Here is a 54,976-nt window from a genome sequence, read left to right on the forward strand (position 1 = left end):
AATCTCGTGCTGGCCCTCGGCGACCTCGTGGTGCGAGGCTTCGATGTCGAAGCCCATGCTCTCGAGGCCGTAGATGATGTCGCGGCGCACGTCGGACGCGAGGTCCTTCGGCGCGAGGTCGAAGTAGCCGCCGGCGTCGTTCGTGACGGTCGTCGCGCGGCCGTTCTCGTCTTCTTCGAACAGGAAGAACTCCGGTTCGGGTGCGACGTTCACGTCATAGCCGAGTTCCTCGGCGCGGGCGATGGCGCGCTTGAGGACGCCACGCGGGTCGCCGCTGAAGGGCTCGCCGGTGGACGTGTTGAACACGTCGCAGATGAGGCGACCTGCGGCGCTGTTTTCCTTCTTCCGCCACGGGAGGACGGCGAACGTCGACGGGTCGGGCTCGAGGCGCATGTCGGACTCCTGGATGCGCACGAAGCCGTCGATGGAGGAACCGTCGAAGTAGATGCCCTCAGTGAACGCCTTTTCGGCCTGCGAGGCCGGGATGGAGACGTTTTTGACCGTTCCGAGAATGTCGGTGAACTGGAGTCGGAGGAAGTCGACATTCTTCTCTTCGATCTCGTCGATGACTGCCTGTGCCTCGTCGCTCAGGCCGCCGTCGGTGAGTGCGTTGTCTTCCGTCATTTTCCTGAACACGCGATTCGAACACCCGCACTATAAAGACCTTTCCGCTTAATGCAATTCCCCGCACCTCGCCACAGAATTGGATATTCGTAAAATTCTAATGCCCCGGGACGGTGTGTAGATGTAATGACGTACGAAAACCTCGACGCGAAGCTCATCAACGCACTCCTCGGCGACGGCCGAGCGAGCCTGCGAAGCCTCGCCGAAGAACTCGACGTGTCGGTCACGACCGTCTCGAATCACCTGCGAGATCTCGAAGACGAAGGCGTCATCGAGGGGTACACGCCCCGCGTCAACTACGACGCGCTCGGCTACGACGTAACCGCCGTCATTCAGCTCAAAGTCGAGGGCTCCGCGCTCCCCGACATCACCGAGCGCCTCCGCGCCGAGAAACAGATGATTTCGGTGTACGAGGTCACCGGCGACTACGACATCATCGCCATCGGCAAGTTCCGCGACACCGACGGCATGAACACGCAGATCAAGAAACTGCTCACCGACGCGGACATCCGCGAGTCCAACACCTCGGTCGTGCTCAACTCGGTCACCGAAAACGAGCAGTTCGAACTCGACCTCGACCAGTAACGCCGTCAGACGATTCGCGTTTTCACGTCTCGCATCTCCGACTTACAGTAGGGACACCGATACCTCGTGTCGAAGCCGTCGGGCGTCGTCTTCGTCGTGGTCTCTATCTCGTGGACCGCCACGTCTCGTCCACACTCCCGGCACTGAACCGCTGGCATCGGTTCGTGTTCGTCGACTATTCGAAATAAACCTACTGGGGCCTGTGTATTGTTGTCACACGTCTGTCTATAGACCGAAGGGCACCGCTTCGACTGGAGACTCCGCTGACTCCGGCCGAGACAGACCGAACCCGTCCCCGCGTCTCGGTGCTGATTTTCGGCGACTGTTCGAAGGCTACTGTTTCGACTGGAAAACCCGCCGACGCCGAGCGATTTTCCGGTCGATAAACCGGAGACGAAATGTTGCGAGTTGTCCGCGAGCAGGAAGGCGCGCGGCCGCCCCGGTCAGAACTCGTCTTCGAAGACGAACGTGCCGTTCCGCTGGACGACCTCGCCGTCGACCTCGATGACCGACTCCTCGGACATGTCGACGATCATGTCGACGTGTTCGGCGCTCTCGTTGATTTCGTTGTCCGCGCCGACCGTCTCGGGGTACGCCGAGCCGACGGCCATGTGGACGGTGTCGCCCATCTTCTCGTCGAACAGCATGTTGTAGGTGAACTGGTCGATGCTGCGGTTCATGCCGATGCCGAGTTCACCGAGGTAGCGCGCGCCCTCGTCGGTGTCGAACACGCCGTCTAAGACCTCCTCGTTCCCCTCGGCGGAGTAGTCGACCACCTCGCCGTCCTCGAAGCGGACGCGGACGCCGGAGACCTCGCGGCCCTGTCGGTACAGCGGCAGGTCGAAGTAGACCTCGCCGTTCACGGAGTCCTTCACGGGCGCGGTGAACACCTCGCCGCCGGGGAGGTTGTGTTCGGCCGTGTCGTTGATGGCCGTGTTGCCGGCGATGCTCATCGTCACGTCGGTCTCGTCGCCCGACTTGATACGGACCTCGTCGCCGTCGTTGAGGATGTCGACCAACTGCTGCTGGAGTTCGCCCTGCGCGTCCCAGTCGAGGGTGACGGCGTCGTAGACGAAGTTCTCGTAGGCCTCTGTGCTCATGCCCGCGAGCTGGGCGCTCCCCTTCGCGGGGTACTGGGTGAGACACCAGCGCTTCGAGAGCATCTCGCCCTGCACGGGCTTGTACGCCCGCTTGTACGCGGCGTTCGTCTCCGGCGGCACGTCGCTCTGTTCCGTGGCGTTCGTCTCGCCGCGGACGCGGATGATGACGTCCGTCTCCTCGTAGAGCGCCAGCACGTGCTCGGGCGTCTCGTAGTCGTCGTCGCCGGCGCGGAGGAACGCGCGGGTAAAGCGCGGGTTCGCGTCCATCGCGACGACGTTCGCGCCGCGGTCGCCGAGCAGTTCGTGGACGGCCGTGACGAGGTCCTCGGCCACCGAGGGCGCGGAGACGACGACGTTGTCGCCGGCCTCGACGCTCGTGGAGTGGTCGACGATGGTCTGTGCGTGCTCGCGGATGCGCGGGTCCATACCGCGTCGTGTGTGTCCCCGGGGCAAACACCTTTCGAAGCGCAAATATTGCGGCCGCGGACGGGGAACGCCACGCGGACCACCGTTTATTTCTCCGTCGGCGCGGTCTCTCCGCGCATGATAGACCTCCGAAGCGACACCGTCACGCTCCCGTCCGACGAGATGCGCGACGCCGCCCGCGACGCCGACGTCGGCGACGACGTGTACGGCGACGACCCGACCGTGAACGAACTCGAAGCGCGCGCCGCCGAGTTGGTCGGCAAGGAGGCCGCGCTGTTCGTGCCCTCGGGGACGATGGGTAACCAAATCGCCGCCCGCGTCCACGCCGACCCCGGTCAGGAGGCGCTCGTGGACGCGAAAGCGCACGTCTACAAGTGGGAGGTCGGCGGTTTCGCCCAGCTTTCGGGGCTGCAGGTCCGCGCCTACGACGCCGGCGAGCGCGCCGCGCCGACCGCCGAGCAGGTCCGCGAGCACGCCCGCGAGGAGTCGCTGCACGTCGCCGGTACGGGCGTTCTGTGCCTCGAAAACACCCACAACGCCCGCGGCGGCGTCGCGGTTCCGAAAGCCGACGTCGACGCCGCGGCCGAGGCGGCTCACGACCTCGGAATCCCCGTTCACCTCGACGGTGCCCGCGTGTTCAACGCCTGCGTCGCCCTCGACGAGGACCCGACGGCGATGGTCGAGCGCGTGGACACGGTGATGTTCTGTCTCTCGAAGGGGCTCGGCGCGCCCGTCGGCTCGGTGCTCGCCGGTCCGGAGTCGTTCATCCAAGAGGCCCTCCGCGTCAGAAAGCAGTTCGGCGGCGGCATGCGACAGGCCGGGCTCATCGCCGCGCCGGGACTCGTCGCGCTCGACAATATCGACCGCCTCGCCGACGACCACGAGAACGCCCGCGTCCTCGCCGAGGGTCTCGACGCCGTCGCCGGGCTGTCGGTGCCGACGCCCGATACGAACATCGTCGTCGTCGACTCCGAAGACGCGGGGCTGACGGCCGAGGAGTTCGTCGAACTGTGCGAGGGCGTGGATGTCCTCGGCGGGACGTTCGGCGAGTATCACACGCGCTTTACGACGAACCTGAACGTCTCGCGGGAGGACGCGGAGACGGCGGTCGAACTCGTCGCCGACGCGGTCGAGTCGCGGGAGGTCGCCGAGAGCTAGTCCGGGCTACAACTCGGGTTCGATGTAGACGAAGTGGACCCGTTCGTCGGCCGCCTTGAGTTCGGCCTCGATTTCGCTGATGTGGTCGTCTATCTCCTCGGTGTCGAGTTCGGGGTCGAAGCTCACGTCGAGGGCGACGAGGAGTTTCTCGGGGCCGACGTAGCTCGCGCGGAAGCGGTCGATGTGGACGACCCGCGGGTCGTTTTTGACGATGTTGCGAAGGGTCTGTTCTTCGTCCATGGGGACGCTCTCGCCGATGAGGAGGCGCTTGTTCTCCCACGCGAGCGCGATTGCGAAGCCCATGAGCAGTATCCCGATGAGGAGCGCCGCACCGGCGTCGAACAGCTCGTTACCCGTGAGTTCGGTGAGGCCGATGCCGACGAGCGCGAGCATCGCGCCGACGAGGGCGACGGTGTCCTCCGTGAACGCCGTGAGCGTCGTCACGTCGCTCGTCTCCCGGAACGCCTCCACGAGACCGCTCCACTGGTACTCCTCCATCTGCCGGCGGAGCTCGGCGTTCGCCTTCAGGAACGCGTAGCTCTCGAAGGCGATTGCGCCGAGGAGGATGGCGACGTTGACCAACACGGGCTCGATTTCGAAGCCGGCTAGGACGAGCGCCTCTCCGCCCCCGCCGTGGCCGGGGTGCATCAGGGCATCGTAGCCGTGCTTGGCCGACTCCCAACCGGCGATACCGAACAGCATCACGGAGACGAGAAACGAGTAGAAGAACTGCGATTTCCCGTGGCCGAAGGGGTGTGACTGGGTCTCGCCGCGTTTGCTGTCGCGGATGCCGATGAGGAGGAACACCTGATTGCCGGTGTCGGAGATGGAGTGATACGTTTCGGAGAGCATGGAGGGACTCCCGGTCGCGAGATAGCCGAGGAACTTGAGAATCGCAATCGCCCCGTTCGCGAAGAGCGCGGCGACGACGACGGACGTACTGCCTGCCATATCGTGGGCCACTCCCCGCGCTCGGATAGACCTACCGACGAGGAACCGGGACACCGCTCGCCGACCGCGGCGGCTCCGACCGGACTGACGCCGCAGCCGGTAGGTTTCAATCCCTCCGGCGCTTACCCCGGCGCATGCTCGTTGTCGTCTCCGACACCCACAGCACGGACGGCCATCGACTGACGAACCGAACCCTCGACGCGGTCCGCGAGGCAGACCTCGTCGTCCACGCGGGCGACTTCATGCGCGAGTCCGTCCTCGACGCGTTCATCGACGAGGCCGACACCTTCCTCGCGGTCTACGGCAACAACGACGGCCCCGAGATTCGCGACCGGATTCCGGTCGCGCGAAACGTCACCTACGGCGGCGTCGAGTTCGCGGTGACGCACACCCGACGCGGCGGGAACACCGCGCTTTCGATGTTCGGCCGCGAGCGCGGGGCCGACGCGGTCATCTTCGGCCACAGCCACCGGCCGGGCTTCGACGGCACCGGGCCGATTCCGCTCCTCAACCCGGGGAGTCACGCGCAACCGCGGGGCAACCGCAAGGCGCACGCGGAACTGGAGGAACTGCCGGACGGCGGGCTCCGCGGGCGACTCGTCACCGTCGACGGCGACACCTTCGAGACGTTCCGTATCGTCCCTGACGAGTAATGCAGTGGGGTCCGGCGGAGGGCCGGAAGAATCAGCGGGAACAGGCCGGGAAGCCTGTTGGGGACAGTCCGAGGCCACGCGAGACGACGGGATGAGGGGCAGGGGCACGGATGGCAGTCCCGTCGCCGTTGGGGGGCCACGCGCGACCTCGTACTCACTCCTACGGGTGACGGTATCAAATACGCACCGTAAGCTCAAACAACCGTTTTAGTCACGCAGCACGCCCACCGCGACCCACGCGAGAAGCACGGTCAGCCCCCCGAGGAAGAACAGCGTCCCCGGCGAGAGCGACCCGATAGTCTCGGCGAGTCCGCCCGACCCGCTCGTGAGTTGCACCGCGGTCTCCGTGGCCGTCTGTGCGGCCGTCGTGTCCGGAACCGCCGTCGGCGTCGGCGTCGCGGTCGCGGTCTCAGCGGCGGTCTGCGTGGCTTCCGTCACCGTCCGCGTCGTCTCGGCCGCGGTCCGGGTCGCCTCCGCGGTCTGCGTCGTCGAATCCGCCGTCGTGGTCGCCTCGGCGATGCTGAACCCGCCGCCGCCGTCGGTCGTCGTCGCGGTCTCAGTCGCCGTCTGCGTCGTCGAGTCCGCCGCGGTCGTCGCGTCGGCCGACTCGGACTGATATGTCGCGTTGAGGTCGCCGCCCGACCCGCCGCTTTGGCCGGCTTCGGAACCGCCAGCGTCGCTCGAACCGCCAGCGCCGTCCGCAGGCCGAGGTACCGAAGCCGAACGGGAGCACCGACTCGGTTCGAGCGAGCCGATTCACCACGGCCGCGCCGATGCCGAGGACGCCGACGCCACCGATGAGGCGCGTGAGCGCGCCTTTCAGCCCCTTCGTCTCGTCCTCGCGCCCGGCGACGACGACGAGCGCCCGGTCCGCGGGGGTGTACACGTTCATCTCGCGTCCCTTCTCGGAGTACCTCGTGTCCGCGACCTCGATGAGCCCCGCTTCCGAGAGGTTCCCGAGGTGGTACTGGACGTTCTGGAGGGACGTGTCGACCTCGGTGGCGAGGTCGGAGGGCGTCGCCGGCGACTCGTGGAGCGACGCGAGGACCGACCGGGCGGTCGACGAGGAGATGGCTCCGAGCAGGTCGTCCGCCTCGTCGCTGTCGAGGCCGATAACCTTGGGGTCTCGGTCGTCCCGGTTGTCGTCCGGGTCGCCCGGGCTGGAGGGGATGAGGTCGGCCATCAAATCGGCGTTACTCGCGTTTTCCCATGAGTGTTCGTATTCTTTCACGACCCGTCGCCGAAATTGCTATACCTCGTGCCCGCCGAACCCATCCACATGACCGACCCTTTGGTCGTAGACGGCCTCGTCGACTTTCTCGCGGGGAATCCCGTGTTCGTCGGGCTGCTCGTCGCGTTGTTGCTCTTCGTCTTCTTCGGGTATCTCCTCGTCCGTCGGACGCTCCTCGGCCTGAGCGAGGGGTACGACGAGGCGCGCCGCCGCTGATGGACGGGACAACAGCCGACGCCGACGACCGCCGAGGTGTCGCCCCGTGGTAGCCGCCGCGACGCTCGCCACGTTCGTCGTCGCCGCCCTCGCCAGCCTGTTCATGGCGTGGGCCATCGGCGCGGGGTCGTCGGGTTCGACGCCCTTTGCGCCCGCGGTCGGAGCCAACGCCATCTCGGTGATGCGCGCGGGCTTCATCGTCGGCCTGCTCGGGTTCGCCGGGGCGTTCCTCCAGGGCGCGAACGTCACCAACGCCGTCGGCACCGAACTCATCGGCGGCGTCACGCTGACCGCGGGGGCCGCGGTCGTCGCGCTCATCACCGCGGCGGTGCTCGTCGCGCTCGGCGTCTTCGCCGGCTACCCAATCGCCACCGCTTTCACCGTCACCGGCGCGGTCGTCGGCGTCGGCCTCGCCATGGGCGGCGACCCCGCGTGGGCGAAGTACCAGCAAATCGTCTCGCTGTGGGTGCTCACCCCCTTCGTCGGCGGCGGGGCGTCGTACGCGACCGCCCGACTCCTCCGCTCCGACGGCGTCTCCGAGCAGTGGACCGTCCCCGCGCTCGCCGGAATCGTCGGCCTGCTCGTCGCCAACATGGAGTTCGCGGGGCTGGGCGGCGCGGCGGGCTCGGCCTCGGTCGCCCGGGCCGCTGCAGTCGAGGCGACCGGCCTCGTCGGCCTCGGCGAGACAGTCTGGTTCGTCGCCGCCTCCCTCTTCGTCGCGCTCGTCGCGGCCGCGGTCGTCGGTCGCTGGGTGACGACCGACAAGACCCGCGGTCAGCGGCGATTCCTGCTCGTCCTCGGCGGCCTCGTCGCCTTCTCGGCGGGCGGCAGTCAGGTCGGCCTCGCTATCGGGCCGCTCGTTCCCCTGCTGGACGTGGTCGCGGTCCCGCTCCCGGCGCTCCTCGTCGGCGGCGGAGTGGGCCTCCTCGCCGGGTCGTGGACCGGCGCGCCGCGCATGATTAAGGCGCTCGCGCAGGACTACTCCTCGCTCGGGCCGCGGCGCTCCATCGCGGCGATGATTCCCTCGTTCGCCATCGCCCAGACCGCCGTCGCCCTCGGCGTTCCCGTGTCGTTCAACGAGATCATCGTCAGCGCCATCATCGGCTCCGGCTACGCCGCCGGCGGGTCGGGCGTCTCCCGGCGGAAGATGCTGTACACGGTGCTCGCGTGGGTCGGTTCGCTCGCGCTCGCGTTCGGGCTGGGCTACGGCGTCTTTACGCTCGTGTCGAGCGTACTCGGTCTGTGAACGTTCGTGGACTCCGCGTCGCGCTCGCCACCCTCGTTTCTGCCCTCTGGGCCGTCTTCGGCGTCTACCACGTCGCGATGGCGGTCGTGACCGGCATCTCGCTCCGCGGGTTCGCCTTCGGAGCCGTCGGACTCGGCGCGTTCGCGCTGGCGATTCGCTTCCGCGGGCGGGCGAGACGCCTCGGCGACGGCACCGCCGACGCGACCGGATTGGCGTTCCTCGCGCTGGCGTCGCTGGCGCTCGTGGTTCTCTCGTTTACGCTCCTCGGGTGAGTCACGGCGGACGACGGTTCGAAAACGAGTTCAGTCGGAGCGGGGACGAATCGGGTTCAGATGTCGAGACGAACGGGTTCTGTCGGGTCGGACCGGTCAGGTGTCGGGCTCGACTTCCGCTTCCTCGTCGCCGCCGTTCTCGTCGTCGCCGTTGCCGTCGGCGGCTTCGATGCCTGAGTTGGTCCGGATGCGCGCTTTCATGATGCGCGTGTTGTCGACCTGCTCGATGCGGATGACGATGTCGTTGTAGCTGATTTCCTCGCCTTCCTCGACGAGACGACCGGCGCGGTTGAAGATGAAGCCGGCGAGCGTCTCGAACTCCTCGCCCTCGGGGAGTTCGATGTCGAGCATCTCGTTGACCTCGTCGATGTTGACCTCGCCGCGGACGAGGTAGGTGTTCTCGTCGACCGCCTCGAAGGGCTCTTCCTCGTCGCCTTCGAGGATGTCGCCGACGATTTCCTCGACCATGTCTTCGAGGGTGATGAGCCCCTCCGTGGTCCCGAACTCGTCGATGACGACGACCATCTGCATCCGGGTGTCCTGCATCTCGGCCATGAGTTCGTCGACGTTCTTCGACTCGGGGACGTGGAGCGTCGGCGAGACGATGTCGGCGATGCCGACGCCGCGTTCGCCGTAGTACTTCTCGCGGACGAGGTTCCGGATGTTGACGATGCCGATGATGTTGTCGAGGTTACCGTCGTACACGGGGACTCGCTCGTGGTCGGCCTGTACGCACGTCTCGATGGCCTCGTCGATGGTCGCGTCCTTGGGGACGGCGGTCATGTCGAGGCGCGGGGTCATGACCTCCTTCGCGATAGTCGAATTGAACCGGAAGATGCGGTCGAGCATCTCGCGTTCTTCCTCCTCGATGACGCCCTCGCGCTCGCCCGTCTCGATGAGGTTCTGAATCTCGTCGCGGGTGACGTAGGTCGTCTCGATGGCGGTCTGACCGCCGGTGACCTTGTTGATGACGCGGGTCAGGTAGTCGAAGAAGACGACGAGCGGGAGCAACAGCAGCTCGGCGTATTTCAGGGGCCGCGCGATGCGGAGGGACCACGACTCGGTGTTTTCGACCGCGTAGGACTTCGGCGCGCTCTCGCCGAACAGCAGGACGATCGCCGTAATCCCGAACGTCGCGATTGCGACCGCCTCTCCCTGTTGGAAGCCGACGAAGACGAGCAGCCCGGTCGATATCGAGGACATCGCGATGTTCGCGATGTTGTTTCCGACCAGAATGGTCACGAGAAGCCGGTGCGGGTCTTCCTTGAGCGCTTTCACCCGCTCTGCGCCCGGCACACCGTCTTCGACCATCGAGTCGACGCGGTGTTTTGCGAGCGAGAACATCGCAATCTCGGACGAGGAGAAGAACGCCGAGAGGCCGATCAGGACGATGATTCCGATCACACCGAGGACCGTTATCGTCGTGTCGTCCAGCGGAATGTTCGAGACCTGTGCGGCCGCGAGTGTCGTGGCTGGTGGTAACTGTAGCGGCGGCAAACCCATGTAACTACACTGTCTTGCGCGGGACCGGAATTAAGAGTTGCCCTCGAACCCCTCTCGGTCGGCGTCTCGTCCGCCCTCGCTGGTCCGGTCGGCGAACCGACGCCGAACCGATATTGCGGCGCGGATGCCCGCGAGCGAAGGGCTTAGGCGACGCTCTTCCCAACAGCCGCCCATGGCAGACGAGCAACCGGCGATTACGCTGTACCGACTGCAGGCGTGCCCGTACTGCGAGCGGGTCGTCCGCACGCTCGACGACCAGGGCCTCGCCTACCAGTCGCGGTTCGTCGAGCCGATGCACTCCGACCGGAACGTCGTCAAGCGCGTCTCGGGCAAGCGCTCGGTTCCGGCCATCGTGGACGACAACACCGGCGTCACGATGTCCGAGTCGGCGAACATCGTCGAGTACCTCGAAAACACCTACGGGGAGGGAGCCTGATGGTCGACTTCGACGTCGTCGACCTCCCCGACCACGACGCGCCGGCGACGGGCGACACCGCTCCGGACTTCACCCGTCCGCTCGTCAACGACGAGTTCTGGGCGGACGCGTCCCTCTCGGACCTCACCGACGACGGCCCCGTCCTCCTCGTGTTCCACACGATGGCGGGCGCGTTCCCGGCGACGTACGTCTGGAACGAACTCCGCGACCGCGGCGTCCCGGCGGACGTGCAGGCGGTCGGCGTCTCAATCTCGTCGCCCTACGAGCACAAGGCGTTCCTCGAAGAACGCGACGTGGACGCCCGACTGTTCTCTGACCCCGCGGCCGACGTCGCGGCCGACTACGACCTCGAACACGACCTCGACGGGATGGCCGGCGTCACCGAACACCGCCCCGCCGTGTTCCTCCTCGACGAGGAGCGGACGGTCCAGTACCGCTGGGTCGCCGACGAGTGGCCGGACTTCCCGGACTACGAGGAACTCGCTGACGCGCTCGCCGGCCTGTAAGTCGCCCCCGCCGCTCGGAGCGACGCACGCGGGCCGAGCCCTCGGCTCCGTCCGTGCCGACCCGCGTCTCCGCCCCGCACGGAATCGCCGTTTCGTCACGCTTTTTCGCCCGTTGCGCGTCCGTTCGTCCATGAGCGACGACGACGTACAGCGTGCCGCCGACGCCATCCGCCGCGGCGAGGCGGTCGTCTATCCGACCGAGACGGTCTACGGCATGGGCGCGGACGCGACGAACGCCGACACGGTCGAACGCGTCTTCGACATCAAAGGCCGCGACCGAGACAAACCGCTTTCCGCCGGCTTCCCCGACGTGGACGCCGCGCTGGAGCACGTCGTCGCCGACGAGCGCGAGGAGGCGTTCATGCGCCGGTTCCTCCCCGGGCCGGTGACGGTCGTCGTGGAGCGACGCGACAGTCTGCCGGACGCGCTCGTCGCCGGGAAAGAGCGCGTCGGCGTCCGCGTTCCCGACCACGAACTCGCCTTGGACCTCTTCCGCGCGGCCGGGACGCCCGTCACGGCGACCAGCGCCAACCGCTCCGGAACCGGGAGCATCACGCACCCCTCGCAGCTCTCCGACGAGATTCGGGAGGCGGTCGCCGTCGTCCTCGACGGCGGGACGACGCCCGGCACCGAGAGCACCGTCGTCGACCCCGGCCGCGGCGTCGTCCACCGCCGCGGCGCGATGGCCGACGACATCGAGGCGTGGCTCGACGAGCACGACAGCGACGCGTAGCGGGCGGCGTCGGTCGCCGTCCCGCCGCCGGCGACGTGGCCCCCCCTCACCGACCGAGCAGCGACGCCAACGACCACGTTTTCACGCCGCACCGCTCCCGGTAGGCGCACGACTCGCACTTCGCGGAGTCCCGCAACCGCGACGGGACGAAGTCGAGGTCGCGGGCGACGCGGAGCGCCCGGCGGTAGGCCGCCTTGTTCCCCGTGGTGAGCCTGACCGTTCGCACGACGCCGACCGCCGGATACTCGACCAGCGCCCGCGGTATCGACGCCTCGCGCTCCCACGCGAGCGCCTTCGCCAGCGCGACGGCCCGGACGCGCTGGGGTTCCCAGACGCCGCGCTCGGGCGGTTCGCCCGGCGAGACGAGCGATGGAACCGTCGGTTGGTCGTGGTCGCCGTCGCCGGGCGACCGAACGAGTTTGTGCGCGACGCCGCGGCAGTCCTTCCCCGCGAGGAGCGCGTCGCGGGCGACGGGGTCGGTGAGGGCGCCCCAGTCGTCGCGCTCGCGGAGTCGAGCGAGGTTCTCGCGGTACGCCGCCGGCGACACCGAAATCGGGCACGCCGCGAGTTCGTCGTCGGGAGCGTCGAGCAGGTCGGGGTACGCGAAGGCGAGCGCGCGAACTTCGCGGACCGCGGGCGGCGGCGCTCGGTCGTCGTCGCGGCGGGCGTAGTAGAGCTGTCGCGGACAGTACGCGGCGCGGGCGAGGTCGGACGCGGCGACGAGGGAGGACACGGGTCGGGCTGGCTCCGTTATCAGATAAGAAGGTTCGCGAGAGCGCGTCGCAGCGGCGGCGGGGTCGAACACCCGCACGCGTCGTCCGGCTCGCCGCCGTGCGTGAATTAATACGGCCGCGCCCCTTGGCATACTGACATGGCATCGACCGCCGCCGGCTCGTGGCTCCGGATGACGCGTCCCGAACTCGCCGTGTTCGTCTCCGGGGTCACGAGCATGGGCTTGGAGATTCTCGCCGGTCGGATGGTCGCCCCCGAGTTCGGCAGCAGCATCTACACGTGGGGGAGCATCATCGGCGTCTTCCTCGCGGCGCTGAGTCTCGGCTACCACCGCGGCGGGCAGCGGGCCGCGGAGGCCTCGAACGGCGCGCTCGTCCGCGTCTTCATCGGTACCGCGGCCTACATCGCGGGCGTCATCCTCCTCGGCGACCTGTTCATCCAGTCGACGACGAGCCTCCCCCTCCCGAGCCGATTCGCGTCGCTCCCGGCGATTACGCTCCTGTTCGGGCCGCCGACCTACTTCCTCGGCTTCATCAGCCCTTACGCGGCCGAACTCTCGGGGCGGTCCGACGTGGGTGCGGCGTCGGGCCACGTCTACGCCGTCGGCACCGTCGGCAGCATCATCGGCGCGTTCGCCACCACGTACTTCCTCATCCCCTCTCTGAGCGTCACCAACATCGGGCTCGTCTTCGGACTCGTCTCGGTCGTGACGGCGCTCGCGCTCGCCCGGCCAAACATCGGCCGCGACGAGGCGGTCTGGAGCGTCGGTATCGCCGCCGTCCTCGTCCTCGCGTCGCTGACCGGCGGCATCGGCCTCGACTCCCGCGGCACGACCGTCTACCACACCCAGACCGCCTATCAGGAGCTCCGCGTCGCTGATTCGGGCGGGACGCGGACGCTCTACCTCGACGGCCAGCCCCACAGCGCGATGGACCTCGACGACCCGACGCGGCACGTCTTCGACTACACCTCGTACTTCCACGTCCCCTTCCTCCTCTCGGACGACATCGACCGCGTGTTGTTCGTCGGCGGCGGCGGGTTCACCGGCCCGCGCGTGTTCTTGGAGCAGTACCCGAACGTGACGGTCGACGTGGTCGAACTCGACCCCGAGGTCGTCTCCGTCGCCGAGGAGTACTTCGGCGTCGAGGAGTCGCCGCGGCTCAACGTCCACACGATGGACGGCCGGCAGTACCTCCGGGAGACGAACCGGACGTACGACCTCATCGTCCTCGACGCCTACCGGAAGGACAAGGTCCCGTTCCAGCTGACGACCCGGGAGTTCATGCAGCTCACCGCGGACCGCCTCGACGAGGACGGCGTCCTGTTCGCCAACGTCATCTCCGCGCCGAGCGGCCCGGCTTCGCAGTTCTACCGCGCGGAGTACAAGACGATGCGGTCGGTCTACCCGCGGGTGTACAGCTTCCCCACCGCGGGGAGCGTCGTCGTCCAGAACATCGAGGTCGTGGCGACGAAAGACGAGACGCTCGTGACGGCCGAGGAGCTACAGGCGCGCAACCAGCGCCGCGACATCGGCATCGACCTCGCGGCCGAACTCACGTCCTACCGGAACGACGAACCAACCGGCGACGTGCCGCTTCTCACCGACGACCGCGCGCCCGTCGACAGTCTCTTGGACCCGATGGTCGGCCAGCGCTACGTCGTCCAGCGGACGAACGAGACCGAACAACGCGAGGCCGACAGGAACGCAACCACTCGGAGCGCGGTCACCGGTGCGGCCGTGAGGGCGGCGTAGCCGATGGTTCACGACAGAATCCACGCGAGGGAACCGACCCACGACCGCGACCGCTGGACCGAGGGCGTCGTCGAGTCGGTCGCCGAACGCGACGGTCACTGGGTGGTCCGCGCGCGCCCGGCCGAGAACGGACGCGAGGGAGACGATTCAGTCGAACTGGTCGTCACTCTCGCGGTCCGCGACCTGTTTCTCAGCCGGCTCGACATCGACACCGGCGAGTCGCCCGTCGGCTGTCGGTTCTGGTACCGAAAGAAGCGGCGGTGACTCCGCGAGCGCGACCGCAAACTCGACCCGACGACCCGAAAACGGGTCGGCCGGGGGTCGATGCCGGTTAGTTCGTCGTTTCGAGGGCTTTTTGATACATACGCGGGCCGGCGACGGCGGCCGTTCCGAGCACCATGAGCGAGGCACCGACGCCGAGGCGCTGCCCCGGGGCGACCGCGGACGCGACCACGCCGGTCACGACCGCGAGACCGGCGAGGAACATGACCCCGCCGAGGACATCGAGCGGCTGGATTGACATCTCTGTCGAGAGATTCCTCGCTCGTCTCAAAAGTCTTCTCGCCGTCGTCCCGCGATTCTCCGCCCGGATTTGAACCGTGCCGAGACCTCACTCCGTTCGGTCTCGTCGGGTTCAAATCCGAGGGTTGTCACTCTTTGGCTCATCACGTTGTTCTTCGCACAAAGAGTGGGACCGCCCGGATTTGAACCGGGGTCACGGGCACCCAAGGCCCGAAGTATACCAGGCTAACCCACGGTCCCGCACATACGACTCTCCCCGTCGCGGAGTAAAGGGTTTCGTTCCGCCCCGTCAGGTCAGGGGGAAGAAGTACGCGACGCCGAGCGTCGTCACGACCCCGAGAAGCAACTGTAGCGGGCCGCCGACGCGGATGTAGTCCGTGAACTTGTAGCCGCCGGGGCCGTAGACGAACAGGTTCGTCTGGTAGCCGACGGGAGTCATGAAGGCCGTCGACGCCGCGAACATGACCGCGAGGACGAACGAGAACGGGTCGGCTCCGAGGGTCGTCGCGGCCTCGATGGCGACCGGAATCATGAGCACGACGCTCGCGTTGTTCGAGATGACGTTCGTCAGGAGCGCCGTCACGAAGTAGAACACTCCGAGGACCGCGATAAGGGGGAGGTAGTCGCCGGTCATCACGACCAGTTCGGCGAGGAGTTCGGCGGCCCCGGAGTTCTCCATCGCGATGCCGAGCGGGATGACGCCCGCGAGGAGGAAGATGACGTCCCACTGAACGGCGTCGTACAACTCGGTCGGCCGGAGACACTTCGTGGCGACCATGGCGAGCGCGCCGAGGAGCGCGGCGACGACGATGGGGAGAAAGTCGAGCGCCGCGAGCGCGACGACGCCGGCGACGATGCCGACGGCGACCGGAATCTTCGATTCGCGGTAGTCGTGGCGCTCGATCTCCTGGGCGACGATGAAGTTGCGGTTGTTGTCGAGGCGCTCGATGCTTTCGACGGTCGCCTGCACGAGCAGCGTGTCGCCGACGCGGAGCGGGAGGTTGTCCATCCGCCGGCGGATGAGTTCGCCGCCGCGGCGGAGCGCGAGTACGGTCGCGTCGTACCGCTGTCTGAAACTCGCCGAGGCGAGCGACTCGCCGACCAGCGCCGACCCCGGTGCGACGACGACCTCGACGAGGTTCTGGCCGCGGTCGGCGAGTTCGAGCTCGTCTTCGGTGACGGTCGCCGGCACGAGGTCGAGTCCCTCCACGTCGAGCAGTTCGACGAGCGTGTTGCGGTCGGTCCGGAGGGTGAACACGTCGCCCGGTTGAATCTCCTTCGGGCCGAGCGGTTCGAGGAAGACGCTCTCGCCGCGGATGAGTTGGAGGAGGTCCACGTCGAACTCGGTCTCGACGAGCGCCCGCTGGACCTGCTGGCCGACGAGCGGGGAGTCCTCGCGGACGACGACCTCGGTCAGGTACTCCGCCATCTCGAACTCCTCTGTCAGGTCGCGTCGGGGCTCGATTCGCGCCGGCGTGAGCCGCCGGCCGATTGTCATGAGGTAGATGACGCCGACGACCATGACCACCGCGCCGAGCGCGGTGAACTCGAACATCGTGAAGGGCGCTTCGCCCGTGATGCGCGAGTAGACGTCGCTGGCGAGGATGTTGGTCGAGGTCCCGATGAGCGTCAGCATGCCGCCGAACATCGACGCGTACGACAGCGGTAAGAGGAGCTTCGAGGGCGAGGTCCGCCCGCGCTCTGCGAGGTCGGTCACCATCGGCAACAGGATGGCGACCGCGGCGGTGTTGTTGATGAACCCGGAGATGGGGCCGACGACGCCGACGGTAGCACCGAGTTGTCGGAGTTCGCTGTCGCCGGTGAACGTCGATATCTTCGCGCCCAGGAGCTGGATGATGCCGGTCCGCTGGACGCCCTCGCTGAGGATGAACATCGCGAGGACGGTCAGCGTCGCCGTGTTGGCGAACCCCGAGAGGGCGTCGCCGGGGTAGGACTCGAAGAGAACGATGGGCGCGCCGAGCATCCCCGCCGAGGCGAGCGCCTCCGAGGCGGGTTGAATCAGCATCAACGACACCATCACGCCGATTGCCGTCACGTCGACCGGCACGGGTTCGGTCGCGAAAAACGCCAGCGCGACGAGGATGACGGCGAAGACGACGAGGATGTCCGGCGTTATCGCTACCACGCGGTCACCGACGCGTCGGCGGCCAAAAAGCGTGCGGGATTCGGAATATCCGCCCCCGCTGAGGGCGTCCGGACGCTACCGGCCTTCCTCGTCGAGTTCGAGGTCGGCGACGATTTCGTACGGCGACGACCCCTTCCGGATACCGTCGAGGATGGCGAACGCCTCCCTCGGCGAGAGGAACTGCCGCGTCACGGCGAGTCCGAGCGGCGTCGGGTCGAGGCCGTCGATGAAGCCCCACTCAAGGAGCTTTCCCACCGCGTGGGTCGTCGGCACCTCGCCGAGCATCCGGCTGTTGAGCGCCTTCGCCTTCTTGCCGGCGACGACGATGTTCGCCAGCGTCTCTTCGACCGCCGAGGACTGGTCGTACACCGTCCGGACCTCCTCCATCTCGCCTTTGAGGAGCTTGAACGCGACTTCGTCTTCGGTCATCTCCATCGTGTTGTGATAGCTCGCGTCGGGTTCGACGAGCAGGTAGACGACGCCCTTGTCGTGGTAGTCGGGGCGGCCGGCGCGGCCGAGCATCTGGCTGAACTCCTGGACGGAGAGCCACTCGATGCCCATCGCCAGCGTGTCGAAGATGACCTGCGACGCCGGGAAGTCGACCCCGGCGGCGAGCGCGGCGGTCGTCACGACGGCCGCGAGGTCCTGATTGGCGAACTGTCGCTCCACCCGCTTTCGCTGGCCGTAGTCGAGGCCGGCGTGGTACGCCGCGGCGTTGTAGTCCATCTTCCGGGCGATTTCGTGACACCGTCGCCGCGAGTTGGTGAAGATGATGGTCTGGCCGCGGTAGCCCTTCGAGGACTTCGAGTCGAACGCCTGCCGAACGAGGCGGTTTTCGATTCGCGGCTTCTCCTGCCCGTCGGCGAAGGTGACGTGGCGCTCGATGGGGACGGGGCGGTCCTCGTACTCGACGAGGTTCGCCCGGAGGTTCTGTGCGAGCCACTTCGGGTTGCCGACGGTCGCAGAGAGGTAAATCCACTGCGCGCCGCCGTAGCTCTCGCGGCGCTTCGCGCGGGCCTCGCAGTAGTGTTTCAGGCGAGCTATCATCCCGTCGAGGCGGTGGCCGCGCTCTTCTTCTTTCAGGGTGTGGACCTCGTCGATGACGACCGTGCCGATGTCGCCGAGGTCCTTGCCCGTCCGGAGCGCGTGGTCGATGCCCTCGTAGGTGCCGACGATGACGTCGGCGTTCGGGTCGAATCGGTTGCCGTCGTCGTTGATTCGGCTCGCGCCGACGCGGATGGTCACCTTGCCGAGGTGGCCGTAGCGCTCCTTGAAGTCCTCGTGCTTCTGGTTCGCGAGCGCGACCAGCGGGACGAGAAACAGCATCTTCCCGTCGTCGTTCAGCATCCGGTTGATGCCGGCGAGCTCGCCGACGAGCGTCTTCCCGGTCGCCGTCGCGCTCACGACGAGCTGGTCGTCGCCGTCGAGCAGCCCGTTGTCGATGGCGAGGCTCTGGACGGGAAGCAGGGTGTCGAAGCGCTCGGTCAGCATCGACTTCAGGTTCGGGTGGAGGTCGAGCGTGCTCGTCTCGACCAGCTCCACGTCCTCCGTCGTCGCGCTGATGGTGTCGAACTTCGTCAGGTCGGGGTCCAACTCGCCCTGCAGTAAGTTCGTGATGCGGGTCAGGTCGCCCGTCTCGTAGAGCAGTTCCTCCAGGCGCTCTTGGGCGGCCTGCGTGAGCCCGCCCGCGAAGGAGAGTTCGCCCTCCAGTTCTTGGACGGCGCAGTCGCGACAGATGTGCTCGTGTTCGGCCTTGATGGCCGTGTCGTCGGTGATGGGCGAGTACCGGCCGTTGACGGCGCAGCGGCGGCAGGTCCGCACCGTCAGCGCCTCCAACTGGTAGCCGTCGAGCATCTCTTTCAGCTCGTCGCGGCCGTCCTTCGGCGTCTGTTGTGAGATGCGGATGCGGGCGGCCGACCGGGCGAGCTCGACGAACTGACTCGGGTCGCGCGGCGAGTCGTCTCCCTTCCGAGTCACCAGAAAGCGCAGGGGTCGAGGCCCCGCGTTCGTCTCTTTGAGTTCGAGCTTGCCGCGGAGCACCCGCTTTCCGTCCCGGCGGGCGACGACGAGGTAGTCGTCTCCCGTCTGGTGGAGAAAGAGCGTGTCGACGCGGGTGACCTGTTTAGACACGGTGCCTGCTACGGCGACGTGGTATTTCAGCGATTCGCCTGCGAACGCTCAGGCTCGATAGCGACCCGCATGCGGCTTCGTACGCTGGCCGCCGCGGCCGCCGCGTCCCCGGCCACGCTCAGGCGTCGGCGTCGTCGGCGAGCTCGATGGCGTCGTCGCCGTTGGGGACCGCACAGAGGAACGACCCCTCCCCGTCGGACTCGTTTCGGTACCAGTGGACGACGCCGGCGGGAATCAAAAGCGAGTCGCCGGCTTCGACCTCGTACTCCTCGTCGCCGATGCCGACGACGTACCGCCCCGAGAGGACGTACTGCTCGTGTTCGACCTCGTTGGTGTGTTTCGGCACCGTCGCGCCGGGGTCGAGGACGAACCGCCGGATGGCGAAGTTCGGCGCGCCGTCGGCCTCGGAGACGAGGACGCCCTTCGACATCCCGTCGGCCGCGCCGACCCGCTCGTACTCGATGTCCGCGCTCCGCTTGACCACTGGCTCCGGTCGGGAATCGCTCATATCTCCCCGTCGATTGCCCGCCCGCGTAAGCATTTCCCCGTCTCTTCGCCCTGACTGCTTAAGGCCCCTCCGGGGTTACTACGGGTATGCGAGGAATCCGCATCGGTAGCGCCTTCGGCATCCCGATAAAGTTGGACCTCACGTTCCTCATCGTTCTCCCGCTTTTCGCGTGGCTCATCGGCTCGGACGTGACGAATCTCGCGCTCGTGGTCAACGACCTCTTCGGCGCGAACATCGACGGCGCGGCCATCTCCGCGGGGTCGATGCAGTGGATACTCGGAAGCGCGGCCGCCATCGGGCTGTTCGCCGGCGTCCTGCTGCACGAGTTCGGCCACTCGCTCGTCGCCATGCGCTACGGCTACGAAATCGAGTCCATCACGCTCTGGCTCTTCGGCGGCGTCGCCCGGTTCAAGGAGATTCCCGAGGACTGGAAACAGGAGTTCACCATCGCCGTCGCCGGCCCGCTCGTCTCGGTCGCCATCGGCGTCGTCTCCTACGCCGGCTTCGTCTTGCTCCCCGAGTCACAGGCTCCCGCGCAGTTCGTCCTCGGCTACCTCGCGCTGGTGAACGTCTCGCTCGCCGTGTTCAACATGCTCCCCGGCTTCCCGATGGACGGCGGCCGCGTCCTCCGGGCGCTTCTCGCGCGCAATCGCCCGCACGCGAAAGCGACGCAGATGGCCGCCGAGGTCGGCAAGGTGTTCGCGTTCCTGCTCGGCCTGTTCGGCCTCTTTTTCAACCTGTTTCTCGTCGCGCTCGCCTTCTTCATCTACATGGGGGCGTCCGGCGAGGCCCAACAGACCGTCCTCAAGGCGACGTTCCAGGACGTGGTCGTCCGCGACATCATGACCGGCCGCGAGAACCTCGACGTGGTCGACGAGCGGACCTCAGTCGCAGAACTCCTCGAACGCATGTTCGTCGAGCGCCACACGGGCTACCCGGTCCTCAGAAACGGCAACCTCGTCGGCATGGTCACCCTCGACGACGCCCGCGGCGTCAAGGAGGTCGAACGCGACGCCTTCCGCGTCGACGACATCATGAGCGACGAACTGGCGACCATCTCCCCCGACGCCGACGCGATGGACGCCATCGCGCTCATGCAGGAACGCGGCGTGGGTCGTCTCCCGGTCGTCGACGAGACGGGTGACCTCGTCGGCCTCGTCTCCCGGTCGGACCTCGTCACCGCCTTCAACATCATCCGCAGCCGCGGGTCGCTCGACGCCATGCCCCGGTCCGATGCTGGACTCGCCCAACTCCGCTGATTCGCCGACCGGCTCTCAGTTCTCGGGAGCGTCGCTCCCCGTTCTCTCCTCGCGCGCCGCCGCCACAGCCGCCTCGCTGTCGTAGAGGTCGACCGTCGCGTTCGCCCGGAACCACGCCACCGCCTCGTCGAGCACCGCCGAGTCGCCGCCGGTGAGTTTGATTCGGGTCGGCCCGCCGCTGTTCGGGTAGCTCCCGACCCCCACACCGAATCGCTCGGCGACCATCCCGAGTTCGCGGGCGACGGCACCCTCCGGTGCGTCGGCGTAGCACTCTCGCGACTCCACGTCGCCCGCGAACCGCTCGGCGATGCCCTCGAACATCGGCTTCATCTCCGAGGGGATGCCCGGCAGGACGTAGACGTTTCCCGCCCGACAGCCGGGTGCGAGGCCCTCCTCGTTCGGGAGCACCTCGGCGTCGGCGGGCATCGACGCGTACCACTCCGGTTCGAGGTCGAAGTCGATGTCCGGCCGGCGTTCGAGAATCGCCGCGATGGTCGCTTCGACCTGCGTTTCGGCCTCGTCGTTGACGACGAACGCCCGGTCGAGACCGGCCGCGACGGCCTCCATCGTGATGTCGTCCGGCGTCCCGCCGAGGCCGCCGGTGACGAGGACCGCGTCGAAGGCGGCCGCCCAGTCGGCGACCGTCTCGGCGATGACTCCGTGGTCGTCGGGGACCGTCTGAATCCGCGCCACCGTCGCCCCGCCCTCGGTGAGTCGCCGGGCCAACCACGTCGCGTTCGTGTTCTCGATGTCCCCCGCGAGCAGTTCGTTGCCGACGGTGAGGATGGCGACCTGCATGGCCGGGTCGTAGGACGCCCGATAGAAAGACGTGCTCGTTTCTGGCGTTCCCTTCGGGTTGTCGGCGACGGCCGCGCTATCGACGGTTCGGTGCGGCTCGCGCTCGGTAGTTCGAGCGCGGAAAAGCGAGGTGGACCGGCGGCGACCTGCGGAACCGACCGGTCAGCCCGTCGGTACCGTTGGGCCGACGGGCGCTTCGTTGTCCTCCGGGTCGCCGCGGTTGAGTATCGCGTCGCGGATGCGGTCGAACACCGAGTTGTCCGCGCGGAGTTGGGTTCTCATCCCGCGTGGTATGTTTGTTCATGACACACTTGGGTCTGGTGGGTGGTTCTGCGGACTCGTACACGCGACGCGGCGCTCACCGGTCGAAATGTAGAGAAGCGGTCCAGGTGCGAGAATTGAACGTCGTGAGGTTCCACCTCACGTACTCACGCTCGTTTCCACTCGCGTGAACCCCGGTCGCTCCTTTCAGTCGCTCCCCGGTTCAATTCTCGCAGCCATACCTCACCGTAAATTTCGAGACGGGCTCGCACACGCGACGCGGTGCTCACCCGTCGAAATGTAGAGAAGAGGTCCAGGTGCGAGAATTGAACCCGCGTCTCAGCCTCCACAAGGCTGAAGGATAGTCCACTACCCCAACCCGGACACGCTGCAATCCTTCCTAATCCGCTACGACTAAAATACGTTACGCTACGGTCCCGGAATGACAGTACGTGACAGAGGTCGGGCCACCGCCCCCGCGACCCCGCCGACTACTGCACGACGCCGAACGCGTGCGACCACGTGTCTCTGTTTTCGCCCACGCGAACCCACAGGGGGACGAGCGCCTCCAGATATCGGGCGGACTCGATGCCGCCGGCGTCCTCGACGCCGGGCCAGCCGAGTTCGGTGAGTATCTCCTCGGCCCGAGCCTTGGCGTCGGCGTCGTCGCCGCAGACGAACATCGGCGGCGTCTCCGCCTCGAACTCCGGGTCGACCATCTGGTGGTGTGAGACCGTGTTGAAGCATTTCACGACCGATGCGTCGGGGAGCATCGCCTGCACTCGCTCGCCGAGGGAGTCCGTACCGCCGAACAGGAGCCGGGGTTCGCCGCCGGTGAAGTCGAGCGGGTTCGTGGCGTCGAGGACGAGTTTCCCCGCGAAGTTCGTCACTCCGGCGAGGTCGAGCGCCTCTTTCGCGACGTCGCCGCGGACCGCGAGCACCACCACGTCGCCGTGGGTCGCGGCCTCGGCGAAGCTGCCGACGTCCATGTCGTCGTCGGTTCCGGCGGTTTCGTCGGTCCACGCGCGCAGTTTGTCCGGGCTCCGAGTCCCGACCTTCACGTCCCAGCCGTGGCGGGCGAATCCCCGCCCGAGGGCTTTCGCCACGTCGCCGCTCCCGATGATTCCGATGCGTCTCGTCTCCATTCGTCCCTAGTGGCGCGCCGCGAGCAAGTACGTTCGCGGCCCGAGACGGCCGAACGCGGCTGGGGCTTCGCACGGGAGCGGGACGCTTTTGCCGCGGAGGCCCGAAGCTGCGGGTAGCAGTGGCTATCACGGACAAGATCTACCTCAAAAATCACCGCCAAATCGTCTCGCAACTGGATACGAACATCCCCAAGCGCGTCTTCAGCGGTGCGACCCTCGAAATCCTCTACTCCGGCGAGGGGCTCACCAAGGTGGACGACGCCACCCGCGACCGCCTGCTCGACTTCGCGCAGGACTTCCTCGACTGCGAAAATTCGGACGACATCTACACCGGCTATCCCGAACGCCAGTTCATCGAGTACCTGCTCGAACTCCGCGCGCAGGGGCTCGGCCCCGACGCAATCGTGGACGTGATGAGCGACGACTACATGGTGTACGCCTACCCCGGCGACGTGCTTTCGTTCCTCGACGACGCGGTCCGGACGCTCGAATCGGTCGAGGCGCTCGCGGACGTGGAAGGAGACAGAGAGATGCAGGACGACGCGCGACGGGCGAAGCAGGACCTCGTCGGTCCTCGCTGAATCGGACCCGCTACCGCGAATCGATAACGGCGTAGAGAGCGCCGGCGGTCGGTCGGCTTAGCCGAGGCGGAACGACGGCTCGTCGCCCGTGTCGAGGTCCTCCAGTTGGATGACCTCTTCGACGTCGTCGTGGTCGTTTTCGACCTGCTCGCGCAGGTAGTTCACGTAGCCCTTGTGCTCTTCGAGCTGCTCGCGGAGGTGTTCGGCCTCCAGTTCGAGGCGCTCGTGCTCGCGGATGAAGCTCTTGGGAACCTCGACGGTCGGGGGGAACGACTCGTCTTCGCCCTCGCGCAGTTTCTCGAGTTCGTGTTTGGGGACGACCTGCACCTGACCGTCGTGGGCAACTAACGTGTCCACGTAGTCGCGGAAGACGGCGGACAGGGAGATGTCCCGCTCCTCGGCTATCTCCCGAAGGGTCTCGAACGCGTCTTCGTTGACGCGAAACGAGATGGTCTTGTTCTTGTTGCCCATGATATTCGTCGGTCCGTGGTGAGGCCACTTAATGGTTCGTCAGACGAGGGGTCTCGGGCGTCGTGATTCGTCGCAAAAAGGGGCGTGTGACGGTGGAAATCGGCCGTCAGTCGGCGTTTGATACGTTCGGTGGTCGGCGACCGGTGCGCGTCTCGTTGACGCGCCGGGCCGCGCGGGCGAAACGCTCGCTTACGCGCTCAGTTCGTCGGCCTGTTCGAGGCTTTCGAGCGCGGCGATGGCGGCGCGCTTGTACTCCTCGGGGTCGAGGTCGTAGTGCTCGCGGGCCATCCGCGCGTACTCGTTGCCCTCGTCGTCGAACGCCGCGATGCGGTCGAGCGTCTTGTCGGCGGTCTCCGTCACCCAGCGGTCGCGCGTGGCCGCGTCGACCTCGGTGATGGACTCGGGGCGGACGGAGACGTTGATGCTGCCGTCGTCGGTCTCGTACGTCCGCGGCTTGCCGACGACCGCGACGTAGGCGGGCGCGTCGAGGTCGCGCAGCGCGCTGGCGGCCTCGGGCTGGTACTGGCCGGCGTAGACGAAGAACGTCCCCGTCGGGTCGACGATGCGACCCCGCCAGTACTCGTTGTCCTCGCCGACGTCTTCCTTCTCGGTCAGCGTGCCGACGAGGAAGACGCGGTTCGCGCTCTCTCCCGTCGGGAGCAGCAGGTAGACGGGCGCGCGCTCGTCGTCGGACTCCTTGAACGTGTAACCGGCGTCGTTGAACTCCTGTGCGAAGACGCGCCGGGCGACCTCTCGGGTGGGGATTTCGTTGGAACTCATTTACATCGACCTCGCTTTGATGAGCAGTTCTTCTGCGTCCGCCGGCTCGCTCAGCCGCTCGACTTCGTTGGCGAGCACGTACCGGCCCAGCGTCGGGCCGGTGACGCGGTAGTAGAACCCCACGAGGTCACCGCGCATCTCCTCTTCGACGATGGTGGTGTCGAGGGCGTCCATGGCCATCTGCTTCGCCTCGTCCAGTTCGATACCGGTCAGCTCCTCCGTCATCTCGCGGTTGAAGATGACTTCGTGGACCTCGTCGCCGTCGTCGACGACGGCCTTGATGCGGAGGTCGAACTCGCCTTCGACGCTGCCGTGTTCCGAACAGCGCCCGTTCTGGAGGACGCGCGTGCAGCCCTCCTCGGGACAGCGCTTGATGAGGCCGCTCCCGGACTGGATGTCCACGAGCGCGCCCTCGACGCTGGTCGAGTCGTCGCCGACTTCGATCTCCTCGTCGAGTTCGGTGATGCTCGTCGTCCGGTTGAGCTTCACGGAGAAGTTGCCCTGGTACTCGTCGGTGACGACGTTGCCGAGCGCGTACGACTTCCCCTCTTCGAGTTCGGGGAGTTCGGACGTGGTGAACGAGACGAACTTCATCCGCCCGGAGTCGTCGCCGAGCAGGCCGACCTGCGCGATGGACTCGCTCCGGGGTTCCCAGAGTTCGACGACCTTCGCGCGCACGTCGACCCACTGCTCGTCTTCGTCGATGTCGTTGAGCAGGGTCTGTTCGTTTCCGCCGGAGCCGCCGGCGAGCTCGTCGCGCTCGATACCGGCCTCGTCGAGGTAACTGTTGACGACGCTCCGCCGCGCTTCGTCGACGGGGACGCGGTACTCGGTGACGAGACTCTCTAATCGTTCTTCGACTTCGTCCGCGGACACGTCTAGGTGGTCCGAGAACTGGTCGGCTATCTCAGCCGCATGGGTTCGCAAATCAGTCATGGTCTACCTCGCCTCCACCTTGGTTTCCATTGGGAGGCATACTGACCTTGGATGCGTACTCATATAAAAAGTTGCAAACGGCGCAGTGAAAGTGAACGTCGCGGCCGAGAGCGCGCCAGAACCGCCGCACCGAGCGAGGAATTGATAGCCTCGGGGCACGCACTCGACACCATGGACGACCGCCTCGAAAGCATCATCCGCAGCGCCGCCCGCACCGCCGGCAAGCGCTACGAGGAGGCCAAACGCGCCTATCGAGACGGTCGGGACTCGTCTCCGACGCACTCCCTCCCGCGGGACGCCGAGGGTCGCGCGAAAATCGTCTGCCGCCGCCACGCCGAGCGCCGCGCCGTCGCCGTCGACGCGAAGGGCCGTCCCGCCTGCTTCGACCCCGACCACCCCGACTGTCAGGGCTGTGTCGAGGACATCCGCGAGGGGATGGTCGAGACGTGGTAGGCGAGATGAGTAGTGACATGGTCGGCGACATCGGTAGCGACGCGGTTGGAGACGTGGTACGGTTTTGAGGCTGTAGCGCCACCCTCCGACATGGACCGACCACTCGTCGCGCTCGTCCTCGCCGGCGGCACCGGCACCCGCCTGTACCCCGCGAGCCGGAGCGACCGGCCCAAACAGTTCCTCCCGCTCGGCGGCGACCGCTCCCTCCTCGCCGAGACCGTCGCCCGCGCCGACTTCGCCGACCACGTCGTCGTCTCGACGCGGCCCGCGTTCGCGGACGACATCGCCGACCACGCGCCCGACGCCGAGGTCGTGGTCGAACCCGCGGCCAAGGACACCGGCCCGGCGCTCGTCTACGCGACCCACCGAATCGCCGAGTTGTACGACGACCCGGTTGTCGTCGTCCTCCCGAGCGACCACCACGTCGGCGACGGCTTCGCCGAGGCGATGACCCGCGGCGCGCGCGTCACCGCCGACACCGGCGCGCTCGTCGCCTTCGGCGTCGACCCGACCCGTCCGGACACCGGCTACGGCTACATCGAACCCGGCGCGGACCGCGGCGGCTACCGCGACCTCGCCGCGTTCCACGAGAAACCGGACGCCGAGACGGCCGCCCGCTACGTCGACGAGGGCTACCTCTGGAACGCCGGGATGTTCGCGTGGACGCCCGAGGCGCTGTTTTCGGCCGTCCGCGACTCGCCGCTCGCGCCCCTCCTCGACGCCCTCGACGACGGCGACACCGACGCCGGCTTCGAGGCGGTCGAGGGCGTCAGCATCGACTACGCGGTGATGGAGCGCGCCGCGGACGCGGCGGTCGTGCCGGTCCACTTCGAGTGGGACGACCTCGGTTCGTGGGACGCCCTCGAACGCATCGTCGACGCCGACGAGGACGGCAACGTCGCGCTCGGCGACGACCCGGTGTTCGTCGACGCCGCGGACAACGTCGTCGCCACCGACGGCGCGAACGTCTCGCTCGTCGGCGTCTCCGACCTCGCGGTCGTCGCGTGGGGCGACCGCGTGCTCGTCGTGCCGAAAGAAGACGCGCAGAAAGTGCGCGACGCGGTCGCTATCCTCCGCGACCGCGACGCGTTCTGAGACGGGTCGAGCGCCGCGTCAGGCGCTCCGCAGTCGTCCGCCGTCGACCGGGACACAGGCCCCAGTGACGAAGCTCGCGCGGTCGCTGGCGAGGAACGCGACCACGTCGCCGAGTTCGCGCGGGTCGCCGACGCGACCCAGCGGAATCCCGTCGGACCACGAGTCGAGGCCCTCCTCGTAGGTCTCGTGGTCGCCGCGCTCGACGGCCGCCTCGACCAGTTCCTCGATGCGACTCGTCTCGTGTGCGCCCGGCAGCACCGCGTTCACCCGCACGCCCGGCGCGAGTTCGCGCGAGAGCGACTTCACGAGGCCGATGACGCCGCGGCGGACCGCGTTCGAGAGGATGAGGTCGTCGATGACCTCCCTGACAGAGGTGGAGGTGATGCAGGTAATCGTGCCCGCGTCGCTCGCTTCGAGGTGCGGCCGCGCCGCCCGGACGGTCCAGACGGCGCTCATGACGAGCATGTCGAACGCGCCGTACCACTCCTGTTCGGTCAGGTCGGCGAACCCGCCCGGCGGCACGCCCCCGGCCGAGGTGACGACGTGGTCGACGCCGCCGAACTCCTCGACGGCCGCCTCGACCAGCGCTTCGACGTCTCCTTTGCTCGTGATGTCGGTCTCGACGCCGAGCACGTCGCCGTCGAGGTCGCTCAGGTCCGATTCGGTCGCCGCGAGGCGCTCGGGGTCGCGCCCGCAGACGACGACGTTCGCTCCTTCGTCGGCCAGCGCCGCGGCGCTCGCGCGCCCGAGGCCGGCCGAACTCGCCGTGACGACGACCGTGTCGCCGTCGAGTCCGAGTTCCATGCGCGGGCCGACGAGCGCCGCGAGCAAAAGCGTGGGCCTCGCGGCACGACGTGGGGTGAACCGAGGACGCCGGCGGTGAGAGCGATTCCAGCGCGGGCGCGCGGTCAGACCCCGTCGGCGTGCCGGCGGACACGGACGCGCCCGTCGCTCGTGACGCCGACGAAGAGCTGTTCTTTGATTTCTCGCCCCTCCACGGCGTCGCCGGCCGCGTCGGAGACGATTTTCATCAGGTCCGGCGCGGTCTGGTTCACTTTCACGCCCGCCTCGTCGCAGGCGTCGTACACCTGCTTGGGCACGTCGTAGAGGTCGCTTCCGGCGGGGACCTCGACGCGGACCGGCGCGGTGAGCGCGTCGACGAACGTCACCGTCTCGCGGGCCTTCTCGACGTTGGCGCGGGCGCTGGCTTCGATGCTGGAGACGTTCGCCCGCGAGGTGCCGAGGAAGTCGGCGATGGTCGACTGGCGGACGTCCCGCTCGCGCAGCGCGAGCACCTCTGCCTGCCTCCGGGTGAGGACGCTCGTCTCCGGGTCGAACCCGGCTCTATCGAGGAGTTCGTCTACGTCGGGAACCGTCTCGTCGTCGCGTCCGGCGTCGCTCATACCACGGGGTAGGTCTCGGGGGTGAAAAAAGATACAGCAGGCTGACTGTCCACGGGACGCCGCCGACGAGTCGGCGTTATTCGCCCCAGAAGTTGTCTCGGCTCCCGAGCGCCTCGGGGCGCTTCGGGCCGTCGCGACCGCTCGATTTGGATTTGGATTCGGTGTCGGCTCCGGTCGCCTCGCCCGTCTCGCCCGTCTCGCCCGCCTCGCTGTCTTCGGCTTCGGGGTCCAGCGGCAGGCGCTCGACGATTTTCTTCGCGCGGGCGTGGCTCCCCTTCACCCGGTCGATGCGGACGATGGCGCGCGCATCCGGCAGCAGTCCGTCGACGAAGACGATGAAACCGTCTTCGGTCCGACCGACTCCCGCACCGCTCTCGTGGATGTCTTCGACGGTGACGATGACCTCCTCGCCCGGCTTGACGGGCTGCTGTTTGAGCTCGTAGATGGGGCGCTCGTAGTGGTCGCACCACTCCGCGCCGCCGCGGTCGCCGTAGTACTGGCACCCCATGCCCGCGATTCGTTCTGAGAAGCTCGGGCAGTCGTCCGCGAGTGGACAGTCGGACATGCGGGGAGGTACACTAGGGGCACTCTAAACGCTTGCGGGTAGCCCGCCGCCCGCCGAAACGCTTTCTGTCGCTCGCCCGAACCCCGCGGTATGGCAGAACGCGTCCCCGAGTTCGCACTCCTCATCGGCGTCTTCCTCGGCCTGTCCGCGACCGTCTCCGCGGCGGTCCTCTCGGGGACGCTGTTTCGCCCGCTCCTCTTCGGTGCTGTCGTCTGTTACCCCTTCGCCGCCTTCGGCGTCCTCCGGTCTGACGACCCCTCCGAGGCGCTCCCTCCGCGGGTCGTCCTCGGCCTCGGCGCGGCCATCGGGCTGTTGACCGCGACGACCGCCGTCCTCGAACGCGCGACGGTCGAACCGCTCGATGGCGTGTTCGCCGCGGTGGTGGTCACGCTTCCGCCCGTCGCCTACGCGGTCCGGTTCGGCGCGGACGTGAACCCCCTGTCTCCGGTCCAGTCGCTCGTCTGTTGTGCGGTCGTCGGCGCGGCGTTCCTCGCGCTCGCACCCCGCCTCGGAACGGTGAGCGCGCTCCTCGGGTTCGTCCTCGGGCTTTCGGGGGCGCTCTACGCCGACGCCCGCGGGTTCCGCCCGACGCACCGTCAACAGCGCGTCGGTATCGCCGCGGGCGCGCTCGTCGGCGTCTCGGTCGCGGGTGCCGGCGTCGCGATGCGGCTTCCGCTCGGTCCGACGACGGCCGCGGCCGCGGCGCTCGCGCTCACGCCGAGTCTGTTCGTCGCGCTCACGAGAACCCGGGCGCGGCGGCACCACCGCTTCCGGTCGTGACGCTCGCACTCACTCCGCAAAAATCTGGACCGAAAACGCCCGAAGTCAGGCCAGTGGCGTCCGCTCGAGACCGTGCCGGTCCCACCTTTTTCCGGAGTTCGCTGGCGCTCACTCCGCAAAAGTCTGGACCAAAAACGCCCGAAGTCAGGCCAGTGGCGTCCGCTCGACGACCGTGCCGGTCCCACCTTTTTCCGGAGTTCGCTGGCGCTCACTCCGCAAAAATCTGGACCAAAAACGTCCGAAGTCAGGCCAGTGGCGTCCGCTCGACGACCGTGCCGTCGTAGGTCGGGTACTGCTCGACGATTTCGCCGTCGTCCACGTCGCCGTCTTCTATCATCTCTTCGAGGAGCCACCACGCGACCTCGACGTGGTTCGACTTGATGCTGTAGAACTCGTCGGGGACGCCGAGTTCGATGAAGCGCTCGGCGGGCGTGTAGGTCTTGCCGTAGACGAGCGTGCCGTCGTCCGTCACTTCGTCGAACGGCCGGCGGAGGTTGCGGGCCATGCGCTTCAGGCGGTTTCGGTGCTGGGCGGCGTCCTTGAACACGGAGGTACAGAAGTAGACGCGCTCGTGGTCGCCCATCTCGTCGAGGATGGCCTCCTTCGAGCCGTCGACCGCCGACATGTGACCGTCCTGCAGTTCGTAGCCCTTCTCCTGCATCCGGCGGTAGTTACCGTCGGACATCTCGAACTCGTTGATGTTGCAGAACTCGGCGGCCCCCTCGTCGAGGAAGTCGAGGAACTCCCGTTCCGCGCGGATGCCCGGAATCTCGAACGCCGGGGTGAGGCCCTCCTCGCGGGCGATGTAGAGGATGTCCTCCCACTCGGTGCCGTGCATGTCGCCCCAGAGTTCGAGCGGCGGGTGGAAGCGAATCTCGTCGAGGCCGGCCTCGGCGAGGCGGCGCATGTTCTCGCGACCGCCCGTGATACCCGTATAGAGGTGGATGTGGTGGTCCTCGCCGAACTCGTCTTTGAGAAGCGAGATGTAGCGGCAGGTCTTGTCGAGCGCCTCCTGTGGCTCGCCGCCGGTGATGGACGAGCCGAGCGCGTCCATGCGTTTCGCCTCTTCGATGACGTCCGCGTCGGACTCGACTTTCCGTTCGTTGGCGTACACGTCGGTGACGTTCTTGCGATTCTCGCCGAGCGGGCAGTAGAAACAATCGCGCTGGTCGCAGTACCCGTAGACGAACAGCACCATCTTGCCGCCCATGGCGCACTGTTCGCATCCCTTCGAGATCATTCGATTACGGAACCGTACTTGGCGCATCGTCAAAAGGCGTCCGACTTTGCCCGGGAACCGTTCCGCCCGCCGGTACGGTTATTGTTGTATATGACTGACAGTATGTCATGTCTCTCGGTCCCGTCGTCCACGCTGAAGGTCCGGTCCGGGTCCTTCTCGTCGACGACGACCCCGAAACCGTCGCAGACACGGTTCCGGCGCTCGAGGCGTGCGACCGTCTCGAGGTCTCGGCGGTCGACGACCCGGTCGCGGCGCTCGAGGCGCACGCCGAGTCGCCGTTCGACTGTATCGTCACCGAGTTCGAGTTCGACGGTTCCACGGGCTTCGACGCGCTGCTCCGTCTCCGAGAGTTACCCAACCCGCCGCCGGTGATTCTGTTCACGAGGCTCGACTCTGTGGACGTCGTACGGGAGGCGTTCGACGCCGGTGTCGCCGACGTGGTCGAGAAACCGCCGACAGAGGCTCAACTCGCGGTGCTCGCCTACCGCATCTCGAAGGCGGTCGCCGCGGCCCGTCAGTCGACCGAACTCGACGAACTGCACGCGTGGGTCCGGGTCATCGCCGACCAGTCGCTCGTCGGCCTGTACGTGATACGCGACGGTCGAATCGAGTTCGTCAACGAGTACCTCTCGAACCTGCTTGGCTACGACACCGACGACGTGGTCGGCCGCCCAATCACCGACTTCATCGTCGAGCAGGACCGCGCCATCGTCGACGAGAGCCTGAAGAGCCGGGAACACGGAAGCGTCGAATCGATGTCGTACACCGTCCGCGTCAGCGACCGAACCGGCGAGCAGACGACGCTGGAAATCACCGGTCAGCGGACGGCGGTCGACGGCGAGTCCGTCGTCGTCGGGACCGCGATGGACGTCACGGCCCGACTGGAGTCCGAACGGCTCCTCAGGCGCTCCGAGCGCCTCACCAGGCAGATAATCTCGTCGCTCCCGGACATGGTGTTCATCTCGGAGCCGACCGAACTGGACATCGTCTACATCAACGACCAGTTCGAGAGCGTCTGGGGGCGAGACGTGTCGCTCCTCTACGAGGACCCGCGTTCGTTCCTCGAACTCGTCCACGTCGACGACCGCGACCAACTGAGGCGAGCCATCGACGAGATGTTCGCCGACATCCGAGACGGCGGCGTCGACAAGCAGTACGAGTACGAGTACGAGTTCCGGTTCATCCCCGAGGGGAGCGAGACCATCCGCTGGGCGAACGCCCGCGCGGTCCCACTCCTCGACGAGAACGGCGACGTGACGAACATCCTCGGCGTGATGTCGGACCTCACCGAGCGCATCAGTCACGAACGCGAACTCGCCCAGCAGAACGCCCGACTCGACGCCTTCGCCCGGGTCCTCTCGCACGACATTCGCGGGCCGCTGGCGGTCGCTCAGGGCCGACTCGAACTCGCCCGCGAACTCGACGACGGCAGCCACCTCGACCACGTCGAACGCGCCCACCGGCGCATCACCGACGTGGTCGAAGACGTGCTCTCTCTCGCCCGCGACGGGCGTTCCGTCCTCGACGCGGAGGAAGTCTCGCTGGCGGACGCCGCGGCAACCGCGTGGGAGATGTGCTCGCCCAACGCCGGCCACGTGCGCTGCGAGGTCGGCGAACTCCCGGTGGTCGAAGCCGACGAGAGTCGGGCGACGCGGCTCTTCGAGAACCTGTTTCGGAACGCGCTCCAGCACGGCCGAAGCGACCGTGACGACGCGTCCACCGCGAGCGACGACTCGGAGCTCGTGATTCGCGTCGGTGCCCTCCCATCGCACCGCGGCTTCTTCGTCGAGGACAACGGCCCCGGCATCCCGGCGTCGATTCGCGACCACGTCTTCGACTCGGGATTTTCCACCAAAGACGGCGACGGAAACGGCCTCGGACTCGGCATCGTCCGGCAGATTGTCGACTCCCACGGCTGGGTAATTCGGGTCGTCGACGGCGGGTCCGGGGCGCGCTTCGAGGTGCTTTTCGACCCCGTCGGCGAGGCCGGCGCGACCGACTGACCGGGGCGAACCGAAGGGGACGACGACCGCGCCCCGGCGACCGCCCGCTCGCTCCGCGAGACCGACGGACCGCGCCACCGCGACCGCGCCCCCGAAAGCAGATATATCCCCGTGGCATAGGAGTCAACGATGCTCTTGGTCCTCTGTGTCGACCTCGACGACGACCTCGGCCGCAAGACGGGTCTCTCGACGCCCGTCGTCGGCCGACAGCGCGTCGAGGACGCCGCGGTGGCGCTGGCCACCGCGGACCCGGAGGACTCCGACGTGAACGTCCTCTTTCAGGGCATTCAGGTCCACGACGAACTCCTCGAATCGGAAGACGAGGAGGTCGAGGTCGCGGCGGTCACCGGGTTGGAAGGAAGCGACGTGAAAGCGAACCGCGCCATCGGCGACGAGATTGACACCGTCCTCGCGAGCCTCTCGACCGGCGAGCCAGTCCACGCCATCGTCATCACCGACGGCGCACAGGACGAGTCGGTCCTGCCGGTCATCCGCTCTCGCGTCCCCATCGACGGGGTCCGTCGGGTCGTCGTCAGACAGGCCCAGAACCTCGAATCGATGTACTACACGATGAAGCAGGTGCTCGCCGACCCCGAGACCCGCGGGACCATCCTCGTCCCGCTCGGCATCCTGCTTCTCATCTACCCCTTCGTCACCATCGCCAGCTTCTTCGACGTGCCCGGCGCGGTCGTCCTCGGTCTCATCTCGGCGCTCCTCGGCCTGTACACGCTGTTCCGCGGGCTCGGCCTCGAATCCGCCGTCGACGAGGCGGCCAACCGTGCGCGCAACGTCCTCTACGCCGGTCGCGTCACGATCATCACCTACGTCGCCGCCGCGGCGCTCCTCGTCGTCGGCGGCGTCCGCGGGGTCGAACTCCTCGAAACCGTCTCCGACAGCGTCGGCGGCGACCCCGCACCGGGACTCATCCTCGCGACGCTCGTCCACGGCGCGGTCGAGTGGTTCGCCGCCGCCGGTATCACGAGCAGCCTCGGGCAGGTGACAGACGAGTACCTCCACGACCGGTTCAAGTGGCGCTACCTCAACGCGCCGTTCTACGTGTTCGCCATCGCCATCGTGCTGTACGCGCTCTCCGGCTTCTTCCTCCCCGAGGGCGTCGTCGGCGTCCAGAAGTTCTACCTCCCCGGCCTCGCCGTCGCGCTCACGGTCGGCACGCTCCTCGGCGTGCTGAGCACGCTCACGTTCGCGGTGGCGGAGTCGCGCTACCCGACCGGCTCGGACGGCGACGGCGAGCAACCCGCGTAATCAGTCGCGGACGGTCGCTCCGCTCGGCGTTTTCTGTCGGTTTTCAGCGTCGTCGGTGCCGAACTCGAAGCCGCCCCGTCAGCTCTCGCGGACGATGACGAACTCCGCGAGGTCGCGGAGGTACTCCAGCGGCTCCGAGTCTTCGACGCCCGAGGAGTCGAGGGCCGAAAGCGCTTCGTCGGCCTGCTGTCGGGCCCGGCGGTTCGCTTCCTCGGGGGTCAGGTCCGTCACCTGTACGAGCGACGGCCGGCCCATCTCGGCGTCCTGTCCCGTCGGCTTGCCGAGTTCCTCGGCGTCGGCCGTGGCGTCCAGCACGTCGTCGCGAATCTGGAAGGCGACGCCGACGCGGGCCGCGTAGTCGCCGAACGCCTCGACGACGTGGGCGTCGCCGCCGGCGGCGACGGCGCCGAGTTCGGCGGCGGCGCGGAACAGCGCGCCCGTCTTGCGGTGGGCGAGCTGCATGTACTCGTCTTCGTTGGACGGGACCGCGACGAGTTCGGTCGCCTCGCCCTCGCCGAGTTCGACCATCGATTCGGCGACGATGCGGGTGGCGCGGTCTGACGACGAGAGGAGGGCGAACGCCTCGCCGAGCAGGCCGTCGGAGGCGATGATTGCCGGGCCGTAGCCGTACTCGGCCCACGCGCTGGGCGTGCCGCGGCGGATGTCGGACCGGTCGATGATGTCGTCGACGACGAGCGAGGCGTTGTGGACGAGTTCGACGCCGACCGCGAAGTCGACGGCGTCCTCGGGGGTGCCACCGACGGCCTCGCAGGCGAGGATGGTCACGGCGGGGCGGACGCGCTTGCCCCCCGCGAGAGCGACGTGGTCGAGTTGGTCGGCGAGTTCCGACGGCTCGACCGCCGAGACGACCTCCTCGAGGCGGTCGTTTACCATCGTGACCCGGCGCTCCAGGTATTCCATTGTCGGTTCGTAGGGTTGGGTAGGGAAGTACGTACCGGATTTGGAGAAACCGCGCGACTGGGGTGCGGCGCTCAGAGAACACGTGCCCCGGAGACGTCGCTCACAGGTTCGCGTCCGCAAAAATCTGGACCAAAAAGATTGAACGTTTACTCGAACTGCTCGATGAGTTCCGGAACCACATGCGACCACCTTTTTCCGGACGCTCACAGGTTCGCGTCCGCAAAAATCTGGACCAAAAAGATTGAACGTTTACTCGAACTGCTCGATAAGCTCCGGAACGACTTCGAAGAGGTCGCCGACGATGCCGTAGTCGGCGATGTCGAAGATGGGCGCGTCGGGGTCGGTGTTGATGGCGACGATGTTCTCGGCACCCTTCATCCCGGCGACGTGCTGGACGGCGCCGGAGATGCCGATTGCGATGTAGAACTTCGGCGTGACGACCTTCCCGGACTGGCCGACCTGCCGGTCCTTCGGGAGCCAGCCGTTGTCGACGATGGGCCGCGACGACGAGAGCGTCGCGCCGAGCGCGTCGGCGAGTTCCTGCACGAGCTCGATGTTCTCTTCTTCTTCGATGCCGCGGCCGACGGAGACGAGCACGTCGGCGTCGGTGATGTCCACGTCGCCGCTGCCGACTTCCTCGAAGCCGGTCACGCGCGAGCGCACGCGTGACTCGTCAAGGTCGAACGAGAAGGCCTCGACCGCGGGCTCGCCCGGCTCCTCGGCGGCGTCCCACTCGCCGGGGCGGACGGTGACCGCGGCGCGGTCGGCGTCGACCTCGACGGTCGATTCGACCTTCGAGGCGTACATCTCGCGGGTGACGACGAGGCCGCCGTCGTTCTGGAGGCCGATGGCGTCGGTCACGAGCGGGAGGTCGAGGCGCTCCGCGACCGCGGGGGCGTAGTCGAGGCCGTTGACCGTGTTGCCCATGAGGACGTACGTGGGGTCGAGCTCCTCGGAGAGGGCCTCGACGGCCTGCACGTACACGTCGTGGTTGAACTCGTCGCCCTCGGCGACGGTGTGAATCGCGTCCACGCCGGCGAGCGAGAGCGCCTCGGCGAAGGCGTCCACGTCGCCGCCGATGACCGCGAGGTGGAGGTCGCCGCCGGTGTCGCCGACGAGGTCGGCGCCGGCCGTCACGAGTTCGAACGACACGTCGCGGAGGCTTCCGCGGCGGTGCTCGACGACGGCGAGCACGTCGCTCATTGCGCGCCCACCCCCTTCTCGCGGAGGACGGTCGCAAGGTCGGCGGCCTGCTCCCCGGCGTCACCCTCGAAGTAGGTCGCGTCGGACTCGGTCTCCGGCTCGTACACGTCGGTCAGGACGAGGTCGGACTCGACGGCCGCGGCGTCGAGGCCGAGGTCGGAGAGCGCGAGCGGCTTGATCTCCTTCGACTGGGCCTGCCGAATCCCGCGCAGGCTCGCGTAGCGGGGCTCGTTGATACCCGTCTGGATAGTGAGGACCGCGGGCAGGTCGACCTCGGTGAGCTCCTCCACGCCGCCTTCGAGTTCGCGGCGGACGTTCGCCACGCCGCCGTCGGCGTCGAGGTCGAGCGCGTTCACGACCGCGGCCCACTCGAAGTCGATGGCCGAGGCGAGCGAGACGCCGGTCGCGCCGAAGCTGTCGTCGTTCGCCTGCACGCCCGTCAGGACGAGGTCGGGGTCTTCCTCCTCGACGACCGCCGAGAGCAGGCGCGTCTTCGCACCCACGTCGAGCAGGTCCACGCCGTCGAGCGCGTCGTCCCACACGCGGACCGCGCGGTCGACGCCCTTGGCGAGCGCCATGCGGATGGTCTCTTCGGACCGCTCGGGGCCGATGGTGACGGCGACGACCTCCACGTCGTCGTCGCTCTCCTCGGCGATTTGGACGGCTTCCTCGACCGCGTACTCGTCCCACTCGTTGAGGTCGTAGTCGAGGTACTGGTCCGCCACGCGGAGCCCGTCGAGCTCGAAGTCCTCTTCGACCTCGGCGACCTCCTTGACGGTTACGAGAACTTTCATCAACGTTCACTACCGACCGGGGAGAATAAACGTTTTCGCACCGCGGTCGTCGGCGACGCCGTCGCCCGATTACTCCTCGTCTTCGTCCTCGTCGGGGAGCGAGATGAGGTTCTCGCGGCCGAGGCGCAGTTTCTCGACGCGCCCCTCGTCGGCCATCGCCGACAGGAGCTGCGAGACTTTGGCGTCGGACCAGCCGGTCTCCTTGACGATGTTCGCCTGCTTCATCCGCCCGCCGCTCCGTTCCAAGAGGAGTTCGACCCGCTCTTCGTCCGAGAGTAAGTCGAGGTCGACATCGTCGGGCGCTTCGCCTGCTTCGCCGTCGTCGTCAACCTCTCCGTCGGTGCCGAGTTCGTCGGACGGTTCCGGCGTCGGCTCCTGACGCCGCGTGGGCGTCGATGCCGACGGTTCGACCGCGTCCGCGTCGCCCGGTCGCCGCCGGGTGAACAGGACGACACCCGCCACGAGCACCAAGAAGACGATGGCACCGCCACCGACGAGCGTCCACGGGATGGCTCCGTCCGACCCTGTGGAAACGTAACTCACGCTTAGTTGCTCGGTCGACTCGAACGTCCGCGGTCCCTCGGCGACGACGGCGTTGTTCTCCAGCGGGATGTCCGTGTCGCTGACGGCGTAGCCCGGGGGCGTCTGAATCGTGAGGTTCTGGTTCGACTGCAGGGAGGTGACCCACGTCTCGCCGCCGCCGGCCGAGAAGGCGTCACCGACGCGCAGCCCTTCGTCGGTCTGTTCCGCGAAGTTCGTCCACGTGAACCTCAACACGAGGACGCCGGTCCCGTTTTCGACGTACCCCGTCGTCGTCGCGTTCTGGACGGTCATCGACCGACCGGTCTGCTCGGCGGCCGTCTGGCTGACGCGCTGAAAGAAGGCGGCGTCGGGGCCGACGTCGGTGGTTCCCTGCTCGTACTCCTGTGCGAACTCTTCGAACGCCGCGGTCTCGTTTCGCGTCTCGAGCTCGTAGCGCATCTCGATGCGCCAGTCCGCCGAGCGGTCGTCGCGAACTCGAATCGATATCTCCGTCCGCGGCGACCGTTCGAGACTCGTCTGCTGGGTGACGAGCGGTGCGCGGCCGAGGGCGGCGGGCGCTTGCGAGCGAGAGTCGGTACCGAAATCGCCGACTCCGGAATCGTCGACTGCCGCGTCAACGCCGTGAGCGCCAACCGCAGTCATATCTGTGGCCGCCACCGGGACTGCGACGCCGGAGACGATGGTGAGGAGGGCAACGATGAGGGCGGCGCTCCGCATACGTAAATCCGTTTCATCCGGCGATGAAAACGCTTTCCATCGACTCAACAGCGTCATACGCCGCCGAGGCCGACTCCCGTGGCTCGTGGGGACGACGGCGTCAAGAGGGTCATTTTAGTACCGGCACCGTGTACCCTCACGGCGATGAAGGCCCTCCCGCTCGTCGTCGTCATGCTCTTGGTGGCGTCGCCGGTTCTCGGCGCGGTCGGTCCCACGGACGGCTCGGCCCAAGCGACGGCTCTCGACGAGCCGGCCCCCGCGCAGGTCCAGTCCCCGTCCAACGAGACGATTCACGTCCTCGATATCCCGTCGTCGCAACTGGTTCGAGCGACCGTCGAGCCCGCCCATGTCGACCTCGGCCCGTCCCTCGGCTTCGCCGGCCTCGATGCCAGCGGCGAGGTTCAGTCGCGCGCGTCGATCGAGCGTATCGAGTCCGCGGGCGACGACAGCACCCGCCAACAGCTCATTCTCGACGAGATAAACAGCATCGAGCAACGCGCGATTGCGCTGCAAAGCGCACAGCGCTCCGCAGTCGAACAGTTCAACGCGGGGGAGCTCACCGCGCGCGAACTCCTCGTCGAACTCGCGCGAATCGACGCCGAGGCCCGCGGCCTCAACGAGCGACGCGTCGCCCTCCGGGAACTCGCCACCGAGACGCCGGACTTCTCTATCAACTCCGGCCGGCTCGCGGCGCTCGAACGCGAACTCGACACGTTCACGGGTCCCGTCCGAAAGTACGCCGTCTTGGTCATGACCGGGGAGTCCGATGCCGCGCGGTTCTCCGTCCGAACGAGCGAGACGGGCGTCGTCCTCGGCGTCGTAGCTGACGGAGAGTACGTCCGCGAGGCCTACCGCGCCGGGCTCCGCAACCGCGACCAGAGCACGGTCTCCTACGAGGAGGCGCTCGACATCGTCGCGGAGAGCTACCCCACCATCTACTCGAGCCGCGCCGCGCAGAACGGGACCAACGTCATCAGCGCCGGTGACAGCCACCGCGTGCGAATCAACTACGACCGCGGTCAGTTGACCGCCTACGTCGACGCCGGGAGCGGGCGGGTGTTCAAGGAATCGCAGACCCGCCCCCTCGGTTCGATTGCGACCGGGGCCGTCGCGACCGAGGTCAAAGACGGCCTCGCGCTCACTGTCGACCGGACCTACCCCGGCGGACCGCTCCGAATCCAGCTGAACGAAAGCGGGAGCGACGACCCGGTAGACGCGAACGTCACCATCGGGCTCGAAGCCAGCCAAGAGAGCACGCTTCTCGGCCACACCGGCACCGACGGGACGCTCTGGACCGTCTCGCCGTCGTCCCCCTACACGATTACGGTGATTAAGGGCAACTCGGCGGTCGTGCTCACCACTTCACCGACGCCGATGCCCGACCTCGTCATGAACACGACCGCGGAGGCGAACGACAGCGCCGCGATGATGACCTCGACGCCGACCGAGTCGACGAGTTCCGCGTCGGTCGGTTCGGAGGGCGCACCGCCCGGTCCGCCGGCGGTCATCTGACCGGAGCTTCTTATCCCATGACGGGGCCACCCCGTCTCGATGTCCCGTCAGTTCCGCCGCTCGACTCGCGGCTCGTCCGTGCTCCTCGGGAGCGTGCTCCTCATCGGTCTCGTGGTCGTCGTCGCGGCCGCCGTCGGCGCGGCGGCGTTCGACGCGGCCGACTCCTCGCCGACGCCGACCCGGCCGACGGCGCTGTCGCTCGCGGTCTCGGGCGACACGCTGTCGCTGACCCACGAGGGGGGCGCGCCACTCGACGTGGAGTCACTCGCGATTCGAATCTCCGTGGACGGAGAGCCACTCGCCCACCAACCGCCCGTGCCGTTCTTCTCGGCCAGCGGGTTCCGTCCCGGACCGACCGGTCCGTTCAACGCCGCGGCCGACTCCCGGTGGACCGCGGGCGAGACGGCGACGCTCGAACTCGCGGGGACGAACGACCCGGACATCGAACTCGGCGCGACGGTAACCGTCCGCGTCTTCGACGGGGAGACGCCGGTCGCGGCGCTCGAAGCGAGCGCGTCGTGAGTCAGGGGTGACGAAAACGAGCGTCCGAGTCGAACGCGGCGGTCGCGATTTATTCCTCTGGTGCGCGCGCGATGGTCACGATGGCCCGCGGACTGCCGGGCTGGCGCTGGAGGATGTGGTGTTCGATGTCGACGAAGCCGGCGGCCTCGAACATTCGGTCGGCCTCCTCCTCGTCGTAGAACAGCATGATGGCGTCCGCCAACTTCTGGAAGACGCCGGATTTCGGGTCGTCGGGACCGACGACGAGGACTTTGCTCCCCGGCTTCACCACGCGTCGGAACTCCTCGAGCGCGGTGACCGGGTTCGGCCAGTACTCGATGGAGCCGGACGACCAGATGACGTCGAAGGAGTCGTCGGCGAAGGGGAGCCGCTCTGCGTCCCCGCGATAGAACCTGACCTCGTCGTTCTTGCCGAACTTCTCCCACGCCTTCTGCATCTGGTGGATGCTCTGGTCGAGGCCGTGGACGTCGTCGGTGTAGCGGAGCAGTCCCTCGGTTCCGAAGCCGGTGCCACAGCCCACGTCGAGGACGCGGTCGCCCTGCTGGATGTCGAGCATCTCCAGCGCCTCGTCGCGCATCTCCTCGTTCCAGATGAACGGGTTCACCCGGTCGTACACCTTCGAGAGGTACTTGTAGAACAGGCGGGCCCGCGCTTTGTTTTCGAGGACTCCCATCGCGCCGGGATTAGGACTCACCGATGATAACGGTGCGGATTCGCCGCGCCGGTCGGCGTTCACGGGGGGTAAACCGCCGCGTTCCCCGAGCGTCTGTCACAGACTTTCCGCAAACACCTTATACAGCGCTTGTGCAACGTTCCTGTGATACGAGTATGCCGAGACAAGAGGTTCTCGAACGAATCAAAACGGCCGAGCAGGAGGCCGACGACATCGTTGAAGAGGCCGAGGCCAAACGTGAGGAGCTCGTCGCGGAGGCGCGTCGCGAAGCCGATGAGATTCGCTCCGAGGCCGAAGAAGAGGCCGCAGAGCTCGAATCCGAGCGTCTACAGGAGGGACGCGCGGAAATAGAGACGGAGCGGGAACGCATCCTCGAAGAAGGCGAGGACGCCCGCGACGAATTGGTTGCCGAGGCGGAAGACCACATCGACGACGCGGTCGAATTCGCCATCGGCAAATTCGAGGAGGCGGTTGATGCTCAGACCTGAGCAGATGAGCAAGGTCTCGGTGACCGGTTCCAAGGGCGTCATGCCCGAGGTCATCGAGGCTGTCCACGACCTCCGACTGCTGCACGTCACCGAATACGACGGCTCGTGGCAGGAGGAGTTCGGATTCGAGACGGGGTCGCCCATCGAAGGCGCCGAGAGCGCGTCCGACAAGCTCGTCACCGTCCGCTCGCTCAAGAGCATCCTCGGGGTCGAAGACACCGACTCCGGCCGGCAGCGCATCGTCCCCGACGACGCGCTCGGCGAGCCCCTCGAAGAGATTCGAGCCGAGGTCAACGAACTGGACGACCGCCGCTCAGAGCTCGAAAACGAGCTCCGCGCGGTGGACGAAGAAATCGACGCGATGGAGCCGTTCGTCGACCTCGGGCTCGACCTCGACCTGCTTTCGGGGTACGAGACGCTGCAGGTCGTCGTCGGACAGGGGAAGGTCGAACCCGTCGAGCGCGCCGTCGTCGACGCCGACGACATCAACGCTTACGAGATCTTCTCGGGCGAGCGAACGCACGCCATCTTCGGCCGCCCGGTCGACGGTGCCGACGAGATGGCGCTCGCCGACGCGCTCGTCGGCGTCGAGTTCGCCACGCTCGAAGTCCCGGACGCCTCGGGAAGCCCCGAAGAGCACATCCGCAACCTCGAACAGCAGAAGCGCGAAATCGAGTCGAAGCTCGAGACCGTCGAGTCCGAGCTTCACGACATCGCCGTCGAGGAGGGCGAGTTCCTCCTCGCCGCCGAAGAGCGCCTCGCAATCGACGTCCAGAAGACGGAAGCACCGCTCTCGTTCGCGACGACGGAGAACGCCTTCGTCGCCGAGGGCTGGATTCCGAGCGAGCGGTACAACACGTTCGCGAGCACGCTCAAAGACGAGGTCGGCGAGCACGTCGCGGTCGAGGAGCTCGAACGCGCCGAGTTCTCGCGTGACGGGCACGACCACGCGCGCGAGGATGTCGCCGAGAGTGGTGGCACGGTCGCCGCCACCGACGGCGGAACCGTCTCGATGTCCAGCGACGACCCGCCGGTCGTCCAGAAGAACAGCGGCGCAGTCAAGCCGTTCGAAATCCTCGTTCAGGCGGTCAATCGCCCGAGCTACTACGAGTTCGACCCGACCATCATCCTGTTCCTGACGTTCCCGACGTTCTTCGGGTTCATGATCGGTGACCTCGGGTACGGTGTCATCTACACCGCCATCGGCTTCTTCCTCTACTCGAAGTTCGATGACGGCGCGATCAAGAGCATGGGTGGCGTCACCATCGCCGCGGGGCTGTTCACGACGTTGTTCGGCATCCTCTACGGCGAGATATTCGGCTTCCACCTCATCACCGAGTACTTCTGGGAAGGCGTGCTCGGGATGTCGCACCCGCCCATCGAGAAGGGACTGTCGCCGGCCACCTCTGAGTGGGCCCTCGGTTGGCTCACCGTGAGCGTCGCCGTCGGTATCTTCCACGTCAACGTGGGGTACATCCTCGACTTCTTCGAGAACTACGAACTCCACGGCGCGAAGGACGCAGTCCTCGAAAGCGGTTCGTGGATCCTCATGCTGAACGGCCTGTGGATCTGGATCTTCAGCGACGCGCTCGGTGGCGTGCCGCCGGAGTTCCTGTTCACCACGTTCGCGGCTGACGGGCTCATCCCGCTCGGCTTCTCCGGCTTCTCGTTCATCGTCGGCTGGGCCGGCTTCGGGATGTACATCCTCGGCGCGGTGCTCCTCGGGATGGCCGAACTGGCCGAACTCGTCGAGTTCGCCGCCCCGCTTTCGAACGTCCTGTCGTACACGCGTCTCGGCGCGGTCCTCATCGCGAAGGCGTCGATGGCGTTCGCCGTCAACCTGCTCGTCTTCGGCGTGTACGTCGACGACCACGGCGGCTGGCACTTCGGGCTCGGCGGGATGCCCGACTCCGCCGCGGTGGCGGCACTCGGCGCGGGTGAAACGCTGAGTTACCACGGCTACGAAGTGACCGAGGTCCTGTTCGGCGGCATCTTCCACACGGGTGCCGCGGGCGTCGTGGGCGGACTGCTCGTCCTCGTCGTCGGTCACCTGGTCGTCCTCGCACTCGGCGTCACGAGCGCCGGCCTACAGGCCGTGCGTCTCGAGTACGTCGAGTTCTTCAACAAGTTCTTCGAGGGCGGCGGCCGCGAGTACAACCCGTTCGGGTACGACCGCGAGTTCACGACCGAAGACTAACCCTCTCCGGCGATTCTTCTTTGACTTCGTTCGCTCGGAGCGGCCGCTTTTGCAATGACGACGATTCCGCCGTCGTAGACAGACCGTCCAGACGTTTTGGGAACCTTTATGATACGGCTGACGCCACATGCAGACGTTCGGAGACGACAATCCGGTACTCAGGAACACACAATGATTGAAGCAATTGAACCCCTCATGACTGCACTGCAGAATGAAACCGCTTCCTCGCCCGCTATCACCGCCGACGCTGCGGCGGCCCTCTCCGTCGGTATCGCCGCCTTCGCCGCAGGCTATGCGGAGCGTGGCATCGGTTCCGCTGCGATGGGCGCCATCGCGGAAGACGAGGACCTCTTCGTTAACGGGCTGGTCCTTACGGTTCTCCCCGAGACCCTCGTTATCCTCGCACTGGTCGTTGTCTTCGCGGCCTAAGCACCCCCTCTCTTTCCCATTATGAGTTTGGACAACGTCGTTGAGGACATCCGAGACGAAGCCCGCGCACGCGCAGAGGACATCAGGCAGGACGGCCAGGACCAGGCGGACGAAATCGTCGCCGAGGCCGAGGCCGACGCCGAAGAACTCCTCGAGTCGCGGAAGGCGGACGTCGAGCAACAACTCGAACGGGAGCGCGAACAGGCGCTCTCCAGCGCGAAACTCGAAGCCAAGCAGGCTCGACTCAGCGCCCGTCGTGACGTGCTCCAGCGCGTCCGCGAGCAGGTCGAAAGCGAGCTCGCCGAGCTGGAAGGCGACCGTCGCGAAGAGCTCACCCGCTCGCTGCTCGACGCGGCGTCGGTCGAGTTCGAAGACGAAGACGAAGTCTCCGTCTACGGCCGTGCCGACGACGAGGACCTGCTTTCGAGCATCCTCGAAGACTACGACGGCTACGAGTTCGCCGGCGAGCGCGACTGCCTCGGTGGCGTCGTGGTCGAGGGCTCGAACTCGCGCGTCCGGGTGAACAACACCTTCGACTCGGTCCTCGACACAGTCTGGGAGGACAATCTGAAGGAAGTGAGTGCGCGACTGTTCGACGACCAATGAGCACTACAGGCGGCTCGAATCCCGAATACGTCATCGCTCGCGTTCGAGCGCGACGTAGTGCCCTGTTCGGCGACGAGGAGTACCGCAAACTGGTCCGCATGGGACCGGCCGAAATCGCTCGGTTCATGGAGGAATCGGAGTACGAAACCGAGGTCAACGCGCTCGGCAGCCGTTTTTCCGGCGTCGACCTCATCGAGTACGCGCTGAACCAGAATCTGGCGAAGCAGTTCAACGATATCCTCGACTGGGCAGACGGCCGCCTCTACGACCTCATCGCGCGGTACCTCCGGAAGTTCGACGCGTGGAACGTGAAGACGATTATCCGCGGCATTTACTCCGGCGCATCTCGCGAGGAGGTCGAATCCGACCTCATCCGCGCCGGCGAGTTCGACGACCGGCTCTTCTCGCGGCTGCTCGACGCAGGCGAGATGGAGGAGGTCGTCAACATCCTCTCCGGTACCATCTTCGGCGACGGCCTCGCGGCCGCCTACGAGGAGTACGAGGAAGTCGGCGTCCTCGTCCCCCTGGAGAACGCGGTCGACCGCGCCTTCTACGAGCAGCTGCTCGAGGGTCTGGTCGTCGGCGAAGAGGCAAAGAAGTACCGCGAGTTCCTCGAAGCCGAAATCGACTTCCGAAACGCTCGCAACGCGCTCCGCATCGCTCGCAGCGGTGCCGACCTCGACCCCGTCGACTACTTCATCGAGGGCGGCACGCTGTTCCGCGCGTCGGAGCTCGCGTCGCTGGCGACCAGCCCGGACGAGCTGGTGTCGAAGATTCGTGACAGCCGGTACGGCGACCGCCTCTCGACGGCCCTTTCGGACCTCGAAGAGGCCGACAGCCTCATCGGCTTCGAGCGCGCCCTCGACGCGGCGCTCTTGGAGTACGCGGACACGCTCGGTTACGTGTTCCCGCTTTCCGTCACGCCAATCGTCTCGTACATCCTCGCCAAGGAGCGCGAGGTCGACAACATCCGGGCCATCGCCCGCGGCCGCGAGGCCGGGCTGGACCCCGATGCAATAGAAGAGGAGCTGGTCATCCTATGAGCCAGGAAATCGCAGTTATCGGCAGTCCGGACTTCACCACGGGCTTTCGGCTTGCGGGCGTCCGCAAGTTCGAGAACGTCCCGGACGAAGCGAAGGACGACGAACTCGACGAAGCCGTGACGCGAACGCTGGAGGACGAGGATGTCGGCATCATCGTGATGCACGAAGACGACCTCGACCACCTCTCGCGCAACGCCCGGCAGTCGGTCGAGCGCAGCATCGAGCCGACGCTCGTGACGCTCGGCGGTTCCGGCGGCGCGAGCGGCCTCCGTGACCAGATCAAGAGAGCAATCGGTATCGATCTGATGGACGAATAACCAAACATGAGTCAGGCAACACAAGATTCCGTTCGCGAGGACGGAGTCATCGCAAGCGTGAGTGGTCCGGTCGTGACCGCCCGTGGCCTCGACGCCCGCATGAACGACGTCGTCTACGTCGGCGACGAAGGCCTAATGGGCGAGGTCATCGAAATCGAGGGCGACCTCACGACTATTCAGGTGTACGAAGAGACCTCCGGTGTCGGTCCCGGCGAACCCGTCGAGAGTACGGGCGAACCGCTGACCGTCGACCTCGGTCCGGGGATGATGGACGCCATCTACGACGGCGTGCAGCGCCCCCTGGACGTGCTGGAGGAGAAGATGAACTCGGCGTTCCTCGACCGCGGTGTCGACGCGCCGGGTATCGACCTCGAAAAGAAGTGGGAGTTCGAACCCACCGTCTCCGAGGGCGACGAGGTCGCCTCCGGCGACGTCGTGGGAACGGTCCCCGAGACCGTGACCATCGAACACAAGGTCATGGTCCCGCCGGACTTCGAGGGCGGCGAGGTCGTCGCCGTCGAGGAAGGCGAGTTCTCCGTCACCGAGACGGTCGTCGAACTCGACAACGGCGAGGAGATCACGATGCACCAGGAGTGGCCGGTGCGTCAGGCGCGTCCCGCCGCGGAGAAGAAGACCCCGCGCGAACCGCTCGTCTCGGGGCAGCGCATCCTCGACGGTCTGTTCCCCATCGCGAAGGGCGGAACGGCCGCGATTCCGGGTCCGTTCGGGTCCGGGAAGACGGTCACCCAGCACCAGCTCGCCAAGTGGGCCGACGCGGACATCGTCGTCTACGTCGGCTGTGGCGAGCGCGGTAACGAGATGACCGAGGTTATCGAGGACTTCCCGGAACTCGACGACCCGAAGACCGGCAACCCGCTCATGGCTCGGACGTGCCTCATCGCGAACACGTCCAACATGCCCGTGGCGGCCCGCGAGTCCTGTATCTACACCGGCATCACCATCGCGGAGTACTACCGCGACATGGGATACGACGTCGCGCTGATGGCCGACTCCACCTCCCGGTGGGCCGAGGCCATGCGCGAGATTTCCTCGCGTCTCGAAGAGATGCCCGGCGAAGAGGGGTACCCCGCGTACCTCGCCGCGCGTCTCTCCGAGTTCTACGAGCGCGCCGGCTACTTCACGACCGTCAACGGCGAGGAAGGTTCCGTCTCCGTCATCGGCGCGGTTTCGCCGCCGGGCGGCGACTTCTCCGAGCCGGTCACGCAGAACACCCTGCGTATCGTGAAGACGTTCTGGGCGCTCGACGCGGACCTCGCAGAGCGCCGTCACTTCCCGGCGATCAACTGGAACGAGTCGTACTCGCTCTACCAAGAGCAGCTCGACCCGTGGTTCGTCGAGAACGTCGAGGACGACTGGGCCGAAGAGCGCCAGTGGGCCGTCGACGTGCTCGACGAGGAGAACGAACTGCAGGAAATCGTTCAGCTCGTCGGTAAGGACGCCCTGCCGGAGGACCAGCAGCTGACCCTCGAAATCGCTCGCTACCTCCGCGAGGCGTACCTCCAGCAGAACGCGTTCCACCCGACGGACACGTACTGCTCCCCCGAGAAGACGTACGGTATCCTCACCGCCATCCACGCGTTCAACGACGAGGCGTTCAAGGCGCTCGAAGCCGGCGTCCCCGTCGAAGAGATTCAGGCCATCGAGGCGGCTCCCCGTCTGAACCGCATCGGTGTGCAGGAAGACTGGGAGGCGTACATCGAGGACCTCAAAGCAGAGATCACCGAGCAGCTCCGCGAGCTGTACTGAGACCATGAAGGAATACCAGACTATCACCGAAATCAGCGGCCCGCTGGTGTTCGCCGAGGTCGACGAGCCGATCGGTTACGACGAAATCGTCGAAATCGAGACGCCCCAAGGCGAAACCAAGCGCGGACAGGTTCTCGAATCCTCCGAGGGCCTCGTCGCGATTCAGGTGTTCGAAGGCACGACCGGTATCGACAGGAACGCGTCCGTCAGGTTCCTCGGCGAGACCCTCAAGATGCCCGTGACCGAGGACCTCCTCGGCCGCGTGCTCGACGGGTCCGGCCAGCCCATCGACGGCGGCCCCGAAATCGTCCCCGACGAGCGTCGGGACATCGTCGGCGCGGCAATCAACCCCTACTCCCGCGAGTACCCCGAGGAGTTCATCCAGACCGGCGTCTCCGCCATCGACGGCATGAACACCCTCGTCCGCGGCCAGAAGCTCCCAATCTTCTCCGCGTCGGGGCTTCCCCACAACAACCTCGCGCTCCAGATCGCCCGTCAGGCGACGGTGCCCGAGGACGAAGAAAGCGGCGAGGAGTCCGAGTTCGCAGTCGTCTTCGGCGCGATGGGTATCACGCAGGAAGAGGCGAACGAGTTCATGGAGGACTTCGAGCGCACGGGCGCACTCGAGCGCTCCGTCGTCTTCACGAACCTCGCGGACGACCCCGCAGTCGAGCGGACGGTCACGCCGCGTCTCGCCCTCACCACCGCCGAGTACCTCGCGTTCGACAAGGACTACCACGTCCTCGTCATCCTGACCGACATGACCAACTACTGCGAGGCGCTCCGCGAGATCGGTGCGGCTCGCGAAGAGGTCCCCGGTCGCCGTGGTTACCCCGGTTACATGTACACCGACCTCGCACAGCTCTACGAGCGTGCAGGTCGCATCCAGGGTCGCGACGGGTCCGTCACGCAGATTCCCATCCTCACGATGCCGGGTGACGACGACACGCACCCGATTCCGGACCTGACCGGCTACATCACCGAGGGACAGATCTACATCGACCGCGACCTCAACTCGCAGGGCATCCGCCCGCCGATCAACCCGCTTCCGTCCCTGTCGCGTCTCATGGACGACGGTATCGGTGAGGGCCTCACCCGCGAGGACCACGCCGACGTGTCCGACCAGATGTACGCGGCGTACGCGGAGGGTGAAGACCTGCGTGACCTCGTGAACATCGTCGGTCGCGAGGCGCTGTCCGAGCGCGACAACAAGTACCTCGACTTCGCCGAGCGCTTCGAAGCCGAGTTCGTCAACCAGGGCTTCGACACGGACCGGTCCATCGAGGACACCCTCGACATCGGCTGGGACCTCCTGTCGATGCTCCCGAAGTCCGAGCTCAACCGTATCGACGAGGAGCTCATCGAGGACTACTACCACGAAGACGCCGAGTCGGTCGAAGCGGAAGCCTAGACCGCGACGAACGCCGCGTTCGTCCCTCGGTTCGATTCTCCTCTTCTATTCGCGCCCCGAGCCGTGCGGCCGCGCGCCGTCCGCCGTCTGCCGTCCACCGTCCGCGAGAACTTCCTTATGGCTCGGTGACCACACCCCCGTATGGACGCCACTTCGTCTCGCGCGCACGTCCTCGCGGTCGTCGGTCCCGCCGTCGACCGGGAGCGACTCTTCGACGCGCTCTCGCCGCTTTCGGTGTCGTTCGCCGCGTCCGTCGATGCGGTGGCCCGGCGCGCCGAGGACGACCGGGTCGACTGCGTCGTGCTTGTGACCGACCGACTCGCGGACGTCGAAGCGGTCCACGGCGCGCTCGCGGTCCCACTGGTCGTCGTCGTCCCGACCGACGGCGACCTCTCGGCGGCGGCCGCCCGCGACGCCGGCGCGGCCGACGTGGTGCCGGTCGTCGACTCGAACCTCTTCGAGCGGCTTCCCGAACGAGTCGAAAGCGTCGTCGCGTGGCGTCGCCGCGGCGCGACGGCCGCGAGCAAGATAACCGAGGACCTGAAGGAACAGGCGATAGACGAGGCACCGGTCGGCATCACCGTCGCCGACTGCTCGCTTCCCGACCGACCGCTCGTCTACGTCAACGAGGCGTTCGAGGCGATGACCGGCTACTCGGCCGACGCGGCGCTGGGGCGGAACTGCCGATACCTTCAGGGCCCGAACACCGACCCCGAGCGCGTTGCCGAACTCCGCCGCGCCATCGAGGCCGAAGAGTCGGCGTCGGTCGAACTGCTGAACTACCGCGAGAACGGCGAGACGTTCTGGAACCGGGTCGACGTCGCGCCGTTGAGCGGGCCGGACGGCGAGGTGACACACTACGTCGGCTTCCAGACCGACATCACGGAGCGCGTGCGCGCGGAGGCGGCCGCCGAGCGGTACGCCGAGAGAGTCGACGAAGAGCGCGAGCGTCTCCAGACGCTCGTCGAGCACATCGAGGGCTTGTTGGCGGACGTGACGAGCGCGCTCGTCCGCGCGGAGAGCAGACAGGAACTCGAAGCCGCCGTCTGCGACCGAGTCACCGCCGCCGGGTCGTTCACCTGCGCGTGGGTCGGTCACTGCGACCTCGCACCGGCGGTCATCGTCCCGAACGAGCGGGCCGGAACCGACACCGAATTCCTCGACGGCCTCGAAATCGACCGGTCCGACCCCGACGACCCCACCGCTCGCGCCGCGGAGACGCGGACCGTCCAGTCGGCGACCGTCGGTGACGGGAGCGTCTCCGGGGAGGCGCTCGTCCCGTTCGACTCGGTCATCGCGGTTCCGCTGGCCCACCGCGGGACGCTCTACGGCGTGTTGACCGTCTACACCGACGCCGCGGAACTCGACGACCAGGTTCGGGTGGTCTTCGGGACGCTCGGTCGGGCGGTCGGCGCGGCCATCGACGCGTTCGAGAGTCGGCGGTCCCTGCTGTCCGACGAGCGGCTCGAACTCGAAATCGAGGTGCGCGACGAGACGCAGCCGCTGGTCCGACTCGCCGCCGCGGGGGACTGCGAACTCTCGTACCGCGGCTCGGCCCAGCACGACGACGGGACCGTGAGTCTGTTCGTCTCGACGGACCCCGCGACGGAGTTCGACGAGGCCGACACCGCGCTCGACGGTCTTCGGAGCGTCGACGTCCTCCCTCGCGGTGACGACGCCGAACTCTACGAACTCACCTTCGCCGACGGGTCGCTCGTCCACCTCGTCGCCGATGCGGGCGGGCGACTCGTCGACCTCGAAGTAGATCGCCTCGGCTGTCGGCTTACGGTCGTCGTCCCCGACCGCGTGGCGGGGCGGGCGCTCCTCGACGACTTCAAGTCGGTCGCGGCGAACGCCGAACTCCGCTCCGTGACGAACCGCTCCGAACCGCCGGAGGCGCGCCGCGAGTTCGTCGCGAGCGTCAACGACGACCTGACCGACCGCCAGCAGTCGGCCCTCCAACTCGCCTATCTCGGCGGGTATTTCGAGTGGCCGCACGCCGTCACCGGCGACGAACTCGCGGAGACGATGGGTGTCTCGCGGGCGACGTTTCACCAGCACCTGCACGCGGCGGAGCGAAAACTCATCTCTCGATTCTTCGACGGGGAGCCATACTAACGGGTCTCTTCGTTTTTCGATAGCCGCTCGATGTCTACCGCTCTCGGTACGTCGACATCAGCACCGTGGCGACCCGCGAACTGAATCGCGGTCGTCGACCAACAGACGTGACATCACTCCGCCACGACGGATTTCGGGCGGTCCGGCCGGCCAGACAGTAAAAGATTAACACCCCAGGCGAACAACCCCCGCCAACGATGGCCGAAGACGTCAAGCCGACCCGCAAGAACTTGATGGCGATCGAAGATCGCATCGAACTCTCCGAGCGGGGCCACGACACGCTCGAACAGAAGCGTGACGGGCTCATCATGGAGTTCATGGATATCCTCGACCAGGCCCAGGACGTGCGGGCCAACCTCAACCAGGACTACGAGCGCGCGCAGAACAAAATCAACATGGCCCGCGCCATGGAGGGCGACGTGGCCGTCCGCGGCGCGGCCGCCGCGCTGAAGGAGTACCCGGAAATCACGACGCAGTCCAAGAACATCATGGGCGTCGTCGTCCCGCAGATCGAGTCCTCGCGCGTGAAAAAGACCCTCGACCAGCGCGGCTACGGGCTGCTCGGCTCTTCGGCCCGCATCGACGAGGCCGCCGACGCCTACGAGGAGCTCCTCGAATCCATCATCCTCGCCGCGGAGGTCGAGACGGCGATGAAGAAGATGCTCGAGGAAATCGAGACGACGAAGCGCCGCGTCAACGCGCTCGAGTTCAAACTCCTGCCGGAGCTCTACGAGAACCAGGAGTACATCGAGCAGAAGCTCGAAGAACAGGAACGCGAGGAGATCTTCCGCCTGAAGAAGATCAAGGCGAAGAAGGAAGAAGAAGAGAAGGAAGAACGCGCCGCCGAGGAAGCCGCCGCCGAAGCGGAAGCGGCGACGGCCGACTGAGGCCGACTCCGCGCGACCGTTCTCTCTCCAGTTCTCTCTCGGTCGGGTCTCCGACCGTTTTTCACCGTCTCGGCGCGTAGAGACTTCCATGTCCTGTCCCGACTGCGACGGTGAACTCGCCGTCTTCGCAGTGCCCGAACCGCTCGAGTCTCACGCGCCCGAGGCGGCGCTGACCGTCGGCTTGTGTGCCGGCTGCCTCCGACTTCACCCGGCGGAGACGGCGCCGACCGACGGCGACTCGCGCCCGCTCGCGGACGTGCTTCCCGAGGGCGACGCGGGCGCTTCGGTCGCGCTCCTCGTCGGCATGCTCGACTCGCTGGCGCTCAACCGCGCCGGCATCGTCGACTGCGTCGAGTTCGCCGAACGGTCCGGAATCGACGTGCATCTCACGCTCGACCGACTCCAGCGGGAGGCGGCCGACCCTCACTTCGACGTCGCCCGTCGGCAGGCGCAGTTGGACGCGTTCCTCTGAGCGCCGCCGCTCCGTGCTGTCTGACACCGTGGCGCGCGAAGACGCCGAGGAGGAGTCGTTTAGACGCCGGTGGAGTACCGGAGGATGCCGGCGATACCGCCGAACGCGTCGTAGAGCTGTTCGCCTTTCTCGAAGTCCGTGCTGATGAACTTCGTCTCGGTGCCGCGCTGGTCGGCGAGGTCCATGAGCCACTCGATGACGTCCTCGCGCTCTTTCAGTTCGGCCTCCGAGCCGCCTTCGCACTCGTGGGTCGGCGTGTTGTGACGGTGGTCGACGAGTTCGTACTCCTCTTGGCCGTCGCAGTCGTAGATGGCGATGTCCTTCCGCAGGTCCTCGGAGATGAGGAGGCGGTCGACCGACCCCATCACGAGGTTCTTCCGGGTCGCCTCGAACCCGTAGGTGGACTCGTTGCCGCGGTGGAGCTTCTCGAAGAACTCCTCCATCTGCTTTTTGTCCTTGATGACCTCTTGGTCGGCCAGCGCGTCCTGGCCGGCGTCGACGAGGTCGTACAGTCCGGACTCGTCGGTGTAGGCCACGTCGAACTTCCCGACGACGAGGTCCTGCAGTTCGTGGTGGAGGTAGTCGCCGTCGAGGAACTCGTCTTTCGTCGGCGAGGGACCGCCCACGAGGATGCCGTCCATCTCGTGTCGCTTGGGGACGAACAGGTCGTTGGCCATCCCGGCGACCTCCTGATAGAAGTTGTCGATGGCTTCGAGGCGGAGGCGGGCGAAACGCTGGGCGGACTGGCCACCTTTGCGCTGCTTACCGGGGACGAGCGACGAGGCGCTCTTGACCGGCTCGACGCGCTTGCCCTTGAGCCAGCCGACGTTGGCCTCGCGGCGGTCGAGGACGATGAGCCCGAACAGGCCCTTGTCCATGAGCATGTCCTCGAGCGGTCCGGTGAGGAAGTTCGAGTCGCAGTGGTACCGGAACGACTGAATCGGCTCCGGCGGGCTCTCCAGCACCTTCGTGACCATGTCCGTCTGGCCGCCGCCGGAGTTGACCGCTCCGGAGAACATGACGATACCGCGGTCCGGTGGGAAGGTGTCGTAGTACCGGAGTCGGTCCTTGATGCTCGTCAGGGCGTCTTGGACGTTCGTTCGCGTCTGCTTCGATTTGATGTTAGACGCTTCGCTGTGCTCCGTGATGACGTGTTCGACCACGTCGGAAATCTGCTTGTCTTCGGGGATGTAGATGGTGACGAGCTGCGTTCCTGACCCTTCGTACTCTCGCAGGTCCTCGATGACCTTCTTGAATTCGTACTTTCGGCGGTCCTCGCTCGCCTCCTCGGCGTCGCTACTCATCACTCCACCTAGTCCCTCCAGCGGCTAAGTAACCTTTGACTGGGCACGTCCCGCGGTATCTCGCCGCATGAGCGGCCCTACGAACTGATTGTGGAGACCAGCGCGGTCGGAGAACATTTATGTGGCTGTCATGGGTGGACTTCGACGTTGGAATTATGGCCCGGGTGTACGCAGTTGCCAGCGCGAAAGGCGGGGTTGGAAAGACGACGACCACGGCCAACCTCGGGACGACGCTCGCGATGGCCGGTCACGACGTCGTCGTCGTCGACGGTGACCTCGGGATGCCGAACCTCGCCGGCGCGCTCGGCGTCGACCCGGACGGGGCGACGCTTCACGACGTATTGACAGGCGAGGCGGCGGTCGAGGCGGCCGTCTACGAGGGACCGGCGGGACTCTCGGTGCTCCCCGGCTCGAACGCCCTCGAAGCGTTCGCGACGGCGAACGCGAAGGAGCTCGAACCGGTCGTCTCGGCGCTCGAAGCGAGCTACGACATCGTCATCATCGACACCGGCGCGGGGCTGAGCGACGACACCTTCGTCCCGCTGAAGCTCGCCGACGAGGTCGTCTTGGTCTCCACGACGGAGCGCG

At 66.9% G+C, this 54,976-nt stretch carries 57 protein-coding genes, 2 tRNA genes and 1 pseudogene (2 of these 60 only partly in view); 32 read left to right on the forward strand and 28 right to left on the reverse strand.

The features are described 5' to 3' along the window. Nucleotides 1–624, reverse strand: partial view of a type I glutamate--ammonia ligase gene (glnA, locus tag ABY42_RS01160; RefSeq protein ID WP_004973748.1) — the 5' end (the start) only. Its footprint begins 747 nt before the window's first position; the window shows 624 of its 1,371 coding nt (coding positions 1–624); the start codon lies at nt 622–624; its stop codon lies off the left edge, out of view. 126 nt (nt 625–750) lie between these two features. On the opposite strand from glnA, the gene lrp reads away from it, so the two are divergent. Continuing rightward, complete coding sequence (gene lrp / locus ABY42_RS01165; RefSeq protein ID WP_004973746.1) at nt 751–1,209, forward strand: HTH-type transcriptional regulator Lrp; 459 nt, start codon at nt 751–753, stop codon at nt 1,207–1,209. Between the two features lie 5 nt (nt 1,210–1,214). On the opposite strand, the gene ABY42_RS19665 is transcribed toward lrp, so the two are convergent. Beyond that, nucleotides 1,215–1,367, reverse strand: coding sequence for a hypothetical protein (locus ABY42_RS19665; protein ID WP_004045356.1), 153 nt, complete (start codon nt 1,365–1,367; stop codon nt 1,215–1,217). A gap of 285 nt (nt 1,368–1,652) precedes the next feature. After that, nucleotides 1,653–2,735 carry an aminopeptidase gene (locus ABY42_RS01170; protein ID WP_050458495.1) on the reverse strand — a complete coding sequence of 361 codons (1,083 nt, stop codon included), beginning with the start codon at nt 2,733–2,735 and terminating at the stop codon, nt 1,653–1,655. 117 nt (nt 2,736–2,852) lie between these two features. Here ABY42_RS01170 and ABY42_RS01175 point away from each other — a divergent pair, with 117 nt between their 5' ends. Beyond that, a complete protein-coding gene (locus ABY42_RS01175) occupies nt 2,853–3,893 on the forward strand; it encodes a threonine aldolase family protein (protein ID WP_050458496.1) in 1,041 nt (346 codons plus the stop codon). 6 nt (nt 3,894–3,899) lie between these two features. Here ABY42_RS01175 and ABY42_RS01180 read toward each other — a convergent pair whose 3' ends face one another. Continuing rightward, on the reverse strand, nt 3,900–4,844 hold the full coding sequence (locus ABY42_RS01180; RefSeq protein ID WP_004973738.1) for a cation diffusion facilitator family transporter: 945 nt from the start codon (nt 4,842–4,844) through the stop codon (nt 3,900–3,902). Between the two features lie 134 nt (nt 4,845–4,978). On the opposite strand from ABY42_RS01180, the gene ABY42_RS01185 reads away from it, so the two are divergent. Then, nucleotides 4,979–5,497 (forward strand): metallophosphoesterase, encoded by a 519-nt coding sequence (locus ABY42_RS01185; RefSeq protein ID WP_050458497.1) that lies wholly within the window; start codon nt 4,979–4,981, stop codon nt 5,495–5,497. A 207-nt stretch (nt 5,498–5,704) separates the two neighbouring features. Here ABY42_RS01185 and ABY42_RS01190 read toward each other — a convergent pair. Further along, nucleotides 5,705–6,680 (reverse strand): annotated as a pseudogene (locus ABY42_RS01190) (ArsR/SmtB family transcription factor). A 96-nt stretch (nt 6,681–6,776) separates the two neighbouring features. Between ABY42_RS01190 and ABY42_RS19670 the strand changes: the two are divergent. Genes ABY42_RS19670 through ABY42_RS01205 form a run of 3 tightly spaced genes read left to right on the forward strand, consistent with a single transcriptional unit; the run spans nt 6,777 to nt 8,462 of the window. Continuing rightward, complete coding sequence (locus tag ABY42_RS19670) at nt 6,777–6,944, forward strand: DUF7859 family protein (RefSeq protein WP_167321013.1); 168 nt, start codon at nt 6,777–6,779, stop codon at nt 6,942–6,944. A 46-nt stretch (nt 6,945–6,990) separates the two neighbouring features. After that, entirely contained in the window at nt 6,991–8,190 is a 1,200-nt protein-coding gene (locus tag ABY42_RS01200; RefSeq protein ID WP_050458498.1) for an inorganic phosphate transporter, read from the forward strand. Then, the gene (locus tag ABY42_RS01205) at nt 8,187–8,462 is read left to right on the forward strand and encodes a hypothetical protein (protein WP_004973728.1); all 276 of its coding nucleotides are present in this window, start codon (nt 8,187–8,189) and stop codon (nt 8,460–8,462) included. The genes ABY42_RS01200 and ABY42_RS01205 overlap by 4 nt, the downstream gene beginning before the upstream one ends. 96 nt (nt 8,463–8,558) lie before the next feature. Here ABY42_RS01205 and ABY42_RS01210 read toward each other — a convergent pair whose 3' ends face one another. Continuing rightward, nucleotides 8,559–9,965, reverse strand: coding sequence for a hemolysin family protein (locus ABY42_RS01210; RefSeq protein WP_049904991.1), 1,407 nt, complete (start codon nt 9,963–9,965; stop codon nt 8,559–8,561). 172 nt (nt 9,966–10,137) lie between these two features. On the opposite strand from ABY42_RS01210, the gene ABY42_RS01215 reads away from it, so the two are divergent. The 3 genes from ABY42_RS01215 (at nt 10,138) to ABY42_RS01225 (ending at nt 11,640) form a co-directional block, all read left to right on the forward strand. After that, nucleotides 10,138–10,401, forward strand: a complete 264-nt coding sequence (locus ABY42_RS01215; protein WP_004973724.1) for a glutaredoxin family protein — start codon at nt 10,138–10,140, stop codon at nt 10,399–10,401. Continuing rightward, the gene (locus ABY42_RS01220) at nt 10,401–10,907 is read left to right on the forward strand and encodes a redoxin domain-containing protein (protein WP_004973723.1); all 507 of its coding nucleotides are present in this window, start codon (nt 10,401–10,403) and stop codon (nt 10,905–10,907) included. The genes ABY42_RS01215 and ABY42_RS01220 overlap by 1 nt, the downstream gene beginning before the upstream one ends. A gap of 130 nt (nt 10,908–11,037) precedes the next feature. After that, nucleotides 11,038–11,640 (forward strand): L-threonylcarbamoyladenylate synthase, encoded by a 603-nt coding sequence (locus ABY42_RS01225; RefSeq protein ID WP_050458499.1) that lies wholly within the window; start codon nt 11,038–11,040, stop codon nt 11,638–11,640. Nucleotides 11,641–11,686: 46 nt separating this feature from the next. Here ABY42_RS01225 and ABY42_RS01230 read toward each other — a convergent pair whose 3' ends face one another. After that, nucleotides 11,687–12,373, reverse strand: a complete 687-nt coding sequence (locus ABY42_RS01230) for a CRISPR-associated protein Cas4 (RefSeq protein ID WP_050458500.1) — start codon at nt 12,371–12,373, stop codon at nt 11,687–11,689. 138 nt (nt 12,374–12,511) lie between these two features. Here ABY42_RS01230 and ABY42_RS01235 point away from each other — a divergent pair, with 138 nt between their 5' ends. After that, nucleotides 12,512–14,125 carry a spermidine synthase gene (locus tag ABY42_RS01235; protein WP_050458501.1) on the forward strand — a complete coding sequence of 538 codons (1,614 nt, stop codon included), beginning with the start codon at nt 12,512–12,514 and terminating at the stop codon, nt 14,123–14,125. 3 nt (nt 14,126–14,128) lie between these two features. After that, on the forward strand, nt 14,129–14,389 hold the full coding sequence (locus tag ABY42_RS01240) for a DUF7861 family protein (protein ID WP_050458502.1): 261 nt from the start codon (nt 14,129–14,131) through the stop codon (nt 14,387–14,389). A 67-nt stretch (nt 14,390–14,456) separates the two neighbouring features. Here ABY42_RS01240 and ABY42_RS01245 read toward each other — a convergent pair whose 3' ends face one another. From ABY42_RS01245 to ABY42_RS01265, 5 genes are all read right to left on the reverse strand, one after another. Then, nucleotides 14,457–14,648, reverse strand: a complete 192-nt coding sequence (locus ABY42_RS01245; RefSeq protein WP_004973703.1) for a hypothetical protein — start codon at nt 14,646–14,648, stop codon at nt 14,457–14,459. 166 nt (nt 14,649–14,814) lie between these two features. Further along, a tRNA-Pro gene (locus ABY42_RS01250) sits at nt 14,815–14,887 on the reverse strand. Nucleotides 14,888–14,936: 49 nt separating this feature from the next. Next, a complete protein-coding gene (locus ABY42_RS01255; RefSeq protein ID WP_004973701.1) occupies nt 14,937–16,793 on the reverse strand; it encodes an SLC13 family permease in 1,857 nt (618 codons plus the stop codon). Nucleotides 16,794–16,868: 75 nt separating this feature from the next. Next, entirely contained in the window at nt 16,869–18,923 is a 2,055-nt protein-coding gene (locus ABY42_RS01260) for a DEAD/DEAH box helicase (RefSeq protein WP_004973700.1), read from the reverse strand. A gap of 118 nt (nt 18,924–19,041) precedes the next feature. Continuing rightward, on the reverse strand, nt 19,042–19,431 hold the full coding sequence (locus tag ABY42_RS01265; protein WP_050458503.1) for a cupin domain-containing protein: 390 nt from the start codon (nt 19,429–19,431) through the stop codon (nt 19,042–19,044). Nucleotides 19,432–19,517: 86 nt separating this feature from the next. Between ABY42_RS01265 and ABY42_RS01270 the strand changes: the two genes are divergently transcribed. Next, a complete protein-coding gene (locus ABY42_RS01270; RefSeq protein ID WP_004973698.1) occupies nt 19,518–20,690 on the forward strand; it encodes a M50 family metallopeptidase in 1,173 nt (390 codons plus the stop codon). 15 nt (nt 20,691–20,705) lie between these two features. On the opposite strand, the gene ABY42_RS01275 is transcribed toward ABY42_RS01270, so the two are convergent. From ABY42_RS01275 to ABY42_RS01285, 3 genes are all read right to left on the reverse strand, one after another. After that, nucleotides 20,706–21,488: a competence/damage-inducible protein A gene (locus tag ABY42_RS01275; RefSeq protein ID WP_004973690.1), complete on the reverse strand. Its 783-nt coding sequence runs from the start codon at nt 21,486–21,488 to the stop codon at nt 20,706–20,708. 572 nt (nt 21,489–22,060) lie between these two features. Then, nucleotides 22,061–22,133: transfer RNA gene (locus ABY42_RS01280), tRNA-His, on the reverse strand. A gap of 107 nt (nt 22,134–22,240) precedes the next feature. After that, nucleotides 22,241–22,894, reverse strand: a complete 654-nt coding sequence (locus ABY42_RS01285) for an NADPH-dependent F420 reductase (protein WP_050458504.1) — start codon at nt 22,892–22,894, stop codon at nt 22,241–22,243. Nucleotides 22,895–23,013: 119 nt separating this feature from the next. Here ABY42_RS01285 and ABY42_RS01290 point away from each other — a divergent pair, with 119 nt between their 5' ends. Then, on the forward strand, nt 23,014–23,475 hold the full coding sequence (locus ABY42_RS01290) for a DUF5814 domain-containing protein (RefSeq protein WP_004973684.1): 462 nt from the start codon (nt 23,014–23,016) through the stop codon (nt 23,473–23,475). Nucleotides 23,476–23,532: 57 nt separating this feature from the next. On the opposite strand, the gene ABY42_RS01295 is transcribed toward ABY42_RS01290, so the two are convergent. The 3 genes from ABY42_RS01295 to ABY42_RS01305 all read right to left on the reverse strand — a co-directional run bounded on the left by ABY42_RS01295 (nt 23,533) and on the right by ABY42_RS01305 (nt 25,662). Further along, nucleotides 23,533–23,946 carry a ribbon-helix-helix protein, CopG family gene (locus ABY42_RS01295; RefSeq protein WP_004044633.1) on the reverse strand — a complete coding sequence of 138 codons (414 nt, stop codon included), beginning with the start codon at nt 23,944–23,946 and terminating at the stop codon, nt 23,533–23,535. A gap of 189 nt (nt 23,947–24,135) precedes the next feature. Beyond that, a complete protein-coding gene (locus ABY42_RS01300) occupies nt 24,136–24,726 on the reverse strand; it encodes an RPA family protein (RefSeq protein WP_004973682.1) in 591 nt (196 codons plus the stop codon). Then, on the reverse strand, nt 24,727–25,662 hold the full coding sequence (locus ABY42_RS01305) for a replication factor A (RefSeq protein ID WP_004973680.1): 936 nt from the start codon (nt 25,660–25,662) through the stop codon (nt 24,727–24,729). Between the two features lie 171 nt (nt 25,663–25,833). On the opposite strand from ABY42_RS01305, the gene ABY42_RS01310 reads away from it, so the two are divergent. Together ABY42_RS01310 and ABY42_RS01315 are read left to right on the forward strand one after the other, a co-directional pair. After that, complete coding sequence (locus ABY42_RS01310; RefSeq protein ID WP_004973677.1) at nt 25,834–26,115, forward strand: DUF7091 family protein; 282 nt, start codon at nt 25,834–25,836, stop codon at nt 26,113–26,115. Between the two features lie 90 nt (nt 26,116–26,205). Then, the gene (locus ABY42_RS01315) at nt 26,206–27,210 is read left to right on the forward strand and encodes a mannose-1-phosphate guanylyltransferase (protein WP_050458505.1); all 1,005 of its coding nucleotides are present in this window, start codon (nt 26,206–26,208) and stop codon (nt 27,208–27,210) included. Nucleotides 27,211–27,228: 18 nt separating this feature from the next. Here the strand turns inward: ABY42_RS01315 and ABY42_RS01320 are convergent, their stop codons facing one another. The 3 genes from ABY42_RS01320 to ABY42_RS01330 form a co-directional block, all read right to left on the reverse strand. After that, complete coding sequence (locus ABY42_RS01320; protein WP_050458506.1) at nt 27,229–28,014, reverse strand: SDR family oxidoreductase; 786 nt, start codon at nt 28,012–28,014, stop codon at nt 27,229–27,231. Nucleotides 28,015–28,118: 104 nt separating this feature from the next. Next, nucleotides 28,119–28,613: a Tfx family DNA-binding protein gene (locus ABY42_RS01325; RefSeq protein ID WP_004973672.1), complete on the reverse strand. Its 495-nt coding sequence runs from the start codon at nt 28,611–28,613 to the stop codon at nt 28,119–28,121. A 76-nt stretch (nt 28,614–28,689) separates the two neighbouring features. Next, complete coding sequence (locus tag ABY42_RS01330) at nt 28,690–29,178, reverse strand: TRAM domain-containing protein (protein WP_049913342.1); 489 nt, start codon at nt 29,176–29,178, stop codon at nt 28,690–28,692. Nucleotides 29,179–29,268: 90 nt separating this feature from the next. On the opposite strand from ABY42_RS01330, the gene ABY42_RS01335 reads away from it, so the two are divergent. Further along, a complete protein-coding gene (locus ABY42_RS01335; RefSeq protein WP_050458507.1) occupies nt 29,269–29,958 on the forward strand; it encodes a hypothetical protein in 690 nt (229 codons plus the stop codon). Nucleotides 29,959–30,202: 244 nt separating this feature from the next. On the opposite strand, the gene ABY42_RS01340 is transcribed toward ABY42_RS01335, so the two are convergent. Beyond that, nucleotides 30,203–31,198 carry a radical SAM protein gene (locus tag ABY42_RS01340; RefSeq protein ID WP_049904989.1) on the reverse strand — a complete coding sequence of 332 codons (996 nt, stop codon included), beginning with the start codon at nt 31,196–31,198 and terminating at the stop codon, nt 30,203–30,205. 107 nt (nt 31,199–31,305) lie between these two features. On the opposite strand from ABY42_RS01340, the gene ABY42_RS01345 reads away from it, so the two are divergent. Together ABY42_RS01345 and ABY42_RS01350 are read left to right on the forward strand one after the other, a co-directional pair. Further along, nucleotides 31,306–33,201, forward strand: a complete 1,896-nt coding sequence (locus ABY42_RS01345) for a PAS domain S-box protein (protein ID WP_050458508.1) — start codon at nt 31,306–31,308, stop codon at nt 33,199–33,201. A 129-nt stretch (nt 33,202–33,330) separates the two neighbouring features. Then, nucleotides 33,331–34,464 carry a DUF373 family protein gene (locus tag ABY42_RS01350; protein WP_004973664.1) on the forward strand — a complete coding sequence of 378 codons (1,134 nt, stop codon included), beginning with the start codon at nt 33,331–33,333 and terminating at the stop codon, nt 34,462–34,464. Between the two features lie 78 nt (nt 34,465–34,542). On the opposite strand, the gene ABY42_RS01355 is transcribed toward ABY42_RS01350, so the two are convergent. The 4 genes from ABY42_RS01355 to ABY42_RS01370 all read right to left on the reverse strand — a co-directional run bounded on the left by ABY42_RS01355 (nt 34,543) and on the right by ABY42_RS01370 (nt 38,642). Then, nucleotides 34,543–35,385, reverse strand: coding sequence for a polyprenyl synthetase family protein (locus ABY42_RS01355; protein WP_050458509.1), 843 nt, complete (start codon nt 35,383–35,385; stop codon nt 34,543–34,545). Between the two features lie 249 nt (nt 35,386–35,634). Continuing rightward, nucleotides 35,635–36,588 (reverse strand): electron transfer flavoprotein subunit alpha/FixB family protein, encoded by a 954-nt coding sequence (locus ABY42_RS01360; RefSeq protein WP_050458510.1) that lies wholly within the window; start codon nt 36,586–36,588, stop codon nt 35,635–35,637. Beyond that, complete coding sequence (locus ABY42_RS01365) at nt 36,585–37,382, reverse strand: electron transfer flavoprotein subunit beta/FixA family protein (RefSeq protein ID WP_004973659.1); 798 nt, start codon at nt 37,380–37,382, stop codon at nt 36,585–36,587. The genes ABY42_RS01360 and ABY42_RS01365 overlap by 4 nt, the downstream gene beginning before the upstream one ends. 69 nt (nt 37,383–37,451) lie before the next feature. Then, a complete protein-coding gene (locus tag ABY42_RS01370; RefSeq protein WP_050458511.1) occupies nt 37,452–38,642 on the reverse strand; it encodes a DUF7345 domain-containing protein in 1,191 nt (396 codons plus the stop codon). Nucleotides 38,643–38,786: 144 nt separating this feature from the next. Between ABY42_RS01370 and ABY42_RS01375 the strand changes: the two genes are divergently transcribed. Further along, the gene (locus ABY42_RS01375; RefSeq protein WP_050458512.1) at nt 38,787–40,154 is read left to right on the forward strand and encodes a DUF7094 domain-containing protein; all 1,368 of its coding nucleotides are present in this window, start codon (nt 38,787–38,789) and stop codon (nt 40,152–40,154) included. Between the two features lie 39 nt (nt 40,155–40,193). Beyond that, complete coding sequence (locus ABY42_RS01380) at nt 40,194–40,676, forward strand: type IV pilin (protein WP_004973653.1); 483 nt, start codon at nt 40,194–40,196, stop codon at nt 40,674–40,676. Between the two features lie 49 nt (nt 40,677–40,725). Here ABY42_RS01380 and ABY42_RS01385 read toward each other — a convergent pair whose 3' ends face one another. Further along, nucleotides 40,726–41,349 carry a methyltransferase domain-containing protein gene (locus ABY42_RS01385; protein WP_004973651.1) on the reverse strand — a complete coding sequence of 208 codons (624 nt, stop codon included), beginning with the start codon at nt 41,347–41,349 and terminating at the stop codon, nt 40,726–40,728. 155 nt (nt 41,350–41,504) lie between these two features. Between ABY42_RS01385 and ahaH the strand changes: the two genes are divergently transcribed. From ahaH to ABY42_RS01440, 11 genes are all read left to right on the forward strand, one after another. Further along, entirely contained in the window at nt 41,505–41,837 is a 333-nt protein-coding gene (gene ahaH / locus ABY42_RS01390; RefSeq protein ID WP_004973649.1) for an ATP synthase archaeal subunit H, read from the forward strand. Further along, the gene (locus ABY42_RS01395; protein ID WP_050458513.1) at nt 41,824–44,034 is read left to right on the forward strand and encodes a V-type ATP synthase subunit I; all 2,211 of its coding nucleotides are present in this window, start codon (nt 41,824–41,826) and stop codon (nt 44,032–44,034) included. Before ahaH ends, ABY42_RS01395 begins: the two co-directional genes overlap by 14 nt. Nucleotides 44,035–44,205: 171 nt before the next feature. After that, nucleotides 44,206–44,463, forward strand: a complete 258-nt coding sequence (locus ABY42_RS01400; protein WP_004973645.1) for a F0F1 ATP synthase subunit C — start codon at nt 44,206–44,208, stop codon at nt 44,461–44,463. Nucleotides 44,464–44,484: 21 nt separating this feature from the next. Then, complete coding sequence (locus ABY42_RS01405) at nt 44,485–45,069, forward strand: V-type ATP synthase subunit E (protein ID WP_004973643.1); 585 nt, start codon at nt 44,485–44,487, stop codon at nt 45,067–45,069. Next, on the forward strand, nt 45,066–46,112 hold the full coding sequence (locus ABY42_RS01410) for a V-type ATP synthase subunit C (RefSeq protein ID WP_050458514.1): 1,047 nt from the start codon (nt 45,066–45,068) through the stop codon (nt 46,110–46,112). The genes ABY42_RS01405 and ABY42_RS01410 overlap by 4 nt, the downstream gene beginning before the upstream one ends. Beyond that, nucleotides 46,109–46,429, forward strand: coding sequence for a V-type ATP synthase subunit F (locus tag ABY42_RS01415; RefSeq protein WP_004044608.1), 321 nt, complete (start codon nt 46,109–46,111; stop codon nt 46,427–46,429). Before ABY42_RS01410 ends, ABY42_RS01415 begins: the two co-directional genes overlap by 4 nt. A gap of 6 nt (nt 46,430–46,435) precedes the next feature. Then, entirely contained in the window at nt 46,436–48,196 is a 1,761-nt protein-coding gene (locus ABY42_RS01420; RefSeq protein WP_004973639.1) for an ATP synthase subunit A, read from the forward strand. A 4-nt stretch (nt 48,197–48,200) separates the two neighbouring features. Next, complete coding sequence (locus ABY42_RS01425; RefSeq protein WP_050458515.1) at nt 48,201–49,607, forward strand: ATP synthase subunit B; 1,407 nt, start codon at nt 48,201–48,203, stop codon at nt 49,605–49,607. A gap of 141 nt (nt 49,608–49,748) precedes the next feature. Continuing rightward, on the forward strand, nt 49,749–51,725 hold the full coding sequence (locus ABY42_RS01430) for a bacterio-opsin activator domain-containing protein (protein WP_050458516.1): 1,977 nt from the start codon (nt 49,749–49,751) through the stop codon (nt 51,723–51,725). 197 nt (nt 51,726–51,922) lie between these two features. Beyond that, on the forward strand, nt 51,923–52,612 hold the full coding sequence (locus ABY42_RS01435) for a V-type ATP synthase subunit D (RefSeq protein WP_004973633.1): 690 nt from the start codon (nt 51,923–51,925) through the stop codon (nt 52,610–52,612). A gap of 88 nt (nt 52,613–52,700) precedes the next feature. Next, nucleotides 52,701–53,084, forward strand: coding sequence for a DUF6276 family protein (locus ABY42_RS01440; RefSeq protein WP_004973630.1), 384 nt, complete (start codon nt 52,701–52,703; stop codon nt 53,082–53,084). A gap of 59 nt (nt 53,085–53,143) precedes the next feature. On the opposite strand, the gene prf1 is transcribed toward ABY42_RS01440, so the two are convergent. Continuing rightward, on the reverse strand, nt 53,144–54,388 hold the full coding sequence (gene prf1, locus ABY42_RS01445) for a peptide chain release factor aRF-1 (protein ID WP_004973628.1): 1,245 nt from the start codon (nt 54,386–54,388) through the stop codon (nt 53,144–53,146). A gap of 155 nt (nt 54,389–54,543) precedes the next feature. Here prf1 and minD point away from each other — a divergent pair, with 155 nt between their 5' ends. After that, on the forward strand, nt 54,544–54,976 hold the 5' portion of the coding sequence (gene minD / locus ABY42_RS01450; protein WP_050458517.1) for a cell division ATPase MinD. It continues 1,412 nt past the right edge of the window; only the first 433 of its 1,845 coding nucleotides appear in the window; its start codon is at nt 54,544–54,546; its stop codon lies off the right edge, out of view.

The sequence above is a fragment of the Haloferax gibbonsii genome (genome assembly GCF_001190965.1).
GTDB classification, from domain to species: Archaea; Halobacteriota; Halobacteria; order Halobacteriales; family Haloferacaceae; genus Haloferax; species Haloferax gibbonsii.

Bases quoted from the DNA above. Each gene is read 5' to 3' on its own strand.
- ABY42_RS01285 (WP_050458504.1), bottom strand. From the start codon at position 22,894: ATGGAGACGAGACGCATCGGAATCATCGGGAGCGGCGACGTGGCGAAA.
- ABY42_RS01435 (WP_004973633.1), top strand. From the start codon at position 51,923: ATGGCCGAAGACGTCAAGCCGACCCGCAAGAACTTGATGGCGATCGAA.
- ABY42_RS01415 (WP_004044608.1), top strand. From the start codon at position 46,109: ATGAGCCAGGAAATCGCAGTTATCGGCAGTCCGGACTTCACCACGGGC.
- ABY42_RS01220 (WP_004973723.1), top strand. From the start codon at position 10,401: ATGGTCGACTTCGACGTCGTCGACCTCCCCGACCACGACGCGCCGGCG.
- ABY42_RS01400 (WP_004973645.1), top strand. From the start codon at position 44,206: ATGATTGAAGCAATTGAACCCCTCATGACTGCACTGCAGAATGAAACC.
- lrp (WP_004973746.1), top strand. From the start codon at position 751: ATGACGTACGAAAACCTCGACGCGAAGCTCATCAACGCACTCCTCGGC.
- ABY42_RS01275 (WP_004973690.1), bottom strand. From the start codon at position 21,488: ATGCAGGTCGCCATCCTCACCGTCGGCAACGAACTGCTCGCGGGGGAC.
- ABY42_RS01440 (WP_004973630.1), top strand. From the start codon at position 52,701: ATGTCCTGTCCCGACTGCGACGGTGAACTCGCCGTCTTCGCAGTGCCC.
- ABY42_RS01395 (WP_050458513.1), top strand. From the start codon at position 41,824: ATGCTCAGACCTGAGCAGATGAGCAAGGTCTCGGTGACCGGTTCCAAG.
- ABY42_RS01385 (WP_004973651.1), bottom strand. From the start codon at position 41,349: ATGGGAGTCCTCGAAAACAAAGCGCGGGCCCGCCTGTTCTACAAGTAC.
- ABY42_RS01225 (WP_050458499.1), top strand. From the start codon at position 11,038: ATGAGCGACGACGACGTACAGCGTGCCGCCGACGCCATCCGCCGCGGC.
- ABY42_RS01185 (WP_050458497.1), top strand. From the start codon at position 4,979: ATGCTCGTTGTCGTCTCCGACACCCACAGCACGGACGGCCATCGACTG.
- ABY42_RS01245 (WP_004973703.1), bottom strand. From the start codon at position 14,648: ATGTCAATCCAGCCGCTCGATGTCCTCGGCGGGGTCATGTTCCTCGCC.
- ABY42_RS01305 (WP_004973680.1), bottom strand. From the start codon at position 25,662: ATGACTGATTTGCGAACCCATGCGGCTGAGATAGCCGACCAGTTCTCG.
- prf1 (WP_004973628.1), bottom strand. From the start codon at position 54,388: ATGAGTAGCGACGCCGAGGAGGCGAGCGAGGACCGCCGAAAGTACGAA.
- ABY42_RS01370 (WP_050458511.1), bottom strand. From the start codon at position 38,642: ATGCGGAGCGCCGCCCTCATCGTTGCCCTCCTCACCATCGTCTCCGGC.
- ABY42_RS01355 (WP_050458509.1), bottom strand. From the start codon at position 35,385: ATGGAATACCTGGAGCGCCGGGTCACGATGGTAAACGACCGCCTCGAG.
- ABY42_RS01410 (WP_050458514.1), top strand. From the start codon at position 45,066: ATGAGCACTACAGGCGGCTCGAATCCCGAATACGTCATCGCTCGCGTT.
- ABY42_RS01330 (WP_049913342.1), bottom strand. From the start codon at position 29,178: ATGTCCGACTGTCCACTCGCGGACGACTGCCCGAGCTTCTCAGAACGA.
- ABY42_RS01180 (WP_004973738.1), bottom strand. From the start codon at position 4,844: ATGGCAGGCAGTACGTCCGTCGTCGTCGCCGCGCTCTTCGCGAACGGG.
- ABY42_RS01335 (WP_050458507.1), top strand. From the start codon at position 29,269: ATGGCAGAACGCGTCCCCGAGTTCGCACTCCTCATCGGCGTCTTCCTC.
- ABY42_RS19670 (WP_167321013.1), top strand. From the start codon at position 6,777: ATGACCGACCCTTTGGTCGTAGACGGCCTCGTCGACTTTCTCGCGGGG.
- ABY42_RS01375 (WP_050458512.1), top strand. From the start codon at position 38,787: ATGAAGGCCCTCCCGCTCGTCGTCGTCATGCTCTTGGTGGCGTCGCCG.
- ABY42_RS01235 (WP_050458501.1), top strand. From the start codon at position 12,512: ATGGCATCGACCGCCGCCGGCTCGTGGCTCCGGATGACGCGTCCCGAA.
- ABY42_RS01420 (WP_004973639.1), top strand. From the start codon at position 46,436: ATGAGTCAGGCAACACAAGATTCCGTTCGCGAGGACGGAGTCATCGCA.
- ABY42_RS01430 (WP_050458516.1), top strand. From the start codon at position 49,749: ATGGACGCCACTTCGTCTCGCGCGCACGTCCTCGCGGTCGTCGGTCCC.
- ABY42_RS01315 (WP_050458505.1), top strand. From the start codon at position 26,206: ATGGACCGACCACTCGTCGCGCTCGTCCTCGCCGGCGGCACCGGCACC.
- ABY42_RS01295 (WP_004044633.1), bottom strand. From the start codon at position 23,946: ATGGGCAACAAGAACAAGACCATCTCGTTTCGCGTCAACGAAGACGCG.
- ABY42_RS01365 (WP_004973659.1), bottom strand. From the start codon at position 37,382: ATGAAAGTTCTCGTAACCGTCAAGGAGGTCGCCGAGGTCGAAGAGGAC.
- ABY42_RS01345 (WP_050458508.1), top strand. From the start codon at position 31,306: ATGTCTCTCGGTCCCGTCGTCCACGCTGAAGGTCCGGTCCGGGTCCTT.
- ABY42_RS01405 (WP_004973643.1), top strand. From the start codon at position 44,485: ATGAGTTTGGACAACGTCGTTGAGGACATCCGAGACGAAGCCCGCGCA.
- ABY42_RS01380 (WP_004973653.1), top strand. From the start codon at position 40,194: ATGTCCCGTCAGTTCCGCCGCTCGACTCGCGGCTCGTCCGTGCTCCTC.
- ABY42_RS01175 (WP_050458496.1), top strand. From the start codon at position 2,853: ATGATAGACCTCCGAAGCGACACCGTCACGCTCCCGTCCGACGAGATG.
- ABY42_RS01350 (WP_004973664.1), top strand. From the start codon at position 33,331: ATGCTCTTGGTCCTCTGTGTCGACCTCGACGACGACCTCGGCCGCAAG.
- ABY42_RS01215 (WP_004973724.1), top strand. From the start codon at position 10,138: ATGGCAGACGAGCAACCGGCGATTACGCTGTACCGACTGCAGGCGTGC.
- ABY42_RS01210 (WP_049904991.1), bottom strand. From the start codon at position 9,965: ATGGGTTTGCCGCCGCTACAGTTACCACCAGCCACGACACTCGCGGCC.
- ABY42_RS01240 (WP_050458502.1), top strand. From the start codon at position 14,129: ATGGTTCACGACAGAATCCACGCGAGGGAACCGACCCACGACCGCGAC.
- ABY42_RS01340 (WP_049904989.1), bottom strand. From the start codon at position 31,198: ATGATCTCGAAGGGATGCGAACAGTGCGCCATGGGCGGCAAGATGGTG.
- ABY42_RS01360 (WP_050458510.1), bottom strand. From the start codon at position 36,588: ATGAGCGACGTGCTCGCCGTCGTCGAGCACCGCCGCGGAAGCCTCCGC.
- ABY42_RS01320 (WP_050458506.1), bottom strand. From the start codon at position 28,014: ATGGAACTCGGACTCGACGGCGACACGGTCGTCGTCACGGCGAGTTCG.
- ABY42_RS01265 (WP_050458503.1), bottom strand. From the start codon at position 19,431: ATGAGCGATTCCCGACCGGAGCCAGTGGTCAAGCGGAGCGCGGACATC.
- ABY42_RS01300 (WP_004973682.1), bottom strand. From the start codon at position 24,726: ATGAGTTCCAACGAAATCCCCACCCGAGAGGTCGCCCGGCGCGTCTTC.
- ABY42_RS19665 (WP_004045356.1), bottom strand. From the start codon at position 1,367: ATGCCAGCGGTTCAGTGCCGGGAGTGTGGACGAGACGTGGCGGTCCAC.
- ABY42_RS01170 (WP_050458495.1), bottom strand. From the start codon at position 2,735: ATGGACCCGCGCATCCGCGAGCACGCACAGACCATCGTCGACCACTCC.
- ahaH (WP_004973649.1), top strand. From the start codon at position 41,505: ATGCCGAGACAAGAGGTTCTCGAACGAATCAAAACGGCCGAGCAGGAG.
- ABY42_RS01325 (WP_004973672.1), bottom strand. From the start codon at position 28,613: ATGAGCGACGCCGGACGCGACGACGAGACGGTTCCCGACGTAGACGAA.
- ABY42_RS01425 (WP_050458515.1), top strand. From the start codon at position 48,201: ATGAAGGAATACCAGACTATCACCGAAATCAGCGGCCCGCTGGTGTTC.
- ABY42_RS01270 (WP_004973698.1), top strand. From the start codon at position 19,518: ATGCGAGGAATCCGCATCGGTAGCGCCTTCGGCATCCCGATAAAGTTG.
- ABY42_RS01310 (WP_004973677.1), top strand. From the start codon at position 25,834: ATGGACGACCGCCTCGAAAGCATCATCCGCAGCGCCGCCCGCACCGCC.